Origin of the sequence: Rosenbergiella epipactidis (genome assembly GCF_018494055.1) — a bacterium.
GTDB lineage: Bacteria > Pseudomonadota > Gammaproteobacteria > Enterobacterales > Enterobacteriaceae > Rosenbergiella > Rosenbergiella epipactidis.
This window is the reverse complement of record NZ_JABBFQ010000001.1, coordinates 459,809-517,479: the sequence shown is the minus strand read 5'-3', so window position 1 is coordinate 517,479 and position 57,671 is coordinate 459,809. Positions and strand designations below refer to the sequence as shown.

Sequence of the window (57,671 nt, the reverse complement as noted above, 5' to 3'; positions counted from 1 at the left end):
ACCGTATTACTTAGGTAACTTTCTGATTCGCCGCGCAATCGTCGAGATTGAGTCTATACTTAGTAACATTACTGAATCACATAATATTCTTAATTATTACATTTCTATAACCGAGTGAGGGTAGCCATACGACGCACCGAGTGTGCTCCTCACCGCGATGCGCAACCAGAAAAAGCGAGTGTTTATGAATGAATCGCGGCAACCATGCCGACAAAACGACTACGCATTTTTTTTCGATATCGATGGAACGTTAGCCAGCCTTCAAGCAACGCCAGAAGCCGTCTCAATACCGGTTTCGGTCATTACTGATCTTAAGCAATTAACCCAACAATTAGGGGGCGCCGTCGCCTTTGTATCGGGGCGGCCGTTAAGTCAAATTGATGCGTTAACGCAACCGCTGCGCGGGGCGGCGGCCGGTATTCACGGCGCGGAAATCCGCACATTTAATGGTGAACTGACGACCACGCATACTGACGCACAGCAGCTTGGTGAGATCGAACAGCAACTGTCGCGTGAAATCGCCGCATTGCCTGGCGTGCGATTGGAAAAGAAAGGCATCGCATTTGCCTTACATTATCGACAAGCGCCTAGCGCCCAGCAGGCATTACAACACCTTGCGGATGACATAGTTAAGCGTTATCCCGATTTTAAAGTGCAAGCAGGAAAATGTGTGTGGGAAATTAAACCGCGGGCATGTGATAAAGGCAAGGCGATAGATTTCCTTATGCAAACCCCTCCTTTCAAGGGTCGTATTCCGGTTTTTTTGGGTGACGATGTCACGGACGAAGCCGGCTTCCAATCTGTCAATCGGCAACAGGGGATTTCCATCAAAATCGGTAGCGGCGAGAGCGAAGCGACCCAACGAATTAATGATGTAACAGCGCTGTATCAATGGCTAGGAAAGCTCGCAAACAATAACGTTAACTTAGATAAAATGAGGAGTGTATAGCATGGGTAGATTAGTTGTTGTCTCCAACCGTATCGCACTCCCTGACCATAGCAAAAATGGAGCCGGTGGGCTGGCCGTTGGGCTACTGGATGCTCTGCAAGAGCAGGGCGGGCTCTGGTTCGGATGGAATGGAGAGATCAGCAAGATCACGGGGGAGGAGGAGCCTCTACAGATCGAGCAAGATAAAAATATCACCTATGCGGCCTGCTCACTGACCCAAAACGATTACGACCTTTATTACAGTCAGTTCTCGAATACAGTGATTTGGCCCGCCTTCCATTATCGCCTTGATCTTGTTGAATATCAGCGTGAGGCTTGGGAAGGCTACTTACACGTCAACGAACTGTTAGCGACTAAACTTTTCCCACTGCTGCAAAAAGATGATGTGGTATGGGTACACGACTACCATTTGCTCCCTTTTGCTGCAGCAGTGCGTGAGCAGGGTAGCCAGCATCCGCTTGGATTTTTCCTGCATATTCCTTTTCCTGCCCCTGAAGTATTGATGGCGCTGCCTGACTACCAGGAAATATTACGCTTAATGACCGCCTATAATTTATTAGGCTTCCAAACCGAGCGTGATGCGAAAGCGTTCTTAGCCGCGATTGCCCATGAAACGGAATTAGTGACACAAGAAGAGGGGGTCTATCAGGCCTACGGTAATACCTTCCATGTCCACGATTACCCAATTGGTATTGATCCCGAGAGTATTCGTAAACTGGCAGAAGGACCCTTGCCACCGAAAATGCAGGCGATTCGACAAGAGTTGGGCGATGCCAAAAATATCATTGCGTGCGAGCGTTTGGACTATTCCAAAGGGATCCCAGAGCGCTTTCTTGCGTACGAAAGCTTTTTAGAAAAATACCCCGAGCACCGCGGGAATATCCGCTACACGCAGATCGCGCCGACCTCACGCGGCGAGGTGCAAGCCTATCAAGCGATACGCCATCAGCTTGAAACGGAAGCAGGAAGGATAAACGGGAAATACGGTACGATGAGCTGGACGCCTCTCTATTATCTCAACCAGTACTTTGACCGCCGTCTATTAATGAAGATTTTCCGCCTGACCGATATTGCGTTGATCACGCCGCTACGTGATGGGATGAACTTGGTGGCCAAAGAGTATTTGGCTGCGCAAGATCCGGCAAACCCCGGTGTACTCATTCTATCGAAATTCGCTGGCGCAGCGTGTGAGCTGACCGAGGCGTTATTAGTGAATCCTTATGATCGCGATGAAGTCGCGAAGGCTATTTTACATGCGACGACCATGAGCAAAGAAGAACGGGTTCGGCGGCACGCTATCATGATGGACACCCTCAGTCATCAAACGATTACCCGTTGGCGTGAGACATTTTTAGACGATCTATACAAAATATCGGAATAAAAAATTAGCTATTTTCCTTTTCCTCTCTCACGTAGGGAGGAGAGGAATCAGAAGTGGTAAGTTGAAAAAATCTTAATGATTTTGGTACAGAGAGATAATTAGTATAACTTTTACTTTATAGTTTTAAGCGTTATGGTCGCCCAGGCTATTTTTTCAAAAACCTAAGTCCGATAATTCGTCATGTTATAAATAAAATAGAAATATAAAAGTTATCCAGTTCGTATGATAGGTTGTTTAATATAAATTATTTCCAGCCATAAAATAACCCTACATAAATTGTGTGTTTTTACATATTAAAAATAATTTAATGTGAACCCACTATAAATGATCAGTTATTTTTTACTTATCATTTATTTTTAGACATTTTTTTAATGTTAGCAATTTTTCAAAACTTTAATACCACGCATTGCCTATATGATCTAAATCAATATGAAACTTAAATGTTTAATAATGTGTATTGTGAAATTATAAATAACAAGGTAACTTCTAATAATATTATGAAGGCTAATAGAAAATTCTTTATACTAAAAACCTTGCTCTATTTATAATCAATTGAGGTCGTCGTGGATAATTCAGATATTGTCAAACAAATCTATGGAATTAATTTATCATATCTCCTTCTGGCGCAAAGGATGCTAAAGGAAGATAAATATGCAGCATTTTATCGACTAGGGATGGAAGAGAGTTTAGCTGAAAAAATAATGGAATTAAGTCTGCATGAATTAGTGAAGCTCGCAGAAACGAATCAACTTATTTGTAAATTACGATTTGAAAAAACAGAGGTGATTGAGAAATTAACGCAAGATTCGCGCGTGGATGATTTGCAGCAAATTCATACGGGTATCATGTTAGCCAGTCATTTATTACAAGCGCGTACCGACAGTAAGCGACTCAGACAATAGTGGGGAAGTCATGAAAGAGAAAAGCGTGTTAAGAGAGGGGCACGATATTCGTGTTGCGATGGACCTGATCCGACTGGGGGCAAGATTACAGCTTTTAGAGAATGAGACCGTATTGAGTAGAGGGCGCTTAATTCGGCTCTATAAGGAGATTAAAGGCTCGCCCCCTCCTAAGGGAATGCTTCCTTTTTCAACAGATTGGTTTATGACCTGGGAGCATAATATTCACGCGACAGTCTTTTATCATGCTTGGCAATTTCTAAGAAAGACGACAGAGAAAACCGATGTTGATTGTCTTATCCTTGCCTACCGCTTGTACCTGGAGCAATGCCCTGCCGAGGAGGAGGGTAGTGAACCCCTATTAGGCCTAACACGTGCGTGGACGTTAATCCGTTTTGCCGAGAGTGGCATGATTGAGCTTTCGGCCTGTCGGCAGTGCCAAGGACAGTTTATTAATCATGCACACCAGCCGAAAGGAAGCTTTGTGTGCAGTCTATGCCAACCGCCTTCAAGGGCAATAAAAAAACGTAAACTTTATTATTCCGAAGCCGATAAAGGGTATGAAGAGAATAAGGGGTTACGTTATGGAATATTATGAATAACTAAATTCACGTTTCAACAATATATCTATCAGTAACTCCTTTATTTAAAAATATCAGGGATGTATCTTGTTAGGGAGTGACTGTGTTTATAATTATTGGCTATATTATAGTGACTGCATCGATTCTCGGTGGCTACGCAATGGTAGGTGGCCATATGGGAGCATTATACCAACCCTCAGAATTGGTAATAATTGGCGGCGCGGGAGTAGGGGCTTTATTTGTTGGTAACAATGGTAAAGCCTTAAAAAAGACACTTACCTCAATACCCATCTTATTTCGTGGTTCTAACTACACTAAGCAACATTATCTGTCATTGATGAGCCTGTTGTTCAATATTATGTCTAAATCGAGGCAACAGGGTTTGTTATCAATAGAAAAAGATATTGAAGATCCTAGTGTAAGCGAACTCTTTAACCAATATCCCAAACTCACGGCCGATCCCTTACTGATGCATTTTTTAACCGATTATTTGCGGCTGATGATTAGCGGCAATATGAGCGCCTTAGAAATTGAATCGCTGATGGATGAGGAAATTGAAACCTGTGAACATGAAAGCGATATCCCCGCACAGAGTATCGCGGCAGTGGGGGATGCCTTACCCGCTTTTGGTATTGTTGCCGCGGTCATGGGTGTCGTCCATGCACTTGCTTCTGCGGATAGACCTCCCGCCGAATTGGGTGAACTTATCGCGCATGCGATGGTGGGCACCTTTTTAGGGATATTACTTTCGTACGGTTTTGTCTCGCCACTGGCAACTGTGCTGCGGCAGAAATCGGCAGAAAAAATTAAGATGCTGCAGTGTATTAAAGTGACCTTATTGGCCAATCTGCATGGTTATGCACCACAGGTGGCGGTGGAGTTTGGTCGTAAAGTGCTTTATACCACCGAACGTCCGGCGTTTACTGAGCTCGAGGATTTTGTGCGTAACAATAAACCGGGCACCCGTAGTGCGGAGGCCAGCGAAGAATGAAAGACTCTAGGCCGCCGATTATCGTTATCAAGAAGAAAAAGAAACATGCTCGGCATGATAGCCATGGCGCGTGGAAGATTGCTTATGCTGACTTTATGACGGCGATGATGGCTTTCTTTATGGTCATGTGGTTGATCTCCATTGCCGACCCACAAAAATTAGAATCATTGGCCGACTATTTTCGTATGCCTTTGCGGGTCGCACTCTCACCTGGAAAACATCAAAGTGATGCGACCTCGATTATTCCTAGTGGTGAAGCGGGACAGAAAACAAACGCTATTGAAAGTTTACCTAACCCATCGCGGAGCGATAAGGATAAAGACCGCGACCGTAAAGCCTTGCAAGGGATTAAAAATAGAATAGAACAATTACTGATCACCGATCCGCGATTGAAATCCTTACGGCCGCATCTATTTATCACCATGATTAATCGGGGATTACGAATACAAATTATCGACAGTCAGCAACGCCCCATGTTTCTGAAAGGCAGTGCCAGTATCGAGCCTTATATGGCCGAAATTCTGCAGGCCTTGGCACCTATTCTCAATGATGTACCGAATAAAATCAGTATTGCAGGTCATACCGATAATTCACCCTATGCGACCGGCGATCACGGGTTTAGTAACTGGGAATTATCGACGCAGCGCGCTAATGCATCGCGGCGGGAGCTAGTGAAAGCCGGATTGGTTGAGGGGAAGGTACTGAGAATTATCGGCATGTCAGACACCATGAATATGAAGGGCGTTGAATCCGATGCACCGGAAAACCGCCGGATTAGTTTGTTGCTCTTAACCCATGATGCCGAAAAAGAAGTGGAAAAGGAGAACCATGAAGGCCAAGCGTTGGTCATCACTGCGGCAGGTGAATTGCAGCGTGCGGTGACACCACAGAGTACGGAACAGGATAAAAACGACCCACAGCCGACGGAGAGGAAAGAGTAAAGAATGGATATCTCTGATTTTTCTCAAACATTTTTTGATGAAGCAGATGAATTGTTGGCTGACATGGAACAGCACTTGCTGGCGCTGGAACCCTCCAATCCTGATTCAGAACAACTTAATGCAATATTTCGAGCCGCGCATTCCATTAAGGGCGGCGCGGGAACCTTTGGTTTTAGCATTCTGCAAGAAACCACACATATTTTAGAAAATATTCTAGACAATGCGCGACGCGGCGAATTGTCATTAACCAGTCAGCTTATTGATCTCTTTCTGGAAACCAAAGATATCATGCAAGACCAACTCAATGCCTATAAAAGCTCTGCACAACCGGATGAAGAGACCTTTCAGTATATTTGTGAAATGTTACGCAAAATTGCGCTGAACCCGCCGGCGACAGCCACGTCAACCTCCGTAGTCAGTGATGTTAAAGAGGCTGCCCCCCCACCACAGACGGAGCAGACAGTTAGGATAAAACTGTCGCGTCTAAAGCGTGCGGAAGTCGATCTACTGCTGCAAGAAATTAACCATCTTGGCTCGGTCACGTTGCTCGAACAGGACGCCGAGAGCTTGGATCTGCAGGTCAATGGCGTCAGTCGAGAGGCGTTGATTGCGGTACTCTGCTTTATCATTAATGAAGATCAAATTAGCTTTCCTGAAATAGAACCTTCGCCATCATTACCCGACGAGGAGGCTAGTGCTAAGGCGATCTCGCCACCACCGACTCCGCCAACAGCCAGTAAACCTGCGGCGGCGAAAGCACCCGATAGCGGCAGTATTCGGGTGGCGGTAGAGAAAGTGGATCAGCTTATTAACTTGGTCGGGGAGTTAGTCATCACCCAATCAATGCTTTTACAGCACGTTTCAGAATTAGAGCCGACCCTGCACGGGGCCTTGTTTAATACGGTGAATCAACTTGAGCGTAACGCTCGCGATTTACAAGAGTCGGTCATGTCGATACGTATGATGCCGATGGAGTATGTCTTTAGCCGTTTTCCTCGGCTCGTTCGGGACTTAGCGGCGAAGCTGGGTAAAAAAGTGGAGCTTACCCTGCAAGGCGGCTCGACGGAATTGGATAAGAGCCTGATTGAACGGATTATCGATCCATTAACCCATCTGGTGCGTAATAGCTTAGATCATGGCGTGGAATCGGCAGAAAAACGTCGCGCAGCGGGAAAATCGGCAGAAGGAAACCTCGTTCTGTCGGCAGAACATCGCGGCGGCAGCATCTGTATTGAGGTTACCGACGATGGTGCGGGATTAGATTTGGATCGGATCTATCAAAAAGCCCTCAGTTCAGGTATTGCGGTACATGAATCGATGAGCCCAGAGGAAATTGCACAACTTATTTTTGCCCCCGGTTTTTCGACCGCAGAACACGTTACCGATGTCTCAGGTCGTGGCGTCGGGATGGATGTGGTCAAACGTAATATCCAAGATATGGGCGGCCATGTTGAGATAGCGACCCAACCCGGCAAAGGGACGACCATCCGTATTTTATTACCCCTGACGTTGGCCATACTGGATGGGATGTCAGTCAAAAGTGGCAATGAAGTCTTTATTGTACCGGTCAACGCTGTGATGGAATCCTTACAGCCTCGTAAGAGCGAATTAAAATATTTGGCGGGTGGCGAACGTGTCTTGGAAGTCCGTGGCGAATATCTTCCGCTTATTTCGCTTGCGAATATCTTTGATATTGATAGCGCTCGTGAAGATCCGACCGAAGGTATTGTAATTATTTTACAAAATGCCGGTAAACGCTTTGCATTATTGGTCGATTATTTAATGGGACAGCATCAAGTTGTTGTGAAAAATTTAGAAAGTAATTATCGACGAGTTCAGGGGATCTCTGCGGCAACCATTATGGGGGATGGTAGTGTTGCGTTTATTGTCGACGTCCCCGTATTGCAAGCGGTTAATCGTGAAAAGATTTCATCACAAAGCGACAATTAATTCTCAGGGAAAGCTATGGAAAGTAAAAATGAAGAGAGCCAGAGCCAAGAGTATCTTATTTTTACCTTGGGTAAGGAAGAATATGGCATTGATATTTTAAAGGTGCAAGAAATTCGCGGTTATGATCAGGTAACGCGAATAGCCAACACGCCAAAATTCATTAAAGGGGTCACTAATTTACGGGGTGTAATCGTACCGATTATTGATCTAAGAATTAAGTTTGCCCAAGAAAATATCGCCTATAACGATAACACGGTGGTGATCGTGTTGAATTTAGCGGAACGTATTGTCGGCATTGTGGTGGATGGGGTATCCGATGTTCTCGCGTTGACAGCCGATGATATCCGGGCTGCACCGGAATTTAGCGTCACCCTGTCCACAGAGTATCTCACCGGGCTTGGCGCCCATGGCGAGAGGATGTTGATTCTGGTTGATATTCAGAAGTTACTCAATAGTGAAGAAATGGCGTTAGTCGATCGACTGCATGCCGGTTAACGCGCCGTCATCGGCATTATAAAGAAAAGGATGCGATTACCGATAAGGTAATTATAGAAAAGGACAATAGGGGACCCTATGTTACGCAAGCTTAAAGTTGTCACCAGTTTATTATTAATTCTTTGTATTATGGGCGTGCTACAGATTGTCAGTAGTGCACTTTTTTTAGAAATGTCGAAAGGTAACCAAACGATATTTTCGCAAAACCAAAAATTGAGAGTGCAACAGCAAAGTATTTCTGATGCGACCTCCTTTTTATTAGAAGCACGATCGAATATTAACTTTGGCATGATCTATTCGTTACAAAGTGCCAAGGAAGAGGGCTTTGATGAAAAGATTAAAAAGTTTTTAAGTAGCGCAGAAGAGAATATTCAGCAAGCAGACGATGAATATAAAATTTTTTGGAATACCTTCAGTGATAAAGAAAAAGAAGATTCTAAACTCGATGCCATGGGGCGAGCGTTTATTGATTATCGTAACGGACTGAATACATTATTAGCCTTACTGCGCGAAGGGAAAGTGAAAGAGTTTATGACTACCCCGGTTATGGATAAGCAAAAAAACTTCGATAGCAAAATGAATCAATGGTATACCAAAAATGAGAAAGAAGTAGAAATTGTTATCGACCACAGTCGCGAGCAATATGATCACGCATTAATTTTAACCGGTGTTTTTATCGCGATTACGCTATTTGTTATCTTTCTGGCTTGGGTGGGGATCCACCGCGTATTACTTAAACCGTTACATGCGTGTATCCATCATATTCAAAATGTGGCGCGCGGTGACCTGACGCAATCGATCGAAATCGTCAGTCAAAACGAGATGGGCGATTTGCTTGCAACGGTAAGGCATATGCAGGATGAGCTAAAACACACCGTCGGATTGGTGCGGGATAGCTCGGAGTCAATATTCAGTGGTGCCAGCGAAATAGCGAATGGCAGTAACGATTTATCGGCCCGTACCGAACAGCAAGCGGCTTCGCTTGAAGAGACGGCCTCCAGTATGGAGCAGCTGACCGCGACCGTAAAACAGAATGCCGAGAATGCTCGCCAAGCCTCGCAATTAGCCTTGAATGCGTCAGAGACGGCGCGCCATGGTGGCAATGTTGTCGATAACGTGGTGACTACCATGAAAGATATTGCCGACAGCTCTAAGAAAATTTCAGATATCACCAGCGTGATCGATGGGATTGCTTTCCAAACCAATATCCTGGCCCTCAATGCGGCGGTCGAAGCTGCCCGTGCCGGCGAGCAGGGGCGTGGATTCGCCGTGGTAGCAGGAGAAGTTCGTAACCTCGCCCAACGTAGTGCTCAAGCGGCAAAAGAGATCAAAATCCTCATTGAAGACTCTGTTAATCGTATCGATTCAGGCTCGCAGTTAGTCGAAAATGCTGGGGTGACGATGGGTGAAATCGTCAATGCCGTTACACGTGTCACCGATATTATGGGGGAGATTGCTTCAGCCTCTGAAGAGCAAAGTCGTGGTATCGATCTGGTGAGTACGGCGGTGACAGAGATGGACCAAGTCACTCAGCAAAATGCCACCCTAGTCGAAGAGTCTGCCACGGCAGCGGCAACCTTAGAAGAGCAAGCCGGACTCCTTAAACAAGCCGTCGCAGTGTTCCGTGTCGGGCAGGCTTCCTCCTCTCTGCCGGTCAGTCACGCGACACCGAAACACGCCTCAGCGACCGCGAACACTAGCAGTGCGGGACAAATATCAAATAACGATTGGGAAACATTTTAATTTATCCACTCACTCGGGAAGTCCGCCTTTGAGGAGGCTTCCCGCCTTGAGTCAATAAGCGAAGGGATCATGCATAAACAACCCCCCAATACTCCGTCCACTTCCGCTGCGACGCAAAGTGGGCGTTATGAATTATCAGCACAAGATTTTCAGAAAATATCGGCGTTAATTTATCAGCGGGCCGGTATTGTACTGGCCGCCCATAAGCAAGAAATGGTCTATAACCGACTGTTAAGGCGAGTGAGGGCGCTGAATCTGGCTAATTTTAGTCAATATATTCAATTTTTAGAGAAAAATCCGCAGAGCAGTGAGTGGCAAGAGTTTACCAATGCATTAACCACTAATCTCACGGCTTTTTTTCGCGAGGCGCACCATTTTTCCATTCTCGCTCAGCGCGCTCGGCAACATAAAGGCTGCTTTACATTATGGTGCTGCGCAGCCTCTACTGGCGAAGAACCTTGGTCACTGGCGATCACCTTAGCGGAATCATTGGGGCTGGGACCTGGGCGTTTTCAGATCTATGCCAGCGATATCGATACGCATGTCCTAGAGAAGGGTAAGCAGGGGATCTATCGTCAAGAGAACTTGTCGATGCTTACTCCTGAGCAGTTACAACGCTACTTCTTTAAAGGGACGGGTGAACACAGTGGCTTGGTTAGGGTAAGGCCTGAACTGGCCGCCACCGTCACTTTTTATCCGCTCAATTTATTGTCTCCCGAGTGGAAACTGAAAGAGAAGGTCGATGCAATTTTCTGCCGTAACGTAATGATATATTTCGATAAAAAAACACAACAGACCATTCTAGGCCGGATGGCCAACGTCCTTCAACCTGATGGGTTACTGTTTGCTGGCCATTCAGAAAATTTAAGTCAGCTCAGTACTGACTTTTTACTGCAGGGGCAAACCGTTTACCGACTTGCGGAGAAGAAGAAATGAGCAAGATAAGCGTATTGTGTGTTGATGATTCTGCGTTAATACGCCAGCTAATGACCGAGATTGTTAACAGTCAGAAAGATATGGTTATGGTCGCCACGGCACCTGACCCCTTAGTGGCCCGTGAGCTTATCAAGCAACATAACCCGATGGTCCTGACGTTAGATGTGGAAATGCCTAAGATGGATGGTCTCGATTTCTTGGAGAAGTTGATGCGCTTGAGACCTATGCCAGTGGTGATGATCTCTTCGCTAACCGATCGGGGATCTGAGGTCACGTTGCGTGCACTTGAGCTGGGGGCCGTCGATTTTGTGACGAAACCGCAAATCGGGATTCGCGATGGCATTATGCAATATGGTGAAAAAATCTGTGAAAAAATCAGATCCGCCGCGCAGGCACGTCTGCCAAATCCTACGCAGCGTGCCGCGGTAAAACCCGTATCGCTGAAAACGCTGATCGGCAGTGAGAAAGTCATTGCCATTGGTGCGTCAACCGGTGGGACCGAAGCGATTCGACAAGTGCTTGAGCCGCTCCCACCCGCCTGTCCAGCCGTGCTGATCACACAACATATGCCCGCAGGTTTTACCCATTCTTTCGCTGAGCGGCTAAACCGAATCTGCCAGATTACGGTGAAAGAGGCTGAGCAGGGTGAACGTGTCCTTCCCGGCCATGCCTATATCGCACCCGGTGATAAACATATGGAGCTTGCACGTTCTGGAGCCAATTACCAAATTCGCTTACTTGATACGCCCCCGGTGAATCGTCACCGACCCGCGGTCGATGTGCTGTTCAACTCCGTTGCACAGTGTGCTGGACGTAATGCCGTGGGCGTCTTACTGACGGGGATGGGAAACGATGGCGCGGCCGGGTTGTTAGAGATGAAAAAGGCCGGCAGTTGGACAATTGCCCAGAATGAAGCCAGCTGTGTGGTATACGGCATGCCGCGTGAGGCGGTATTGCTTAATGCGGCCTCTGAAGTCACCCACCTTGATGAGATCAGCCAGCATATGGTGAGCCGCCTCGCCTCGGGACAAGCTATACGTATTTAATAACAGTCGAATTATCGAGACACATTAACGGAAATAAGGAAAGGATCATGGCAGATAAGTCTCTAAATTTTTTAGTCGTAGACGACTTCACGACAATGCGTCGTATCGTTAGAAATCTATTAAAAGAACTGGGTTTTACCAATGTCGACGAAGCGGAAGATGGACAAGATGCCTTAAATAAGCTGCAAGCGGGTAACTTTGATTTTGTTATTTCTGACTGGAATATGCCAAATATGGATGGCTTAGCTCTGTTAAAAACCCTCCGTGCAGAGGAACGTTTTGCCAACTTACCGGTATTGATGGTAACGGCAGAGGCAAAAAAAGAGAATATTATTGCGGCGGCACAAGCGGGAGCGAGCGGTTATGTCGTCAAGCCTTTTACTGCGGCAATCTTAGAAGAAAAACTGAATAAAATCTTCGAAAAATACGGAATGTAAGGAGTTCCTATGAGCCATCCCTTACCGCCTAACGATAACGATCCTATGTCAGATATCATCGTTCGTTTAGGATCTTTGACACGGATGTTGCGGGACAGTTTGCAGGAGTTAGGCCTAGAGCAGGCGATTGCGGATGCCGCCGATGCGATCCCCGATGCACGTGGCCGATTGACCTATGTGGTCGAGATGACGACGCAGGCAGCGAATTGCGTACTCACCTGCGTGGAGCAAGCACAACCTGAGCAAGATCAGCTAAAACAACAAGCAGAGGTGTTACAAACGCGTTGGGACCAGTGGTTTGAAGCACCGAAAAGCTTTGACGAAGCCAAGGCGCTGGTTACCGCAACACGGGAACACCTCGCCAGTATTCCTGCCATTACCGGGAGAACCAATCAACTATTGTTGGAGATCATGATGGCGCAGGATTTCCAAGACCTCACCGGCCAAGTCATTAAAAAAATGATGCACGTTGTGGAACAAATTGAAACTCAGCTATTGATGGTATTGCTCGATAATATCCCAGACAACGCACGCGTCAGTCCAACCCAGAAAAATAGTCTATTGAATGGCCCGCAGATCGATACCACCGCCAGTGGCGTGATTGCCGACCAGTCACAAGTGGACGATTTATTAGATAGCCTCGGATTTTAGGCCTAAGCGCCGGCTGCTTTACTCGTCGTGGTAAGGGGGGCTTATTATTAGCGTAATAAGCACCTCTTCTCACCTCTACTTCTTCAATAGCCTGGTGTGGGCTCTGGCACTCTACGCAGAGTGATCCAATGAGGAAGCCGCGGTGTCTGAAGAAAATAAAGACGATAAAACCGAAGAACCCAGTAGTCGTCGTATCGAGAAGGCGCGGGAAGAGGGTGATATCCCCCGTTCGCGGGAATTAACCTCGATGCTGTTATTACTGAGCGGCCTGCTCGCGCTCACCCTCTGCTTACCGATGAGCTGGCAGGGGATGGTGCATATCGTTCGCTACAGTTGGCAATTCGATCTGAGTCATCTTAATGCCCACGACTGGGGCCCCTTTAGCCTCGATATTCTTCCCTTGAGTCTGCGGCTATTTCTGCCCTTTGGCCTAAGCCTATGGCTGGTCGCGATTGTCGCAAACCTGATTATTGGTGGCATTAACCTCAGCCCTAAAGCCTTACAGGTCAAATTCTCTCGGCTTAACCCTGTGTCGGGAATGAAAAAATTTTACAGCGCGCAGACAGGCGCTGAATTACTGAAATCCTTTCTGAAAGCCTGCATCGTTATCGCAATCCTCCTCGCAATATTATGGGCGAAGCAGCGCGAAATCCTCGGTCTTATCCATCAACCGCTAAGGCCAGCCTTGACCGAAGGAACGTATGGCCTGGTCAAACTTTGGCTATGGGTAGTGATGGGAATGATCCCGATGGTGGCCTTCGACGTGTTTTGGCAGATCTACAGCTACCACAAAAAATTACGGATGACGCGGCAAGAAATTCGAGACGAGCATAAACAGCAGGAGGGTGACCCACACCTCAAGGGGCGTATTCGTCAACAAATGCGCGCCGCGGCACGTCAACGCATGATGGCCAATGTGCCGCATGCCGATGTGATCTTAACCAACCCCACTCACTTTGCCATCGCGCTGCGCTATCAGGAAGGCAAGATGCACGCGCCACAAGTGGTCGCAAAAGGGCGAGGGCAGGTGGCAGCTAAGATACGCGCGCTGGCGAGCGAACACCGTATTCCCTCTTTGGAAGCTCCGCCGCTGGCCCGGGCATTATGGCGACATACCGAGGTAGGTGAACCTATTCCAGGTGCACTGTATACCGCCGTGGCGGAGGTGCTGGCATGGGTATGGCAGGTCCGACGTTGGCGAAAGATGGGGGGCCAAAAACCTGAGAGACCCCAGCAACTGGTGGTGCCCGCAGAGATGATTTTTGACTTAGAGAATGATGATGATGAATAAGTTGTATGCGCGATTACGTTTACCGACCCGTTGGAACGAGGTGGATTGGCAGATCTTAGCGGGGCCGATCTTAATTTTACTGATTTTGGCGATGATGGTCCTACCGCTGCCCGCCATCCTGTTGGATCTCTTTTTCACCTTTAATATTGCTTTATCGATAATGGTGTTACTGGTCGCGATGTTCACGCGTAGGACATTAGAGTTTGCTGCCTTTCCCACCATCTTACTGTTTGCCACGCTGTTACGGTTAGCCCTGAATATCGCCTCAACGCGGATTATTCTAATGGAGGGTCACACTGGTGGCGCGGCGGCGGGTCAGGTTATTGAGGCCTTTGGCCACTTCTTGGTCGGCGGTAATTTTGCCATCGGTATCGTGGTGTTTATCATCCTGATTGTGATCAACTTTATGGTGATTACCAAGGGGGCCGGGCGAATAGCTGAAGTCGGCGCCCGTTTCGTCTTAGATGGTATGCCGGGTAAACAAATGGCTATCGACGCAGACCTGAACGCCGGCGTGATTGGCGAAGAACAGGCCAAACAACGACGCCAAGAGGTGACACAAGAGGCGGATTTTTATGGTTCGATGGATGGTGCCAGTAAATTTGTGCGCGGCGATGCCATCGCAGGCATTATTATCATGGTAATCAATGTCGTCGGTGGCCTACTGGTGGGCGTGGTACAGCATGGTCTGTCCGTCAGCCAAGCCGCCGAAACCTATACCTTGTTGACCATCGGTGACGGGCTGGTGGCCCAAATTCCTGCCTTGGTAATCTCCACTGCCGCAGGGGTGATTGTGACCCGTGTCAGTAATGACAGCAACGTCAGTGAACAGATGGTCAGTCAATTATTCAGTCGGCCGCAAGTGATGATACTGAGTGCGGCGGTGATCGGTTTATTGGGACTGGTCCCTGGAATGCCTAATGGGATTTTCTTGGTCTTCGCGGCGTTGTTATTGGGGCTGGCATGGTGGTTAAAAGGGAATGAAACCAGCGTAGACACGGCGACGCTATCGCCAAGCGACCCGCAGCAAGCCCAACCGATCGAGGCAAGCTGGCAGGATGTGGTGATCGAGGACGCACTAGCAATGGAAGTGGGCTACCGACTGATCCCCTTAGTGGATGAGGCTCAGCAAGGGGAGCTACCAGGCAGGATACGGGGGATTCGCAAAAAATTTGCCACCAGTATGGGGTTTCTGCCACCGGGTATTTTTATCTCAGACAATCTATCGTTAGCCCCTGCCCATTATCGTATTTTGCTCAAGGGCGTCACGATTGGAATGGGGGATGTCTGGCCAGGGCGTTGGCTAGCCATTAACCCGGGCAGTGCACGTGCTGATTTACCGGGTGAATCCACCCGAGATCCCGCTTTCGGTTTGCCGGCCGTTTGGATTGATGGGGCGCTAAAAGAACAAGCGCAAACACTTGGATTCACCGTGGTTGAGGCGAGTACGGTAATTGCCACGCATCTTAACCATCTACTGAGTCAGCATGCGAGCGAGTTATTTGGACGCCTTGAGGCGCAACAACTGATCGATCATGTGGCGAAGAGCTTACCCGCGCTGACCGAAGGGATTATTCCCGACCTTTTATCGTTAACGACAGTGCACAAGGTGCTACAGAATTTATTGCGAGAACAGGTCTCGATTCGCGATATGCGTACGATCTTAGAGACCCTAACTGAACATGCTAGCACGACGCAAAATAGCTTGGAATTAACCAATGTGGTACGGGTTGCTCTAGGCCGAGCGATCACTCAGCAATGGTTCCAAGACGATGAGATTATTCAAGTAATCGGCCTTTCCCCCGCACTGGAGGGATTATTGCAGCAAGTGATGCGTAATGGTGGTGGGTTAGAACCGGGTTTGGCAGAGCAATTAGTGAGCCAAGCGGGCGAAGCGATTGCTTATCAAGAATCACTCGGGGTGACACCTGTATTGTTGGTCGATAGTGCGTTAAGACTGTTATTAGCGCGCTATCTTCGTCGTCACTACCGTCAATTGGTGGTGATGTCGACGGTAGAATTGGTTAGCGAAAGACCGATACGCCAAACCGCAACTTTAGGCGATTAAGATGTGGCGTCGTGTGGTTGTAGGCCTCTTATTAGCCGTTACGAGTCAGGTGGTACAGGCAATGATTGTCAGTGCCACGCTTAACCACCCCGGGCAATCGATACAGCGTAAAGGCCATTGGTATCGTTTTACGCTCGGGCAATTGCCGTCAGACAATCCGGGGAAGGTCACGACGCTAGCTTGGCAGATCCGAAGTCTAGCGGCTTGGCCGCAGCCCCCTTCGGTTTTCGTCTGCCGTGATCGCGACTGCCAAGGTGTCGATTCCATCGCTGGGGTGAGCCGCTGCTTTGCGGGTCAGGGGAGTCAAGGGGAGTGGTCGATTGTATTCGCCTTGCCGGGTTCAGGGGCACTGCAACCGCCTATTTTGATCACTGGGGTGTCGCTAACCCTCAATAGGCTGCTCCCTTAGGATACGGGCCCCCTGTACGGATTCAGAATATTAGGTTGAAACGACAGAGAGAAACTCCCTCTTTTGTGAATCACGACTTATTGACTCTTTAGCGAAAGGAGGATGTTATGTCACTTTTTACGACGAGTTCATCGATCAATGCCGATTTGGCGCGAAAACTTATCGCGGCTGGAGAAGCGAAACTCCACGAGATGGGGATTGCCTCAAATATTGCGATTGTTGATGCACAAGGTTTTTTGATCGCTTACTTACGGATGGATGGCGCACCGTTACCCAGTATTGAGCACGCAATCAACAAAGGTTACACCAGTGCATTATTTAGCGTGTCATCGGCCTCACTCGGTAAAGATGCCCAACCTGGCGGCTCGTTATACGGACTCAATATCACTTTGCATCAGCGTGTAATTGTCTTTGCTGGGGGAGAGCCGCTAACCCACGATGAACAGGTTGTTGGGGCAGTGGGGATTTCGGGAGGAACGGCGGAACAAGATCAGCAGGTTGCCGACCATGTGGTGAAGGCATTTAAATCACTCTGTGCGGCATAGCGTAAAAAGCATGTCGGCAGGGAAATAAAAACGCCCGCATGGCGGGCGTCTTATCAGCAAGGGCTCACGCTAGGGTTACATCCGCTCGACGGTATCAATACCGAGAAGATCTAAGCCACTTTTCAGCGTTCTTGCGGTCAGAGCGGAAAGCTTGAGACGGGATTGACGGCTGTTTTCATCTTCTGCCGTTAACACCGGGCAGTGCTCATAGAAACCGGAGAAGAGTACGGCAACGTCATAGAGGTAGGCGCAGAGTACATGCGGTGTTCCTTCACGAGCAACTTGCTGTAAGGTCTCTTCGAACTGCAGTAAACGTGCTGCTAAAGCGGCTTCACGGGATTCTGTCAGAGCAAGTGGCCCTTGAAGCGATTGTTCATCAATACCGGCCTTACGGAAGATAGAGAGGACACGCGTGTAAGCATATTGCAGGTAAGGGGCGGTGTTACCTTCAAAAGAGAGCATATTGTCCCAATCGAAGACATAATCCGTGGTCCGATTTTTAGACAGATCAGCATATTTCACTGCGCCGATACCAATAACCTCTGCCAGATGATTCAAGGTCTGGGCGTCCATCTCCGGATTTTTCTCTTTCACTAAGGCTAACGCACGCTCGTGCGCTTCATCCAATAGGTCGGCGAGACGAATTGTTCCGCCTGCGCGCGTTTTGAATGGACGCCCGTCTTTGCCTAACATCATGCCGAACATATGGTGTTCTAAGGGTACAGATTCCGGTACATACCCGGCTTTACGCACAATGGTCCAAGCTTGCATAAGATGCTGATGCTGGCGTGAGTCAATGTAATAAATGACCCGCTCTGCTTTTAACGTTTCGTAGCGGTATTTCGCGCAAGCAATATCGGTGGTGGTGTAGAGGTAACCGCCATCTTTCTTCTGGATAATCACGCCCATGGGTTCACCTTCTTTGTTGGTGAACTCATCCAAGAACACGACGGTGGCGCCTTCACTTTCAACCGCTAACCCTTTCTGTTTAAGGTCGGCGACAATACCAGGCAACATGCTGTTATACAGGCTCTCTCCCATTACGTTATTGGCAGATAAGCTTACGTTTAAACGGTCGTAGTTACGTTGGTTCTGTTCCATGGTGATATCCACCAACTTACGCCACATTTTTAAGCAGTACTCGTCACCACCTTGCAGTTTAACCACATAGCTGCGCGCGCGGACGGCAAAATCTTCATCTTCATCGTAGGCGATTTTCGCTGCGCGGTAGAAGGCTTCAAAATCTTGGAGCGCAATCTCGCCAGCGTGATCTGCCTGCTGCTGTTCAAGATAAGCAATCAACATCCCAAATTGAGTGCCCCAGTCACCGAGGTGGTTGGCACGGATAACATTATGGCCAAGTTTTTCGAGCGTCCGTACGGTCGCATCGCCGATAATCGTCGAGCGTAAGTGACCGACATGCATCTCTTTAGCAACATTCGGTGCAGAGTAGTCGACGACAATGGTTTGTGGGGTCACCGGGGAGAGGTTAAGGTGCGCAGAACGGAGTGCGTGTTCAACTTCTGTTGCCAGCCACTGCGGGTCGAGGAAGATATTGATAAATCCTGGGCCGGCGATTTCAACTTTGTTCGCAATACCGGTCAGCGAAAGCTGTTCAACGACCTTTTCGGCGAGCTGTCGGGGAGGCATACCCAGTCGTTTCGCTGCACCCATAATACCATTGGCTTGGTAATCACCAAATTGTGGCTTCGCGGATTGACGGATGAGGGGTTCGCTATCGGCGGGAGCGCCGGCAGCCACCATAGCCTGACTAACTTTATCGCAGAGAAGAGCCTGAATATTCACCGGTATACCTTTATCAATTGAGTGTATGGCATGCCATACAGCACGGGATGTCGAAACATCGAAACGTAATAAGTTTAATGGTCGAGCAGTATACGTAAAAAAGCCTAAGGCGTCAGCCACCATCTGCATTTGTCATGCAGAGTGATTGAAATTAATCGGGTTTCGCCTTTACAGCGAGTGAACAGGGGGCGAAAATAACCCAACCGTTATCGATGACAGCAGGGTATTATGCATCCACTCTTTATCACTCTTCCCGAATTAGCCGACGATCTCTCGCAGTTCGAGCAGAAATTATCCTCGTTTGCGCAGCAGCTAGGGCTAACCTTGAGTGAGTTAACCCTTGACCATATTTCGTTACGTTGTCACCAAGATCGGACGGCAGAACGCTGGGCGATGGCGCTATCACAAGTAGGCCATTGTTTCTCCGAGGCAATGATTGGCGGCCGACCTATCCATCTTTATCGACTCGAACAACCCTTGGCGCTGTTAAATCATCGTATCGACATCGTCGAGCTGCCTTGGCCGGGTGAGAAACGTTATCGCCATGAGGGCTGGGAACATATTGAAGCGGTATTGCCGGGCGCGCCGGAACAGATCGGCCAACGGGCGATGGCCTTAATCGATGACCACGGCTTAGTCACGCCGGGTATTAGTGTTAAGACCCGCCGACCAGAGGCTAAAGCCGGGGCGTTGGATAATACGACCTTAGCGATCACTAATGGCGAAATCACACTGAAGTTTCATACTTATGCCATCGACGAAGTGGTTGCCAGCGAACAATAAAAAGCGGGCTTAAGCCTGTGCAACCGCGTTGTGCAGGCGAGTTAAGGCTTCATCAAGTCGCGACCGACAACAGCCAAAATTAAGCCGCACGGCTTGCGGATCGCCGAATGGCGCACCCGCTGTCAGCCCTAACCCATGCTGCTCCAACCAGCGGTGAGGGTTGGCCTGTTGTAGGCCTGACGCATCGATCCAGGCCAAGAACCCGGCATCGGGGACGACGAGGCGTAAGGCAGGTAGTGCCTGCAAAGATTTCACCAAAAGGTCCCGATTTCCCCGTAAATAGTGACGTTGGGCGATTAACCACTCTTCACTCCGCTGCCAGGCGGCAAGGGTAGCGACGATCCCTAAACTATTCGGCACCGGCATGCGCTGCGCGACGGCACGACGAATCTGCTCCCGCAGCCGGTTATTGGGGACAATGGCGATGGCACAGCCCAATCCCGCAAGATTAAATGCCTTGGCGGCAGAGAGTAAGGTGATCGAACGTTGTGCACTGTCCACCGAGAGCGAGGCGAAGGGAGTGTGTCGCCGTCCTGGCTCAAGCAGTAAATCCGCATGAATCTCATCGCTACAGACGAGGAGATCATAATGTTCGGCATACTCGGCAAGCTGCTGGAGGGCTTCACGGGAATAGCTTTTGCCACCGGGATTATGTGGATGGCAAATAAAGAGTAAGCGCTCTTGCGCCGTTAGCGCTGGCAGTGGAGTACCGAGAAAATCAGGCTGCTCGAAGAGTGGATAAGGGATTAACCGTTGCGCTCTCTGGGCATTGCGAGCACTTTGCGTGAAAGGCGGGTAGATGGGGGTATGGCAAACGGAGCTTTGCTCGGCCGAGAGAAGACACTCCTGTAATAAACTAAATAGGGGCTTTATGCCGGAGAGAGGGACGACCCAATCGGGGTCTATTGTCCAATGGTACTGCTTTTCAACCCACTGGGTCGCAGCTTTTGCCAGTTCACCTTGGTCATCGGCATAGCCAAACACTCCCTGAGCGACCCGCTCGGATAAGGCGAGCTGAATAGCGGGTGCGACGCGAAAGTCAGTATCTGCTATCCATAGCGGAATGATATCTTGATCTCGATATTTGAGCCATTTCTCACTATCAGTGTGATTTCGCTCGACTCTTTCATCAAAATTAAATGACATCCGTACTCCAGGCAGGTATGTAGGGAGAGACGCTATGCACAGTAGCATATCCAGTAGGTCTGACAAAGGAATCGACTATGCCGACTTTAGAAATATGCTGTTATGGCTTAGATTGCGCACTTGCCGCTACGCAGGCAGGCGCTGATCGCATTGAACTCTGTGCGGCGCCACAAGAAGGTGGGTTAACGACGTCGCTGGGTGTACTGCGTGAAGCGCGCTCCCAAATTTCGATTCCGGTACACCCGATAGTGAGGCCACGCAGTGGAGACTTTTGCTACAGCGAGCAGGAGTTCAAAATTATGCTGTCGGATATTGCACAGATCCGCGATATGGGATTCCCGGGGGTCGTGACCGGAATTCTTTGCCCTGAAGGGTTACTCGATAAACCGAGAATGCAAAAGCTGATGACGGTAGCAAAAGGGATGGCAGTGACCTTCCATCGAGCTTTTGATCTGTGCAGTAATCCTTATCGAACCTATCACGAATTGGCTGAGTTAGGGGTAGCACGTATCTTAACTTCTGGGCAGCAGCAATCTGCCGAGGCCGGAATTAGTCTATTACAAGAACTGACGGCGATGGCCGCAGGGCCGATTATCATGGCCGGTGCAGGTGTTCGTTTGTCGAATCTTCCGAAGTTTCTCGATGCCGGGATCAAAGAGGTGCATAGTTCCGCTAGCCGACAAGTGCCTTCGGCAATGCGCTATTGTAAGGCGGGTGTTTCGATGTGTTCAGATAAAGTGGCGGATGAATATTTGCGCACGGAGGTCGATCCCAGCGTGGTGGAAGCCATGCAAACCCTCATCCGCTTGCAGGGTGATGTGCCGCCCCCGACGACGGCAGACCCTCACTCTCACCGCTTAGACTACCTCTCCGGGCTTACGGGCAATTAATACTGCGCGTAACGGCGCATGATAGCCTTCAACCGTTTTATGCGGATCGTTGGGGTCTAAAAATTCGGCCAACGATTCACTGGTCATCCACGACGTACGGCGCTGTTCGGTGATCGGTGTGACGGCTTGGTCAACAATCCGCACATCGACAAAGCCGGTTTTCTCTAACCAGCTTTTCAGGGCGAGGGCGGAAGGGAGGAAGTAAACATTACGCATTTGTGCATAGCGCTCACCGGGGACCAACACTTGGTGTTCATCCCCTTCAGTGACCAGCGTTTCTAAGACGAGCTCGCCACCATCGACCAACTGATTTTTTAACTGCAGTAAATGGTCCAAAGGGGAACGACGGTGATAGAGCACACCCATTGAAAAGACAGTATCAAAAGCTTCGCTTGTCGGAAGCTGCTCAATGCCAAGTGGCAAGAGATGAGCCTGTTGTGAATTACCCAGCAACTTACGTACCGCTTCGAACTGGCACAAGAACAGTTGCATGGGGTCGATGCCGACGACCATCTTGGCGCCTTGGCCAATCATTCGCCACATATGATAACCGCTGCCGCAACCGACATCGAGAACCAAACGATCTTGCAGAGGGCTAATATGCGGTAAAACCCGGTCCCATTTCCAATCAGACCGCCATTCGGTATCGATATGCGTGCCATAAAGATGATAAGGCCCCTTGCGCCACGGCATCAGTTGACGCAGTAGCGATTCGATTCCCTGACGTTGACGCGGCGTCAGGTCGGGGGATTCGGCATAAACTTGCTCAGTCAGGTCAAGTGAGGGAGGCGTAATAGCCGGTAGGTATTGGATCGCTTTGTGCCACTGACGAAAGTGACCATGTAAGTTCTCGCGCTGCCACTGGGCAAGTTGGGCAGGGATGACCTCTAACCATGAGGCGAGCGGACCGGTTGCGATCTGCTGGTAAAAATTTCCAAAATCTATCATTTGATGGCCACTAACGATCCAAAATTAAAACATTGAAACCACAGTTCAGCATGTTGAAAGCCGACAGCCTGTAATCGTTGTTGATGGGTACTTACGCTATCGGTGAGCATAACGTTTTCGAGCATACTGCGCTTTTGACTGATTTCAAGCTCGCTGTAACCATTAGCGCGTTTAAAATCCAGATGCATATCGAACAGTAATTCACCCATTGCTTGGTCGGCAAAACTGAACTTTTCAGAAAGCACTAATGCGCCACCAGGACGAAGACCTTGCCAGATTTTTGCCAGTAAAGCTTCACGGTCTTGCGGCGGAATAAATTGCAGGGTGAAATTCAATACCACCAGTGAAGCGTTATCGATCTCGATATTTTGGATATCCGCTTCGATAACCTGTACTGGCGTTTGCGCACGAAAGGCGTCAATATGACGGCGACAGCGCTCGACCATCGCAGGGGAGTTGTCCACCGCAATAATTTCACACCCCGTCGCCGTGATGTTACGGCGCACGGATAAAGTGGCCGCCCCAAGTGAACACCCGAGGTCGTAGACGCGGCTATTTTCCGTGACATAACGCCCCGCCAACATCCCAATCATAGAGATGATATTCGAGTAACCTGGCACTGAGCGCTGGATCATATCGGGGAAGACTTCAGCTACTCGTTCATCAAAAGTCCAATCGCCTAATTTATCAATTGGCGCGGAAAATAAACTATCGCGGTGGGACATAACGGCGTTCGCTAACCTTGCAAAAAAAAAGTATTGTCGCAGAAACCACTCATCAGCGCATCTATAAGACAAATTTTTAGCGATTTTCGACAAGCAAAAGCGCTAATTGCACAGATATCGAGCGCTATTACACTCATAGACTTATCCTTGACATTATTTTTCAGTATAATGCGAGCCATTTTGCAGCAATATCGCCAGATGGCAGCAGCTTACGTTAAACGCCTTCCGGGCCCAAAAGGATAATCAATGCGTACACTATATTGCGGACAACTTAATGTGTCCCACATCGGTCAACAAGTGACTCTCAGCGGTTGGGTGAATCGTCGTCGCGACCTCGGGAGCTTAATTTTCATCGATATGCGTGATCGCGAAGGGATTGTACAAGTCTTTTTTGATCCGGATGAGCAGCAGGCTTTTGAACTTGCCTCAGAATTACGTAATGAATTCTGTATCCAAGTGACAGGAAAAGTGCGCGCGCGTGATGAGCGTAATAAAAACGCAGAGATGGCCACCGGTGAAGTTGAAGTGTTTGCCACTGAACTGACGATTATTAACCGTTCTGAGCCACTCCCGCTGGACAGCAATCATGTCAACAGTGAAGAAGCACGCCTGAAATATCGCTATTTAGACCTGCGTCGCCCTGAAGTGGCCTCTCGGTTTAAAACCCGAGCCAAGATCACCGCCTTCGTCCGTCGCTTTATGGAAGAAAATGAGTTTCTGGATATTGAAACCCCGATGCTTACTAAAGCGACACCAGAAGGTGCGCGCGACTACTTAGTCCCTAGCCGTGTTCATAAAGGTGAGTTTTACGCTTTACCGCAATCTCCCCAGCTTTTCAAACAGCTGCTGATGGTGTCTGGCTTTGACCGCTATTATCAGATCGTAAAATGCTTCCGCGACGAAGATTTACGCGCAGACCGCCAGCCAGAATTCACCCAAATCGATGTTGAAACCTCTTTTATGACGGCACCGCAAGTGCGTGAAGTCATGGAGCGTCTTATTCGTCAGCTGTGGATCGCCATCAAAGGGGTGGATCTGGGCGAGTTCCCACAAATGACTTGGGCGGAAGCGATGCGTCGTTTCGGTTCGGATAAACCGGATCTACGTAACCCAATGGAACTGGTGGACGTTGCTGATTTACTGGCGCAGGTTGAGTTCCAAGTCTTCTCTGGTCCTGCGAACGATGCCAAAGGACGGGTCGCAGTATTACGTGTACCGGGTGGTGCGCAGTTAACGCGTAAACAGATCGATGATTACACCAAATTCGTTGGGCTATACGGCGCCAAGGGTATGGCATGGATGAAAGTCAACCAACGTGATGCGGGCCTTGAAGGCATTCAAAGCCCAGTAGCCAAATTCTTAACGGCTGACATTATCGAGCAATTGCTCGAGCGTACCGCGGCAGAGTCCGGGGACATCCTATTGTTTGGGGCTGACCAAGCGTCTGTCGTCGCGGATGCAATGGGGGCACTACGCCTGAAAATCGGTCGCGATTTAGCACTGACCGACGAAAGCCGTTGGGCACCGCTTTGGGTCGTTGATTTCCCAATGTTTGAACAAGACGATGAAGGGCGTTTAGCCGCTATGCATCACCCGTTCACCGCGCCACGCGATTTAACGCCGGAAGAGCTGAGCCAAGCACCAAGCGATGCGATTGCCAATGCCTACGATATGGTCATTAACGGTTATGAAGTCGGTGGCGGATCTGTGCGTATCCACACTGGCGCAATGCAACAAGCGGTGTTCAGCATTCTTGGAATCAGTGCTGATGAGCAACAAGAGAAGTTCGGATTCTTACTGGATGCGTTGAAATACGGTGCGCCACCGCACGCGGGATTAGCCTTTGGCTTAGATCGTTTGACCATGCTATTAACGGGTACGGACAATATTCGTGATGTGATTGCCTTCCCGAAAACGACCGCGGCCGCCTGTTTGATGACGGATGCACCGAGCGAGGCCAACCCGAGCGCGTTACAAGAGTTGGCGCTACAGGTAGTGAAAAAAGCTAAAACTGAGTCGGCGTAATGGCCTATAAGCATCCCGTTTCGGTGTTGGTGGTCATTTACGCACGAAACACGAATCGGGTGCTGATGTTACAGCGTCAAGACGATGCACAGTTTTGGCAATCCGTGACAGGCAGTCTGGAAAGCGGCGAACAGCCAGAACAGGCGGCCTTGCGCGAGGTGCAGGAAGAGACCGGATTTGTCTATACTCCTCCGCAAGACGTGCTGATTGACTGTTGTACACAGATTAGTTTTGAAATTTTTGAACAATATCGCCATCGTTATGCGCCAGGGGTGACCCATAACCAAGAACACTGGTTTACATTGGGCGTTGAGTCCGAGAAGGACCCTGACTTAACTGAGCATACGGCGGCGCAGTGGCTTCCTTGGCAGCAGGCCGCGGCGTTAACCAAATCCTGGAGTAATCGCCAAGCGATTGAACGCCTTTTTGCCGAGGAATAATTCGATAGGAATACGTCTTACAACGTGTTCCGTTTACCGTTATTTGTTTGAGAGAATAAGATTATGGCTGGACATAGTAAATGGGCGAATACCAAACACCGTAAAGCGGCACAAGATGCGAAACGCGGTAAAATTTTTACCAAAATCATTCGTGAGTTGGTTACCGCGGCAAAACTTGGCGGTGGCGATCCAAGCTCGAACCCTCGCTTACGTGCGGCAATGGATAAAGCGTTATCCAACAATATGACGCGTGATACGATGGATCGTGCGATCGCACGCGGTGTTGGCGGTGATGATAACTCCAATATGGAAACTATCATCTATGAGGGCTATGGCCCAGGTGGTAGCGCCATCATGATCGAGTGTCTGAGTGACAACCGTAACCGTACCGTTTCAGAAGTCCGCCATGCCTTCACTAAGACCGGCGGTAATCTCGGCACTGACGGTTCCGTTGCGTACCTCTTTAGCCGTAAAGGGGTCATCGCTTATGCACCGGGTCAAGACGAAGATGCGTTGATGGAAGCTGCGTTGGAAGCGGGTGCTGAAGATGTGGTGAGCTATGATGATGGTGCTATCGATGTCTTTACCGCGTGGGAAGAGTTAGGAGCGGTGAAAGATGCGTTAATCGCGGCAGGCTTAACGCCAGATGAAGCAGAAGTGACGATGATCCCTTCCACCAAAGCGGAAATGGATGGCGAGACGGCACCAAAATTACTACGCCTGATCGATATGCTTGAAGATTGTGATGACGTTCAGGAAGTTTACCATAACGGCGAAATTTCTGACGAAGTGGCTGAGAGCCTGTAGGTGTCAATCACACGATTCTTGGGTCAATTATGGCCATAATCCTGGGTATTGACCCCGGGTCGCGGGTAACCGGATACGGGGTTATACGACAAGTAGGTCGTCAATTGACTTACTTGGGAAGCGGCTGTATCCGAACCAATACCCCTGCGTTACCCGAGCGTTTACGGCTTATTTACGCTGGTGTCAGTGAGATTATCACGCAATTTTCGCCGGACTACTTTGCCATTGAGCAAGTGTTTATGGCGAAAAATGCCGATTCGGCGCTGAAGCTCGGTCAAGCGCGGGGGGCGGCGATTGTGGCTGCGGTGAATCAAACCTTACCGGTTTTCGAGTATGCTGCCCGGCAAGTCAAGCAAACGGTCACCGGAACCGGCGCGGCAGATAAAGCGCAAGTACAACATATGGTGCGAACCTTGTTGAAGTTACCTGCTAATCCGCAAGCCGATGCCGCCGATGCCTTAGCGATTGCGATCACCCATTGCCATATCAGCCAAAACGCGCTGAGTATTTCTGATAAAGCGCTGGTCCTGACCCGAGGACGATTACGTTAGCATTCTCATCGTAGGCTGGATATTCATCCAGCCTTTTTTATGGTATAAACGCAGCATTAATCCTCGCCAACATATTGATAAAGGTAATTGTATGATCGGACGTCTGAATGGAGTCATCATAGAGAAGCAACCGCCGCTAGTCTTACTTGAGGTCGGTGGCGTAGGCTACGAAGTCCATATGCCGATGACCTGTTTCTACGAACTGCCTGAAAAAGATCACACCGCCATTATTTTTACCCATTTTGTGGTTAGGGAAGATGCACAACTGTTGTTCGGCTTTAATCATAAACAAGAACGCACACTGTTTCGTGAATTAATCAAGGTCAATGGTGTGGGGCCAAAACTCGCTCTCGCTATCCTTTCCGGTATGTCAGCGCAGCAATTTGTGAACGCGGTGGAGCATCAAGAAATTGCGGCATTGGTGAAACTGCCAGGGGTTGGCAAGAAAACCGCTGAACGTCTGGTGGTGGAAATGAAGGATCGATTTAAAGGGATGCACGGTGACTTATTCAATACAGAAAGTGAATTTACCCTAACGGCACCGGCGACCGACCCGTCCTCGACCAATGATGCGGAAGCCGAAGCGGTGGCAGCGTTAGTGGCGCTGGGTTATAAACCGCAAGAAGCCTCGAAAATGGTGAGTAAAATTGCTAAGACTGGGGCGGACAGTGAAACCTTGATCAGAGACGCCTTGCGTGCGTCGCTCTAAGGAAAAGTATGATTGATGCGGATCGCCTAGTCTCTGCGGAAGTGACTATAGATGAAGAACGCTTTGACCGAGCCTTACGTCCCCGTTTGCTGGATGAATATGTCGGTCAACCGCATGTGCGCGAGCAGATGGAAATCTTTATTCGTGCGGCGAAAATGCGGGGCGATGCACTGGATCACTTGCTGATCTTTGGTCCTCCCGGATTAGGCAAGACGACGTTGGCCAATATCGTGGCAAATGAAATGGGCGTCAATTTACGTACCACCTCCGGCCCGGTGCTGGAGAAAGCGGGCGACCTTGCGGCCATGCTGACCAACCTCGAGCCGCACGATGTTTTATTTATCGATGAGATCCACCGTCTCTCTCCTGTCGTGGAAGAAGTGCTGTATCCGGCGATGGAGGACTACCAGTTGGATATCATGATTGGTGAAGGCCCGGCGGCGCGTTCGATTAAAATCGATTTACCGCCTTTCACCTTGATCGGCGCGACGACTCGCGCAGGCTCGTTAACCTCGCCATTGCGTGACCGTTTCGGTATCGTCCAACGCTTAGAGTTTTATCAAGTGGCTGATCTGCAATCTATCGTTAAACGCGCGGCAGACTGCTTGGGGCTATCGCTTAGCCAAGAAGGTGCGCTGGAGATTGCGCGTCGTTCCCGCGGGACACCGAGGATTGCCAATCGGCTCCTACGTCGAGTGCGTGACTTTGCCGAGGTGAAAGCCGCGGGGGATATGAACGGAGAAGTGACCGCGAGTGCGCTCGATCTGCTTAATGTCGACAGTGAAGGCTTCGATTATATGGATCGTAAATTATTGCTAGCGATTATCGATAAGTTCAGTGGTGGGCCAGTAGGCTTAGATAATCTTGCGGCCGCGATTGGCGAAGAACGCGAAACCATCGAAGACGTTATCGAACCTTACTTGATTCAGCAGGGATTTATCCAGCGGACACCACGTGGACGATTAGCGACCCAGCACGCTTATCAGCATTTCGATCTGCTCGACCAGTATAAACACGTCTAAAAATTCCACGCTTAACCTCTAATAGTCCGAGGAGTGTCATATTTTGGCATTTCTCTACTTATTCTACTTTCTACCTATCGTTTATACTTGCGAGTCACCATCAGGAATAGGTATAACGATAGGGATATTATGAACAATTTCAATGTATTAAGCTGCCTGGCTGCCGTAGTGCTGCTCTCAGGTTGTGCATCCGTAAAACCGTCAGTGATTGAGGCAACGAATAAGAGTTCGGTGGGGGTTTTGTACCAAGCCGCGCCAGCAGAGTTTAATGACGGGAATGTGTATTCTGATCCTGTTTTACGAGAAGTCACGCCAGTCCATAGTGCGACAGGAATGGGGTTGGCAGTACTCTCTGCCGCAATGGGTAACCTAACGACGGCAAGCTTCGATAAGGACACCTACAAAGGAAACCTGATTAAGACCTTGAAAAATCCAACACTGGATTATTTTGCGCCGAGGGCGAATCAGGCACTTAGGGTGTGGTTAGATAGCCAAGGTGCAGGCTATGCCTACCAACAGCCGCTGAACGTAGGCTATTCGACATGGTCATTGATTTACAAAAATCTTAATAGCAGTGATTCCCTTTACCAGTTGAAATACAAAGTGTTCTTTTATAAAAAACCAGAGAAGGGATCGATCTTTAGCGGTTTTATTAAGCAAGCTTGTTCACCCGCCCCAGTGGAGGCTAATTTAGCCGATTGGCGAAATGATCACTATGCAAAAGTGAAAGTGGAAACCCAGCGCCTAATGGACCAGTGTCTGCAACAATTTGAGCAACAACTGCCAATACTCTTAAAGAAATAGCGGTATCGGCTAGCCCACGATCAGAAAGATGAGGCCTCGGTCATCCCGAGGCCTCATACCTAATGAGACATCTTCTTTAAGCCACTGAGCATAAAGAGGGCGCTGGCGCAAAGGACGACCGACGGGCCGGCGGGAGTGTCGTAATAAGCGGAAAAGGTCAGTCCGCCGGTGACGGCAACCATCCCGATTAAGGTAGCAAAAATCGCCATCTGCTCGGGGGAGCGCGCAAAGCGACGTGCGGTGGCTGCAGGAATGATCAGTAACGAGGTAATGATCAGCGCTCCGACAAATTTCATGGAGACACCAATGGTCAGGGCCGTCACTAACATCAGTAACATTCGGGTACGGGCTAAATTGACGCCATCTACTTGAGCCAGCTCGGGACTGACGGTCATCGATAACAGTGCGCGCCATTGCGAGATGATAACCGCCAGTACGATGACTACGCCACCTGCCATTAATGCTAAGTCTGAGGGCATCACTGAAAGCAGGTCGCCGAACAGATAGGCCATTAAATCCACCCGAACGTTATGCATTAAACTCACTACCACTAATCCGAGGGAGAGGGCGCTGTGCGCCATAATCCCCAATAAGGTGTCGATCGCTAAGTGTGGGCGATGCTCTAGCACGACTAACAGAATCGCGAGGATAAGCGTTACGGCAATGACGGCATACCATGGATTAACGTTTAACAATAATCCGATGGCAACGCCCAGTAAGGACGCATGGGCGAGGGTATCGCCGAAATAAGACATTTTACGCCAGACGACAAACGAGCCCAGTGGGCCAGCGGTGAGGGTGAGTAATATTCCCCCTAGCCAACCAGGCAGTAACAGTTCAATCATGAGATCTCATTCTCCCTACGTAACACTATCCGTCCCTTGAGATCATGACGGTGATTATGATGATGCCGATAAATAGCCAATTGTTGAGAAGCGCGAGGGCCAAACATTGCGGTGAATTCAGGATGTTGTGAGACGACTTCCGGTGGCCCCGAACAGCAAACATGATGATTGAGGCAAAGCACATCATCGGTTTTGGCCATCACTAAATGTAAGTCGTGCGACACCATCAGGACGGCGCAATGCAATTCATGGCGGAGCTGGTTAATGAGATCGTATAAAGCCACCTGTCCATTAACGTCGACACCCTGTGTCGGTTCGTCGAGCACTAATAATTCGGGCTTACCCAGTAAGGCTCGAGCCAATAGCACACGTTGCATCTCACCACCGGAGAGTTTTTGCATGGTTGAAAAACGAAGATGCCCAGCATTGACACGTTGTAATGCTGCCTGAATATCCGCTTTTCTAGCTTGGTGAGCTAACCGCAAAAAACGATCGACCGTTAAGGGGAGGGTGATATCTAAGTGTAATTTTTGTGGGACGTAGCCAATACGTAACCCCGCTTTTTTAGATACAGTGCCGCGAGACGGTGCAATAAGCCCCAGAATCAGTCGTACTAAGGTCGATTTTCCTGCACCGTTAGGGCCAAGCAAGGTGAGTATCCTGCCCGGTTGTAAACTCAAGGAGATATTGTGCAAGACCTGCTTTTGACCGAACGAAACATCGATATTTTCTAAAGTAACTAAGTTCGATGACATGGTTAATCAGTTTTCATTTCAAAAAGAGATGTTATATTATCACAACTCCATTTGAGGTTAATAGCTGAGACGCCAGTAATCATGAAAAGAAAACATCATTTGCCGAAACTCGCCTTGGGTCTGTCCATCATTTTAGGAATGAATGGTTTAGCCCACGCCGACGTGGTGACATCCATTAAACCGCTTGGCTTTATTGCTTCCGCTATTGCCGAAGGTGTCACACCGGTTACGGTAGTGCTGCCGGATGGTGCATCTGAGCATGATTATGCGTTACGGCCCTCTGATGTTCGTCGGATAAAAAATGCTGACCTGTTGGTATGGGTAGGTCCTGAAATGGAATCCTTCATTACTCGCAGTGCTTCACAGCTCCCAGCAAATAAAAACCTTGAACTCTCGGCTTTACCCGTGATTCAATCGCACTTGGTTGGCGAAGTTGAAAATGATCACGATCATGCTTCGTCGCCCGCGAATACGCTAAACTCTGCAAATTCTTCTGATAGGGAACTGTCTGATAGTCATTCTCATCAAGGAACGTATAATTTGCACATCTGGCTATCGCCAGACATTGCGTTGATGAGTGCTACGGCTATCCATGATCGATTGGTCCAATCGATGCCCGCACAAAAAACAAAATTAGACAGTAATTTGTCGAAATTTAAAGCCAGCTTAAAAGATGCCGATGAACATATACGCCAGCAGCTTAGCTCAGTAAAGGATAAACGGTATTATGTCTTTCATGATGCCTACACTTATTTTGAGCAGCACTATGGCCTGTCACCGCTTGGGTATTTCACGGTAAATCCCGAAATCCAGCCGGGCGCACAGAAATTAAACGAAATAAGAACACAGCTGACTCAGCACAAAGCGCAATGCGTTTTTGCTGAGCCACAATTCAGACCAGCCGTCATCGACGCTGTTTCACGAGGGACAACAGTACAAAAAGGTACTTTAGATCCTTTGGGAAGCAACATCAGCTTATCGCAGGACAGTTATGTGAAATTCCTCTCACAATTGTCGAGCCAGTATGTGAGCTGTCTGAAACCAATGAACTAATGAGGAAATTTTACAGTGCAACAGATTGCTCGTTCTGTCGCTCTCGCGCTTAACACCTTACCGAAACCCCATCGTTTTATGTTGGGGTCATTGACCGCCATGACACTCGCGGTTGCCATTTGGCAGCCGCTTATCAATCATCACGATGAGAGTAAAGAGACGCTAGTTCGTAAGATTGAACTCGAAGCGAGCCAACACCTCAGCGGTACAGACGCTTCCGAACCGGATGACCAAACGACCCCTTTACCTGATGAAGATCTGCCCGCCGATCAGAAAGAGGCGGAAGGGACTCAAGATGCAAAAGAATATACCGTCGCATCGGGTGATACACTCAGTAGCGTATTAAATCAGTACGGTATCGACCTTTCTAATATCAATGCGCTGGTGGGCAGTGATGGCGCATTACGTAACCTCAATGTTGGACAAAGTCTTAACTGGCAAGTCAATGCTGAGGGCGAGTTAGAAACGCTAGATTGGGAAATTTCCCGCCGTGAAACTCGTCACTATATCCGTAGGCCGAACGGTACCTACAGTATGGAGCGTCAATTACAGCAAGGCGAGTGGCAAGACCATGCGTTGGCCGGCACCGTGAAAGGCAGCTTTGCGAGCAGTGCGCAGCAGGCAGGACTGTCGGCGGGAGAAATCGCCTCAGTCATCAAGGCGTTACAATGGCAAATGGATTTCCGTAAACTGCGTAGTGGCGATCAGTTTAGTACTATCTTTTCTCGGGAAGTGTTAGCGGGCAAGCGTATGCAAAGCCAACTTCAGGCTGTGCGTGTGCGTTCTGGTGGTAAGGATTACTATGCGTTTCGCGCGGAAGACGGCAAGTTTTATGATCAGAACGCTTCTGGCCTAGCAAAAGGCTTTTTACGTTACCCAACCGCTAAAACGTATCGTGTCTCATCAAACTTTAACCCTCGGCGGTTAAACCCAGTGACCGGACGTATTACTCCGCATCGCGGGGTTGATTTTGCGGTACCTATTGGTACTCCCGTACTCGCGACAGGCGACGGTGAAGTGGTTGTGGCGAATGCAAAAGGTGGGGCGGCAGGGAAATATGTTGCCATTCGCCATGGTCGACAATATATGACCCGCTATATGCACCTGAGCCGCGTAATGGTTAAACCTGGTCAAAAGGTAAAAAGAGGGGACCGTATCGCGTTATCGGGTAACACAGGACGCTCAACCGGCCCACATTTGCATTTCGAAATCTGGATTAACAATCAAGCCGTCAATCCGCTCACGGCGAAACTGCCGCGGATGGAAGGCCTGACAGGTAAAGATCGCAAAACTTATCTTGCACAGGTTAAAGCTTGGCAGAGCCAACTGACTTTCTAAAGCATAACGAGGGCCATGCAGTCTGCATGGCCTTTTTTTTGGGGAGGATGATAGGCCTTATCTCCTCGATCACCAGTAAAAGCCTATTGCAAAACTCTTCGCCATCACTATCATTAGCCACTTCTTCTAAGAGGCGAGTGCATGACTAACGAGAAACGTAACCAGTCTGAGTTTATCCCTGTCTTTAAACCTTCCTTCCTTAAACCGCAATTTTGGGGGAAATGGTTAGCCATTGGCGTGGCCGGAGCATTGGCGTATGTGCCTGCCACCCTCCGTGATCCGTTGTTAGGTAAACTTGGTAAATGGGTGGGTAAGCGAGCGAAGGGTGCTCGTCGTCGTGCGCAAATTAATCTTCACTACTGTTTTCCTGATCTTTCCGTGGCGGAACGTGAAAACATTATTGATGAAATGTTTGCCACCGCACCGCAATCAATGGTGTTGATGGCCGAGTTGGCGTTACGTGACCCGCAACGCGTCCGACAAAAGATTGTGTGGCATGGGAAAGATATTATCGAGCGCTATCAACAAGAAGGGCAGAATGTCATTTTTCTGGTTCCCCATGGTTGGGCCGTCGATATTCCGGCGATGCTGCTTGCATCGGAAGGCCAAAAAATGGCGGCAATGTTTCATAACCAAAAAGATCCGCTAATGGATTATATTTGGAACCGTCTACGTCGGCGTTTTGGCGGTCGCATGCATGCTCGCAACGATGGGATCAAACCTTTTATTGCTTCAGTCAGACAAGGTTATTGGGGCTATTATTTACCTGACCAAGATCACGGACCTGAACACAGCGAATTCGTCGATTTCTTCGCCACTTACAAGGCGACGTTACCGGCTATTGGTCGGCTGATGAAAGTGTGTCGAGCTAAGGTCGTGCCGCTATTTCCGGTCTATGACAGCCGTCGTCATCAACTTGAAATCTTTGTCCGCCCAGCCATGGATGACCTTGAAGATGCTGACGATAAAACCTTGGCGCGGCGGATGAATGAAGAGGTTGAGTTTTTCGTTGGCCCGAATCCCGAACAATATACGTGGATCCTAGAGCTATTGAAAACGCGTCAAGCTGGTGAGGAAAAGCCTTACCGTCGTAAAGATCTCTTCCCCTACAAATAATAAAATAGCCGCCTGCGCGGCTGTATCAATTATTCGACAGTGATGACGCGCTGCGTATTGGTGGTGCCAGTCGCACCCATCACATCCCCTTGGGTGACAATGACTAAATCACCGGCCTGCAGATAGCCTTTAGATTTAAGCAGTTTCACTGCATCGTGCACCGCCAGTAAGCCATCGGTATAACCAGAAATCGCAACGGGGGTCACCCCACGATAGAGCGCTGTGCTGTTAAGTGTGGCCTCATGGCGCGAGAGGGCGAAGATAGGGAGCCCTGACGTGATACGTGAGGTCATTAACGCAGTACGGCCAGACTCGGTCATAGTAATGATCGCCGTGACACCTTTTAGGTGGTTGGCTGCATACATGGCAGACATCGCGATCGCTTCTTCGATATTATCAAATTGAATATCTAATCGGTGGCGAGAGACATTCACTTTCGGGATTTTTTCGGCCCCGACACAGACATTCGCCATCGCCTGTACGGTCTCTGCAGGGTATTGGCCGGCAGCCGTTTCGGCAGAAAGCATGACGGCATCCGTACCATCCAATACTGCATTGGCAACGTCCATCACCTCTGCACGCGTAGGCATCGGGTTGGTGATCATTGACTCCATCATCTGGGTTGCCGTGATACTGGCCCGATTTAATTGGCGCGCGCGGCTAATAAGATTCTTTTGAATACCCACTAATTCAGGGTCGCCAATCTCAACACCGAGATCGCCTCGTGCGACCATAACAACATCACTGGCTAGGATGATATCGTCCATAGCCGCTTGTGTCGCTACGGCCTCTGCGCGTTCGACTTTCGCGACTATCTTTGCTTGGCAACCCGCTTCTTCCGCTAGACGGCGAGCATAGCGTAAGTCATCGCCACAGCGCGGGAAAGAGACGGCGAGGTAATCCACGCCAATTTTGGCCGCCGTGATGATATCGGCTTTGTCTTTTTCGGTCAGGGCTTGAGCAGAGAGACCGCCTCCCTGTTTATTAATCCCTTTATTATTCGATAGGGGACCGCCGACTGTGACCTCAGTTAGGATATTATCCCCTTCAACTGCAGTGACGCGTAATTGTACGCGGCCATCGTCGAGTAACAGAATATCGCCAGCTTTAACATCCTGAGGCAGTGCCTTATAATCGATTCCGACTTGCTGGTGGGTTCCTTCCCCTTTGGGTAACGACGCGTTTAAGGTGAAGGGGTCCCCGATATTTAGGAAGATCTTACCTTCGCGGAAGGTGGAGATACGAATTTTAGGTCCTTGTAAATCACCGAGAATTGCCACATGACGGCCCAATTTTTTTGCAATCGCTCTGACATTATTCGCGCGTGTAAGGTGGTCGTCAGCAGAACCGTGGGAGAAGTTCAGTCGCACAACGTTCGCCCCCGCTGCAATCACTTTTTCTAGGTTATTATCGCGGTCAGTGGCAGGGCCTAATGTGGTAACAATTTTCGTTCGTCTAAGGCGTGGTGACATGGACAACTCCAGTAAGATCATCAGTGAAGAGAAAACCCAGTTGTTGAGAATGGGTAGTAGACTCAATATCGCAGAAAACGATAAATGCTCGCAATGATTTTAGGGTACAACTTTAGGCACCAGTTTAACAACCGATTAACGTGTCAACGGTAGTCGACATTGATTTCACACAGCAAACTGTTTACCTCACTACTGTAAACGCAGTAAAGTGGGTAATAATATGAATCTAATGAACTCCTTAGCGGGTTTTCGCTACTTTACGTTAGAACGAGGAGAATAAAATGGCGTCAACGCAAACAGTCCAGGCTTGCGATCTGGTAATTTTTGGAGCCAAGGGTGATCTGGCACGCCGTAAGCTATTACCTTCGTTATACCAACTGGAAAAAGCCGGCCAAATCAATGATGAAACGAAAATCATTGGCGTGGGTCGTGCAGAGTGGGATAAAGCGACCTACACCCAAGAAGTTGATAAAGCGCTTAAAACCTTTATGAAAGAGGAGATCGATCAAGCGATCTGGGAAAAACTAAGCGCACGCTTAGATTTTTGTAACCTAGACGTCAATGAATCGGCGCATTTCACAAAGTTAGGTAAGCTGCTTGACCAAAAAAATCGCGTAACGGTGAACTATTTCGCGATGCCACCAAGCACCTTCGGCGCGATTTGTAAGGGATTGGGCCAAGCGAAATTGAATGCTAAGCCTGCGCGAGTGGTGATGGAAAAACCATTAGGCACATCGTTAGAGACCTCTCAAGAGATTAACGACAGTGTGGGCGAGTACTTCGACGAAAGCCAAGTTTTCCGTATCGACCACTATCTGGGTAAAGAGACGGTTCTAAACCTTCTGGCATTGCGTTTCGCCAACTCTATCTTTGTGAACAACTGGGATAATAAAACCATTGATCACGTACAGATTACAGTTGCGGAAGAAGTGGGAATCGAAGGACGTTGGGGTTACTTTGATCAAGCGGGTCAAATGCGCGATATGGTGCAAAACCACTTGCTGCAGGTGTTGACAATGATCGCAATGTCACCGCCATCCGACCTCACCGCCGCAAGCATTCGCGACGAAAAAATCAAAGTATTACGTTCATTACGTAAAATTGACCACACCAATGTGCGTGAGAAAACCGTGCGGGGTCAATACACTGCCGGCTTTGTGCAAGGTAAAAAAGTCCCAGGTTATCTGGATGAAGAAGGGGCTAACAAAACCAGCTCGACCGAAACCTTCGTTGCTATTCGCGTAGATATCGATAACTGGCGCTGGGCGGGAGTTCCATTCTATTTGCGTACCGGTAAACGCTTACCTGCGAAATGTTCTGAAGTTGTCGTCTACTTTAAAAACCCAGAAATGAATCTGTTTAAAGAGTCTTACACGCAACTTCCGCAGAACAAGCTGACGATTCGTTTACAGCCGGATGAAGGGGTCGATATCGAGATCCTGAACAAGGTGCCAGGTTTAGACCACAAACATAAGTTGCAAACGACTAAACTAGACTTAAGTTTCTCCGAAACCTTTAACGAAAGTCATTTAGCCGATGCCTATGAACGTTTGTTATTGGAATCTATGCGTGGGATCCAAGCCCTGTTTGTTCACCGTGACGAAGTTGAAGCCGCATGGACATGGGTTGATTCAATTATTGAGGCATGGGAGAAGGACGGCGAGTCGGCCAAACCTTACCAAGCGGGTACTTGGGGGCCTGTTGCCTCGGTTGCCATGATCACCCGTGATGGGCGTTCTTGGAACGAGTCTGAAACCCCGTTAGAATAATCGATGACCGCCAGCTAGACTGGCGGTTTTTTTTAGCTAGCGTCAGAGACCTCAATCGAAGCAGCGCTGGCTAAAGCGACAGAGACGGCCTTCTCGACGGTCTCCTCTATCGCCAAGGCGACACCTAACCGTCTGCGTCCCGCAATACTCGGTTTGGCAAAAAGTCTGATTTGTTGCCCCGCCGCCATCGCCTTCTCAAGTCCAGTAAAACTCACCGCTTCGCTATGGAGTGTCGGTAAAATCACTGCGGAAGCAGAAGGTCCATATTGACGAATATGACCGATGGGTAATCCCAAGAAAGCACGGACATGCAGAGCAAACTCAGAGAGATCTTGGGAGATCAGTGTGACTAGACCGGTATCATGCGGACGAGGAGAAACTTCACTGAAGATGACGTCATCACCTCGCACGAATAGCTCGACACCAAATAGGCCAAAACCTGAGAGGGCGGTAACGACTTTCCGAGCGATCTCTTGCGCACGGGCCAAGGCAATGTCGCTCATTTGTTGCGGCTGCCATGATTCACGGTAATCTCCTTCTTCCTGCCGATGCCCGATAGGCGCGCAGAAATGAATGCCATCGACGGCACTGACAGTGAGGAGGGTAATTTCGAAATCGAATTCCACTAAGCCTTCAACGATAACTCGGCCCGCACCCGCACGACCACCTTGTTGAGCATACTCCCAAGCGGCATCGCACTGATCGCGGTGACGAAGTAGGCTTTGGCCTTTACCTGAAGAGCTCATGATGGGTTTGACGAAGCAGGGGAATCCTATGGCGTCGACCGCCTGCAGGAATTCGTGTTGCTGGCTAGCAAAACAGTAGCGAGAGGTCGGCAACGCCAACTGTTCTGCCGCTAACTGCCGAATACCTTCACGGTTCATGGTAAGTTGAGTGGCTCGTGCGCAAGGCACCACGGTCAAGCCTGTGGCTTCCAACTCTACCAGAGTCTCAGTCGCAATAGCCTCGATTTCCGGTACGATAAAATCAGGCTGTTCCAGAGCGATCACCGACTTTAAGGCTTCGCCATTCAACATATCGATGACATAGGCGCGGTGGGCGACGTGCATCGCAGGGGCGTTTTCATAGCGATCTACGCCAATGACTTCAATGCCTAACCGCTGACATTCGATAGCGACTTCTTTTCCCAACTCCCCACAACCCAATAACATCACTTTGGTTGCATTTTCACGTAACGCGGTACCGAACTTTCGCATAACACTTTCCCAAGCTAAAAATAATCGCCAATAAGTGTAAATGAAAACGTTTGCGCTGGCACGCTCAGCGATAAACACCGTAAAACAGGTAAGGCCTAAAGAAACATGCGATAATAAGGGTATCACTCTCTCAAACGGTAGCTAACACCATGATGACTCCTCCTCAAGCCCGTCGAATCCCATTCTTTCACTCAATACACGGTGAAAAACGCGAAGATAACTTTGCCTGGCTGCGCGATGATGAGCGTGCGGATCCCGACGTGATTGACTATCTGGTGGCCGAAAATCAGTGGTGCGAGCAACAACTGGCTCCGCTCGCCGATCTTGAAGCGACGCTCTATGAGGAGATGACCGCGAGAATTCCCGGCAATGATCACTCGGTTCCATTTTTGAAATCGGGGCATTGGTATCAACAGCGTTACCAGCAGGGGGATGACTATCCTCATTGGGTATGGCGCAACGACAGCGAAAGCGCATCCTGGCAAACCTTATTGGATTGTAATGAACGCGCTCGTCACGCTGAGTATTACGAGCTGGGTGCATTGGAAATCACGGCCGATCATCAGTATATGGCGGTGACGGAAGATTATTTGTCACGACGGGAATATGTGTTACGTATTCAACGATTGACCGACCAAACCTGGCTAGACACAGTGATCGAAGGGATTTCCCCCTCGATTGTTTGGGCCAACGATGGCCAGACCCTATTTTATATCAAGCAGGACCCCCAGACCTTGTTACCTTGGCAGGTATGGCGTCATAGATTAGGCACTGATCCGGCAGAAGATTGTTTAGTTTATGAAGAACACGATGATAGCTATTACGTTAGCTTAACCGGAAGCAGTTCTGAACAACGACTTTTCATTGTGTTGGAGAGTTCGACGACGAGCGAGGCATGGGCTATTGACGCGGACAAGCCACACTTACCCCCGCGCTGCATTATCCCTCGACGTGAAAATCATGAATACAGTATCGATCACTTTCAAGGGCATTATTATCTTCGCTCAAATCGAGAAGGGCTTAACTTTGGGCTCTATCGTTGTGTTGACACAGAAACGACCGAGGATTGCTGGCAGCAAGTTATCGCTGTATCTGAAGAGCGTATTATTGAAGATTTCCAACTCTTTAACGACTGGCTCGTTACCGAAGAACGTCTGCAGGGCAAAATGGTTCTCTGCCAGTATACGCTTACGGGAGGGCAGCGAGTGCTATTACCGAAGCAGGCCGAAAATGGCGTGGTATGGATTGGGCATAACCCTGATGCCAACAGTACAGGCTTACGGTTTGGTTATAGCAGCCTGACCACGCCAGCGACAACCTATGAATGGGATCTTAATACTCATCGCTTAACACTGTTAAAGCAAGTCCATATTCCACTTTATGAGGAGAGCGATTACCAAAGCGATTGGCGGTGGTTAACCATGCGCGATGGCGTTCAGGTACCGGTATCCCTCGTTTGGCGTAAGGACAGTCTGCAACCCGGTAAAAATCCACTGCTGGTCTATGGCTATGGCGCATACGGGGCGGCGCTAGAGGCTGACTTTAGCTTCACGCGTCAAAGCTTACTCGACCGAGGATTTATTTATGCCATGGTGCATGTGCGTGGCGGAGGGGAACTTGGCCGCGCATGGTACGACGCCGGACGGCTTGGCAACAAAATGAATAGTTTTTACGATTTTATCGACGCGACACAACTACTCTTGGCACAAGGCGTTGGCGATCCGCAACGCTGTTATGCCATGGGGGGAAGTGCGGGGGGACTCCTGGTGGCGGCGGTAAGCAATATCGCGCCGACCTTGTTCCACGGTATTCTTGCGCAGGTTCCCTTTGTCGACGTGGTCAGCACTATGTTAGACGAAAGCATCCCGCTGACTACCGGTGAGTACGAAGAATGGGGCAATCCTAATAGCGAGGCAGATTACATGACCATTAAAGCCTACAGCCCGTACGATAATGTCCGTAGACAAGATTATCCTCACCTTTTCGTGACGACAGGCTTACATGATTCACAAGTCCAGTATTGGGAGCCTGCGAAGTGGGTAGCTAAGCTTAGAGAACTGAAAACCGATGATCATCAACTGCTACTGTACACCGATCTTGATGCAGGACATGGTGGAAAATCCGGGCGCTATCAAGCCTATGTTGATATCGCTCGGGAGTGCAGTTTCTTAGTCGGCTTATCCAGCGGGATTTGGCCTAACTCTTCAATTTAGGTTCATAGGGTAATCGTGACAACGTCACAGAAAGCTGGCGATAGGTCGTCAGTTTTTCTTGAAAGTGCGCACGTAAGGACTCGGGTTGCTCGTTTTCGATATGAATTGGAATCACTGGCATATTGTAACGCTCTTTAAAGGCGACCCCAGCGGCGGCTAACTCGGTATTAAGTTGATCTTTCGCTTCTGCACTCAGTACAGCGAGATTGTATGTCATGGTGAAGTGCTCCTTCTAGGCAGGTAAGCGTTTAAAACTGATGCTTTCTTCTGCCACTTGAATGCGTCATTTGCTACACTGTGCGTTAAGTCACATGGCGGTTTTATTATTACGAATTTAAGGCACTATTCCAATGAAAAAACTCTTATCTGTACTTTTACTTACTCTGATTAGCAGCCAATCCTTTGCTTCTGAAGTGATTACGGTGAGTCGACGCGAAATCGGTAAGCAACAGTGGCCGCTTACCCGAGAAGAGATTATGTTACGTTGCGATAAGGATGGTGGCCTCTTTGCTATTAATGACAGTACACTTATGCAATACCCGTTAAATGCCATTGCACAACAGAATGTTGATCAGAGAAAAAGCCAAGGTCAGCCGATTACCTTAATTCAGGCCGATGATCCCCAACAACCGGGTAAAAAAATGGATCTTTCACCGTTAACGTCTCGCGCTCAAGCGTTGTGTGGGCAGTAATTATTTAACGACTTAACCGTTAAGCGTAGTAACACTGATTAAATTGAATGGGGGCCAATTAAGGCCCTCTTTTCTTTCCTATAACGTTGATCTTGCGCAATATATTGTAAGTTACTCCTCTCGTCTTAACGCCCAACCCCGTAGAATTAGCAGCCAGCAAGCACACTTTTCTTATGCTCGCTCTATACAAGGGGATCGGTATGCATTCTAAAATTAATTGTAAGGTAATTATTTGGGCGACTCTGTTAGCAGGATTTATGAGTTCGTTGGTCAAATGGGGATCGGAGGTCAATATGCCTCCGCGCGTTGCAGTTGAAATATCCCCTCCGGGTGCCCATATTGATGCCTGGCTAGGTTGGGCAGGAATCAATCAGCATTCGCTTGACTACCTTTATCAGGGAAATTCAGTTTTGGGAGCGGTAACGCTCTACCATTGGTTATTTAGCTTTGCCTTTGCCTTTGTCTATGTTGCGGGTGCCTATTACTGGCCGAAGATCCGTATGGGCTATGGCGTAGCCTATGGTGTGGTGATCACGGTGGTGATGCATGGCTTTCTTATCCCAGCGTTGGGGTTTCGTCAGCCAATTTATGACGAGGGCAAAACGGGGTGGTTATGGAACCTTAATGGTTATGAGCTGTGGAGTGAAATTATTGGGCATATCTGTTGGTCAGTAAGCATTGAGTTTAGCCTGATTGCCGTATTAGCGCTCTGCGCACAGCCCATCAAAGGGACGTGGCGTCGATGAGATAACTCGACACCGAATCGTTATAGGGTTCGGTGTCGAAGGCAGCTTTAGGGCTTAACCGGTGTGGTCGCCGCTGGCGGCGCACTCTCTTCGAGTTTTTCACCGTTCTTCTCTTTTTCTTTAATCTCTTTTTTCACCCACGCACGGTCTTCTTCTGTCAGCTCCGAGGCATGTGTATTACTGCTGCTTAATAACCAATAGAGCATCGCCAGTTGTGTCAGTCTTACACCACTGTTGCCCCGAGTGTTAATCGCATTTTTAAGCCGTTGCGATGGGGCCTGTTGGCTAAGGGAACGGTACTGTTCTGCTCCAGGTATTCCTTTTTTACCTGAGGCGGCAGCATTCTGTTGCGCCGTCGGCGCGGGCGTAGCGGCAGGAGCAGTCTTTTGCTGCACTGGGCGTTTAAACATCTTCGACGACCCAAAGCCCCTTGACGAGAACGAACGCGCGTCGCTAAAGGTGGAGACGGTCATTAATAGAGCAGGCAATAAGATGAGTAGGGGGCGGGCAATTTTTTTCATTATAGTTCCCAGAAGATAAAAAGAGTCAATAAGGTCAGTAATGGACCCTGCAAGGTGAGGGCTGGAAGATTATACCAAGATAGTGCTGAAGGGTTGCGGGTACCAATGTAAAGATTCACAATTATCCTCAAGGCTTAGTGGGTAAGTTGACGTAACTTTGAGTATATTGACATTATCCACCATCCCATAAACGAGCTATGGTAAGTCTTAGGTTTAGCTATACATGTAGATGATATGAGCGGGCTTGATAGAGAGGGTGTTAAGTGAGTCTACGATAGAAGCAAGTTAGAGACATTTTGTAGGTAGATGAAATATTGATAATGAGTAAAAATGTAATTACGATCCTATTGTTAGCCATTGAATTTTCACTATTAAGCTTTTGATCGTTCGGGGAGGTGGGTTTGATCTCAGTAATATACAAAAAACATCTATCCCATCAAAATATTTTAATGGAGTTAATCAAACTCCCTACAATAATAAAATTAGATAGCCTAGTATGATGAAAAAGAGGGTAAAAGGAAATTAGGCTAAACATGAAAATTCATGCACTAAATGCTCAAGGAAAATTAACTCCCTATATCAACTTTATTGAATGCATATTAAGAGATACTCATCGACAGGTATCAGAAAAACTGGTATTACCCTCAATCGACGTTATTGTTAAAACTGGCAATTATGTTATTCCTGAAAAAGGGATAGTGGGATATTGTCCTGAAGCGCATTTAATTTACTTAACTATTGATACGGATAGCCCTAAATTTATCAAAGATGGTAAAGAATCGCTCAAAAGAATGTTTACACATGAGCTTCACCATGCAGTTCGGTGGGGGATGACCGGCTATGGAGACACTCTGGGTGGCGCTATTTTATCGGAGGGACTCGCTGGACATTTTGTGTTAGAAATTTTCAACGGAGATCCTGAACCATGGGAAATGGTTGATTTGCAACTATTACATACTCACTTAAATCATATGCTCGCAAACTGGAACGTAAAAAATTATAACCACAATGATTGGTTTTATGGGACGGGTCAACTTCCTAAATGGTTGGGGTATTCCCTAGGTTTCAGATTGGTTTCTTTGTATCTACGCTCAGAAACATCATCAAAGCCGTCCTCGCTTGTAGCGATGCATCCCGATGCGTTTATTACTTATTTGAAAGATGGAGGATGGTTGAATTGTATATGATCCTTGATTACAAACGTCTTATATACGTGCTATAAACGTATATAGTTGAATTCAACAGTATGGAAAAGATAAGCAATATGAAAGAAGTGTACTGGAATAAAATGGTTCCTGAGTTAACAGTCAAAGATTTTATGACCTCGCTAAATTTCTATACTGGCGTGCTAGGGTTTAGTATTAGGATTCAGCGTACAGAACCAAATTTTGCATATATTTGCCTCGGAGAGGCACAATTAATGCTTGAAGAATACCATTCAAGCGGATGGAATATAGCCAATTTGGTAAGGCCACTCGGCTGTGGCGTTAACTTTCAAATCGAAGTGGATAACGTAGAGAAAATATTTAACCGCGTGGTTGAGAACGACATCACATTATACAGAGCGCTTACCGATAATTTTTATAGTATAGGACAAGAAAAGGCCTGCCAGCGCGAGTTTCTTATACAAGACCCAGACGGATACCTTTTACGTTTTAGCCAGTACATTGAATAGTATAAATATTACTTATATAGTGTTTTTAGCCAAGAAATTAAATCAAGATCGCCAATCTAAGTTACCCTGACATGGTTTATAAATTGAGTAAACCCCTTACTGAGTTATCATCGCTGTTTCTATTCTATTCCATAATTCACGGATTCTGTGATTTATTTCAGCTATATCACATAAATTTTTAGCAGTGTCACAGGGTATAACATAAGGAGTAATTAATGAGGCGTTAGGACTACAAGATTCCAATATATCTCCTCCCATAATACTCAGTATTTCAGAGAGTTGAGCATGAGCAATACTGGCACGGGGAGATAAGTTGGGTAACGATATTGGCTTACCTAATAATTCGCCACTTGATACTATCCAGTCCAATGCATTTTTTATAACACCAGTAATACCGTGGGCATATTCTGGGCTAGCAAATATAACTAAATTTGCTTGATCTAAGCTTTTACGCCAATTTAATACTTCGACAGTTGGATCGTTTTAAAGATCAGGATTGAAAAATGGAAGTTGATCCAGCTTACCGTATATTAGGAACTCAATACCAGTCGGCGTAAGTAGTTTCATAGACTCTAGAAAAAGGCGGTTTAAGGAGGATTTTCTTAAACTGCCTGAAACTGCGAGTACTTTCAATTGGGTATATTGCATAGCTCGTTATCCGCGTCATACAGTTACTTCAGTTTAACTTTTTTATGAGCAAATGAAAAATAATCAAAATATTAGTAATCTCCATATACGCGCACCACCTCAATGCGGTCAAGGCGGTATTTAGGAGCTTGCGATCAAAGTACTTTGGGGGGCCCTGATATCAACGCTGACCCTATAACTGATTAGCGTTTGATTTCATAAGATCGAGAACAAACGCTAGTGGCGTAATCAGAGTTGACTATTTTTTATTAATACATGCGTAACCGACATCTCCCAGCTATTGGCCACACTTACTTAAATAATGGTCCGTTACGAACCAGCTCCCTTGGCAAGCTATTTTTAATTCGCTGATTAATTATTTTTGCCAGTCCTAACACCTGTTGCTGATAACTGATTAAACATTCCCCTTTAGGCAAGGGTGTGTCCGGATAAATATCTCGACCTCGATACCATTCAGCGGCTTGCTCGGCTGTCAGTTCGACCGTGGTGGTGGTGGAGTTAGCGAGGGCGGTTATCGCCTCATGATGCCAGCGATACCCCTTGTTATGTACCTCTGCTAATCGGAAACCGAGGCGTGAAAATTTAACCTTACCCATTAGCGGTTCGACCGTTTTAGGGAATAGCCAGAGTTCTTTATCCCGTTGCCAGAGACTGAGCGAACTCTCCCATTTGATACCGATAGAGGCAGCTTGCTCAATAATAAGGTGTTGCGTTTTAGTTGGCAGCGGTTGGAAGGGAAGCTTACCCACCTTAAAACCTGGATGAGGAAGGGGATCTAAGCTACGCGTTTTACGCAGGCTTGCCACGAAAAATCCTTCACTGTCAAAACGTTGCGGGAAAACATGAAGATAGCCTTCTGGCGTCGCCACGCGTTCTGCGCCTGGGAAAAGTGAGGCTAAAGATTCGATCTCAACCGCATCTGGAAAAGTAGAGGAAAGTGACGCAATGACTTGCTGATTTTCAATGGTGTTAAGCGTGCAGGTGGAGTAAATCAATCGACCACCGGGTTTCAGCGCATGAAAAGCGCTCACTAACAGTTCACGCTGAGTTTGCGCAATCTCTTCTGTGCTGTCGAGGCTCCAATGAGTGAAAGCGTGAGGATCTTTACGGATCACACCTTCTCCTGAGCAAGGGGCATCTAACAATATTGCATCAAACTGCTCCGGTAAGGAGGCACCAAACACACGCGCATCAAAATGGGTCAGCGCGGTATTGACCACACCACAACGGCTGATATTGGCGTGTAAGACTTTGACCCGACTTGCCGCATACTCATTAGCCACAATCAGACCCTGATTCGCCATTTTTGCAGCGATTTGCGTCGTTTTAGAGCCCGGTGCTGAGGCCATATCCATCACACTACGCGGCATCTCTTGCGCAGCAAATAGGGCTTGCACGGGCAACATCGAACTGGGTTCTTGAATGTAGAATAGACCGCTTAGATGTTCTGCATAGCTTCCTAAGGGGATTTGCTCATCGTTAACCTGAACCCAAAAACCTTCCTCGCACCAAGGCACCGGAGTGAGTTGCCAAGGATAGTCGGCAGTTAATGCTAGGAATTCTGCGACACTGATCTTTAAAGTATTGACCCGAATAGCGCGTCGAAGAGGGCGTTGACTGATCGCGATAAAATCTGCGAAATCATCTTCGTTGGGTAGCGCCTGACGCATGAGTTCGAGAAATTGGGCGGGAAAATCGATAGCTTCAGTACTCACAATGGGTTCCATGGCGGCAAAAGCTTAGTTTAGCATGAACACGGGCAGGAATTCTGCCCGTGTAGTAGCGATTATTCTTGGCGAGGAATAGCCGTTCCCCACTTTTGCCAACCATCTGGCGCTTCATCGCGTAATAGGAAGTGTTTATTCGATTCCGCTTCAGGGGCTAGCGGGACAGTCGGTGGTGTCGCAAATTGAATACCTCCACGAATAAATTGTTGGAAGGTTCCTGTTTTGACCACACCACCGGTCAGACCAAAATCGAGCGAGTAGCCAGAGGCCAGCCAAAATACGGAGTTATTACGTACCAGGTGCTGATAACGTGTACTGATACGCATCGCTATCTGTACCCGATCGGCTAAGTTCCCCAGAGAGGTGCCAGTGACGGTACCGACCTCAACACCGCGATAGAGTACTGGTGTACCGACGGTAAGGGTTCCCGCATCTGGCGCATCGACATAGACGTTCAAACCATCTAAGTAGCGTGAATCGGTAATGGTATCTTCTTGCAGCTCGAAACTGCGCCGTATGCTGCCTGTACCTGGGTCGACGTTAACATAAGGCTGCAACAGTGATTCTAAGTGGTTGACACCATTTGACGATATTTCCGGTGAGACCACAGAAAATTGACTACCGCTGCGGGCGAAATGTTGATCATACTCAGGGTAGAGCACTGCTTTCGCCTCGACTTGGTGTAAGTTCTGGCTGAGTGACAGGCTCTCAACTTGGCCAACATTAATGCCTAGATATTTGATCGGCATCCCTGCAGCCAATTTACTGCCATCGAAAGTATGGAAAGTAATTTGACTGCCGACCGCGTTCGCCGCATTACGGCTGGCAAAAAGCTCTCGATATTTACCTTTCTGCTTAGTGACTCCTGACAGGCTATCGAAGCTGATCGCACCTTTTAAAGCACGATTCAATGGGGTGGCCTGTACGGTGATACCATTAGAATTAAACTGAACTCGCGCACCCCCTTCGGCCCAGAAGACACTCGAATTGGTGATCAGTTTCCGGTATTCCGGTGCGATATGCACAGACACAATAAAATTGTCTGCATTCGGGGTGATATCAACAATTTCACCGACTTGGTAACGGCGATAAAGTACCACGCTGCCCGCTTGAATATCCGGTAAACTTGTGGCGATAAGTTTCAACGTCACCGAGGGCTTATCTCCCTGAGTGTTGTCTTTTGCCGCATCGTCGTCAGCATAGAGAGGATACCGTGCGCTCGGTTGACCTTTCTCTCCGGTATTTACTCGAATACCGCCTTGAATCCATTGTTGTGGCGGTGCACCCACCATCTTCAAGCCATCGAGGCCCATGCGAATTCGTATCTGACTGTCGGCAATAAACTGGCTGTCGGCATGAATAAAATGACGATATTGCGGTTCAACCGAGACTTGGAACACCACGCCGTGGTCCGTAAGAGTGCGTTGTGCAATTTTACCGATCGGCACACCATTAAGAATAAGAGGTTGCCCTGCATCGATACCGTAGCTCTCCGGTGCGGTCAGTTGAAGCGTTAGGCTATTGGGAACTTGTAAGAGTGATTGGCTGGCAGGTAATACGGTAAACTCGGTTGCCGCTTCGCCTTCACCTGGAATTAATTGCAACACAGTCCCTGCCAGCAATGAACCGACGGAGAGGTTTCCGCCTTGTAAACTAGGCTGGCGCATCTCGATACGTGTTCCGGTCCGCATCAGCCCGACTACGCTCGGATCGACCGTCAGTTCGCCGGTGACATGTTGATGGTCGGTAAGATTGAGGTGAGTGAGCGTACCGACTTGCAAGCCTTGATACATTAACGCCGTTGAACCTGCGGTGAGGTTGTCAGCACTGGGTAACTTTAAGGTAAAATTAACCCCACGCTGACTTTCGGCAAGATTAGGATAGAGTTCATAACGCTGTTGATTACGTGCTGTCTCTGAGTCTTGAGGCGAGTCAAAGGCAATGGCGCCATTGATCAACGCTGGAACACTGGTGAGATTAACATTTACACCTGATGCCCCCAATTTGGCCTGAAGTCCTGAAACGTTCCAAAACCGGCTATTTTTCTTTACCAGTTGCGTGTAGCGTCTTTCAATCAGTACGTCTATAAGAACGCCTTTGCCTTGTGGGGAAAAACTGTAATCATAAACACGGCCTACAGGGACTTTTTGATAATAGACTTGAGAACCGGTGTTAAGTGAACCTAAATCATTGGCGTGGAGCTGGATGATCAGACCACCGTTATTAACGATATTTTTCGGCTGGCTATCAGACGCAGTGAAATTATCAGTTGAGGCGCCATCTCCGGGCATCATACCGATATAGTTACCGCCGACCAAAGCATCTAACCCTGAAACCCCGGCCAACGATGCCTGAGGGGTGACTAGCCAAAATTTCGTGTTCGCGCGCAGTGCATCTTTCATACTGCTTTTGATACTGGCTTTAATTTTTATGACGCGATAGTTATTGGTCAGAACGATATCCTGCACAGTACCAATTTCAACGCCTTGATAGCGGATAGGCGTGCGGCCAGGAACAATACCGTCTGCCGTATGGAAGTTAATGGTGATTGTCGTTCCACTTTCTTGATAATTCTTCCAAAGAAGCCACCCAGTGATCAGGATAGCCACGATGGGGAGAAACCAAAAAGGAGAAAGACGGCGCTTTTTCTTAACCGTGGCGCTAATCGGTGTATTCGGCGTTTCCTGTTGCATGGGCATCCCAGAGTAAGCGGCTATCGAGCCATTCTACGGATAGAATGGTAAGAAAAACAGCGGAACCAAAATAAAGCGCGGCAGGTCCCATAGTGAAAGCAAGCAGTTGATCACGATCCACCAGTGACATCATCAACGAAATAACAAACAGATCGAGCATCGACCATCTTCCAATCCATCTTACCGCCCTCAGCAATCGCACTCGAGTTTTCAGGCCTTGCTCACAGCGCATAGCAATGCTGATTAACAGTGCGAGCAAAATAATCACTTTACTGATCGGCACCAAGATACTTGCCGTAAAGACCACCATCGCCACCGGGATATTCCCACTGGCGAGTGAGACAATTCCGGAGAAAATCGTGTCGTCTTGACGGGCACCGTTTAGATAGATGATTGAAATAGGTAAGAGATTGGCTGGGAAAAGAAAAATAATCGAACTGATTAACGCTGCCCAAGCTTTCTGTAAGCTATAAGGGATGCGCGGTGCCCATTTGACATGGCAGCGCGGACAGCGCCCGCGATCATCATTTTGACCACTATAGTGACAATAGATACAGCATTTTACGTCTTCAGGCCGTAAGGCTTGGCGTGGCTGCGGATAAAATTTATGCCACAGACTTTCGACATCAAGATGGATAATCAACAAAAGGTAGAACAGGGTAAGGCTGATAAAAGCGACTAAGCCATAGCCAGCAAACAGATCTGCGTAATCCTTAACCTTGATCGCGGCAACGATAACCCCAATCAAGTAGATATCGAACATAATCCACTCCTTGAGCTTATCTAACACCAACAGAACTGGACGTAGGTTCATCCCCAAATGTTTACCTACCGTCAAGTAGACAAAACTGAGCGCCAGCGCCAGCGGGGTACCAATGATACAAAAACAGACCATTGCCGCAGTGAGAATGTCACCCTGATCGACCATCTGCATGACCCCTGCCAGCATACTGGCACTGATCGTCATGCCGAGTAGGCGAATTTCAATAAGGGGGAGGGTCCAAGCAAGAGGCATTAGACAGAGCATTAAACAGGCCAGGCAACATAGTCGGGAAAAAGACCAGTCTTTGCCCGTCGCCACTTTTACTCGGCATCGTGGGCAGTAGGCAACTTCATCCCCCTTTAAAATGGGGCGATGATATACATGGTCACACTCCACACAACGTTTGAGATCAGTGAAGGTTTCAGGGGAACTGATAGCGGTAATTTTCATCGCGCGTTATCGGTAATTATCGTTACAAAGCATAAAATTTTCATTGTTAGGTAATTAGGTCTGCTATAGTCGTTGAAAGCGTAATGTATCAGAAGTTCCCTGAATAAGAATATAAGCATAGTTGAGCGCCATGCGATGTCTATTTCTTTTACTTGTTCAAGGTTCCTTCGCGATTCATCAATGTCACTGTATGGTTGGAAAATGAGTAAGTCAGAATTTTATCAAGATTTGTCCCGAGATCTCGGCGCCCTTAACAGCGGTGAGCGAGCCTTTTTACCTATTCTTGCGAATTGCAGTGCATTAATGTTCGAAAGAATGGCAGGGTTAAATTGGCTGGGTTTTTACCTGCTCAGTGAGCGAGACACCTTAGTGCTTGGCCCGTTTCAAGGTAAGTTAGCTTGCGTTCGTATCCCAGTAGGGAAAGGCGTTTGTGGCACAGCTGTGGCGACCGGTGACGTGCAACGAGTCGCTGATGTTCATCAATTTACTGGCCATATCGCTTGCGATTCTGCCAGTAATAGTGAAATTGTTTTGCCGCTGCGTTGTCATGGGGAAATTATCGGTGTGTTAGATATCGATAGTCCGCATTTTTCGCATTTTGATCATGAAGATGAAGCGGGTCTTCAATCTGTAGTGAATACGCTTGAGACCTTACTCTCAGCCACTGAAATTTCTCTTTTTTTACAACAATTAAAAGGTAATTTCGCTGAGGCATAGCAATTAGCGCTGTAGTCATTATAATGACGCTTGTTCATGCCTGCGTTGGTCGGCAAAACCGTTGTAATCAGGAAATTTCATGGAAAATCAACCTAAGTTGAGTAGTAGTAAAGAAGTCATTGCATACCTTTCACAGCAATTTCCAAGCTGTTTTATTGCAGAAGGTGAAGCAAAACCGTTAAAAATCGGTATTTTTCAGGATTTAGTCGAACGTATTCCGGCTGAAATGAATTTGAGTAAAACTCAGCTTCGCTCAGCGTTGCGTGTTTATACTTCGAGCTGGCGTTACCTTTACGGGATCAAAGCCGGTGCGACCCGCGTTGATCTTGACGGTAATGCATGTGGAACGCTAGAAGAGCAACACGTCGAGCATGCCCGTCAGCAACTGGAAGAAGCGAAAGCGCGCGTTGCGGCACACCGTGCAAAACAACGCAGTGAAGCCAAAGCTGATGACGCAGGTAAAGCCGAGCGCCGCCCACGCAAACCTACAGCTCGTAAACCTGCTGCACAGAATGCGTCCGCAACGGAAAATAAACCTCGCAAGCCTAAGAGCGACTCACGCCAATCATCCCCTGCTGAGGGTAAACCGGTGACTGATATTTCAGTGCTGAAAGTGGGGCAACCGATTCGCGTTAAAGCAGGTCTGAGTGCCGTCGATGCTACTGTTCTTGAAATCTCCAAAGAGGGAGTTCGGGTTCAATTAGCGTCAGGACTGGCAATGATTGTACGCCCAGAACATTTGCAGTTCTGAAACGGAGAGTGACCCAGGCATGAACACCAGTTTTAAAGTAAGTTTACTTGTCGCCGCTCTGTTTATGGGGAAGGCGTTTGCTGCTGATCCAATCACTCGTGAAGATCAGATCCCACAATTACAAGAGCAACCGCAACAAGCTACGGTAAGTCAGCGTGTTACGGCACGCTTTACTCAGTCGCATTATCGGCAAATTACGTTAGATACCGCGTTTTCGAATAAAATATTTGACCGTTATCTGAATATGATTGATTACAGCCATAATATTCTGCTGAGTAGCGATATCGCGCAATTTGCTGACAAAAAGTCGCAAGTTGGCCAAGAACTGGAGTCTGGGAATCTCGATACGTTTTATCAGCTATTTAACTTGTCCCAGCGTCGTCGCTTCGAACGTTTACAATATGCGCTGAGCGCATTAGCTAAACCGATGAATTTTACCTCCCATGATTCGATTGATTTGGACCGGAGCAAAGCGCCGTGGCCCACCTCGACCGATGAGCTGAATAAATTGTGGGATGCGAAAGTTACCTACGACGAGCTCACCTTAAAGCTCGCAGGGAAAAACGAACAAGAGATCCGCGATACGTTAACACGACGCTATAATGCCGCGTTACGTCGCGTATCACAGACGACTAGCGAAGATGTTTTCCAAACGGCTATGAATGCGTTTGCGCATGAGATCGATCCCCATACCAATTACCTTTCACCGCGTAATACTGAACAGTTTAATACCGAAATGAGCCTATCCTTAGAAGGGATTGGGGCGGTATTACAGATGGATGATGATTACGCGATGATTAACTCGATGGTTGCAGGCGGCCCAGCAGCACGGAGCAAGGCATTGAGCATCGGTGATAAAATTATCGGTGTCGGCCAAGTCGGGCAACCGATTGAAGATGTCGTGGGTTGGCGTCTTGACGATATCGTCGAAAAAATCAAAGGGCCTAAAGGAAGTAAAGTTCGTTTAGAGATCCAGCCTGCAACGAAAGGCAGCAAAACGCGTATTATCACACTGACGCGTGCACGCATTCGTTTAGAGGACCGTGCCGTACAGGGTTCTGTTCATCAAGTCGGTAAGAACAAAGTTGGCGTACTGGACATTCCCGGTTTCTACGTCGGCCTAACTGATGATGTTAAAGTACAGTTGCAAAAACTGCAGAAACAACATGTCGATAGCATCGTCATTGACTTACGGACTAACGGTGGTGGTGCATTGACTGAAGCGGTATCGCTTTCAGGCCTCTTTATCCCGTCAGGTCCAGTTGTTCAAGTTCGCGATAATACCGGTAATATTCATCAAGACAGTGACGATGATGGGGTGGTTTATTACAATGGCCCATTAGTGGTGCTGGTGGACAGATTCAGTGCCTCGGCCTCTGAAATATTCTCTGCTGCGATGCAAGATTACGGTAGAGCCTTGATTGTCGGCGAGCCGACGTTCGGTAAAGGAACGGTTCAACAATATCGTTCATTGAATCGTATTTATGACCAAATGCTGCGTCCAGACTGGCCTGCATTAGGATCGGTTCAATACACCATCCAGAAATTCTACCGCATCAATGGCGGCAGTACACAGCGTAAAGGTGTCACGCCGGATATTCTGATGCCGACGGGAGTTGAGGCGATTAAAACCGGTGAGAAATATGAGGATAACGCTCTGCCTTGGGATAGCATCAAAGCAGCGAGTTACTCGCCTATCGCCGACTTACAGCCTTACGTCGCCCAGTTACGTCAAGAGCACGATGCGCGTATTGCCAAAGATCGTGAGTTCCAATATATCATTAAAGATATTCAACGTTTCGATGCGATGAAAGACAAGATGGATATTGTGTCGCTGAACTTGGCGGAACGTCAAAAAGAGAATAAAGAAGAGGATACGCTGCGTTTAGAACGTATCAATGCGCGTTTCCAAGCAGAAGGGAAAAAACCGCTTACTTCATTAGATGCACTGCCGAAAGACTATAAAGAGCCTGACCCTTATCTCGATGAGAGTGTCGCGATTGCTAATGATCTTGCCAGCGCGGAGAGTAAAAACCCGCCTGCTTCAACGGCGACTAAGAAGTAATTTTTAGGCCTACGATAAACCCGCTTCGGCGGGTTTTTTTATAATGATCGTTCAGCATGTCAGTTAAATCAGACAAACTGCGAGAAGTGTATGACAAAATGTAAAGTTATGTCTTTTCAGTAGGATATACTGGCTCGCCTCTTGAAAACTCTCGGTAACAGCCTAGGATAGAGCCCAATAAGTTCAGGTTCTGTCTTCAAGGAAATATAAACGTCTATGATGCGTATCGTGTTGTTCCTCTGTACTAACCTCGCTGTTATGGCGGTGTTCGGTATCATTCTCAGTTTAACCGGCATTCGTTCGGCCAGTATTCCCGGCCTTCTGATTATGGCGGGCTTATTTGGCTTTGGCGGGTCGTTTATCTCACTGCTAATGTCTAAATGGATGGCGTTGCGCTCAGTAGGCGGTGAAGTCATCGAGCAACCGCGTAATGAAACCGAAAGATGGTTAATGCAGGTGGTGACTCAGCAATCTCAACAAGTCGGAATTACCACGCCTCAGGTTGCCATTTATCACGCACCCGATATTAATGCCTTTGCTACGGGGGCGAGAAAAAATGCGTCCTTAGTTGCCGTATCAACCGGCTTGTTGCAAAACATGAATCGTGATGAAGCAGAAGCCGTTATTGCTCACGAAATTAGTCACGTCGCTAACGGTGACATGGTCACCATGACACTGATTCAAGGGGTAGTGAATACCTTTGTTATTTTCATCTCACGGATTATTGCGCAGGTAGCATCGGGCTTCTTAAGCTCAGATCGTGAAGAGGAGGGTAGCAACGGTAACCCTCTAGTCTATTTTGCAGTCGCCACCGTATTAGAACTCGTGTTTGGTATCCTCGCTAGCATCATTACCATGTGGTTTTCGCGTCATCGTGAGTTTCATGCCGATGCGGGATCTGCAAAGTTAGTGGGGCGTGAAAAAATGATTGCGGCATTGGAGCGTTTGAAAACCAGTTACGAGCCACAAGAGCCAGGCACAATGGCTGCGTTTTGTATTAACGGTAAGCAGAAAAGCTTGAGCGATCTTTTTATGTCGCACCCACCGCTCGATAAACGTATCGAGGCGCTGCGCCAAGGTCAATATATCAAGTAATTAGGTTTCACATTTCCATATTGTCATTGGTTTTTCGTAACAAGGGGCAGCGCTCTGGCGCTGTCTCTGAAGCGTAAAGATAATCGGCGTTAATCAAACCTTTACCCGTGAGATATTCACAGCGCAGATTAAACCCCGTATTGTCCGCTTCGCGGTAGGTCAAAATCCCATAATCCGACACCATCATTATCGCCCAACCCCCGATAACTACGATTAACAGTCGCGTTAGCATGCTTGTCGATTTCCTGTCAGTAATTTGAGCTAGGGAAGTAGCATGCCTTTGCCTGCTACAATAATCGATAAGAGATAACTGAAAGAATCCCCTACAATAATCCTGATGATTAAGTAGAGTAGAGCGAGTAGAATGAACGCAATTTTAATAAAGATGGGTAGCAGGTTGAAAAATGAATGAATTGGTCGCTGGCGGTGGGAGCTATATGTTACCTGCGCTATTCGGTATTGCAGTGGTCTTTTTCTGTGTCGTGGTTTTTATTTCAATGCGCAGAGCAGTAAGAGCTAATGATCAGATTTTATTATTGGAAGCTTTACTGCGCGAACAGCGTAAACAAACGAAAGTGTTACAGCAGTTGGTTGAATTAAGCTGCGAACCCGAGGTGACTGAAACTGACGTCGAAAACACGCCTGAGCTTGCGGTAGAGGAGCCTTCACATCTCACTTTTAGAGCAGAACGCTAAGCATTTAGCAAGCGTTTGCTTAGTTGACAGTAGCAATGGGCGGAATATTTTTAATCGTCTTAAAGAGTCGTAAAATTAACGATAAATATTTAAAATGCTTATCAATAACTTTTCGGAAAAAAGCCCTTGCCATTAATAAAGTTATATGTGATAACAATTATTAGGATAAACGAGAACAGCCCGTTGTTGTAAAGTTTTTTGGTAAACCAGTTACGAGTCAGTAAGGTCACTTAGTCTTGTCTGTTGCCATTTAAGAAAACCACTTCACACACTATTTCTCGATTTTCTGTGTTAACTGCCTCTGGGCAACTATTATTTTAAAGGAATTGGTAAAATGGCAAAGATTAAAGGTCAGGTTAAGTGGTTTAACGAATCTAAAGGTTTTGGTTTCATCACTCCTGCAGACGGTAGCAAAGATGTATTCGTACACTTCTCTGCAATCCAAGGTAATGGTTTCAAAACTCTGGCTGAAGGCCAAAACGTTGAGTTTGAAATTCAAGATGGACAAAAAGGTCCAGCAGCAGTAAACGTTACTGCTATCTAATTCTCGGTTTACCGAAGCAATTATAAATCCCCGCTCATGCGGGGATTTTTCTTTGGTTTATCCTTTGAAAACGGTAAACTGCGCGGCTCAGATTATGCCTGGAGCCAATTTTGTATATTTGTCCATTATGTCACTCCCCCTT

General features: G+C 48.0%; 56 protein-coding genes and 1 pseudogene (1 of these 57 cut by a window edge). 42 read left to right on the top strand and 15 right to left on the bottom strand.

Annotated elements, in window-relative coordinates; genetic code table 11:
• Nucleotides 1-184: 184 nt before the first annotated feature.
• From otsB to HGT71_RS02490, 17 genes are all read left to right on the top strand, one after another.
• Nucleotides 185-949 (top strand): trehalose-phosphatase, encoded by a 765-nt coding sequence (otsB, locus tag HGT71_RS02570; protein WP_214216396.1) that lies wholly within the window; start codon nucleotides 185-187, stop codon nucleotides 947-949.
• A gap of 1 nt (nucleotide 950) precedes the next feature.
• Nucleotides 951-2,330 (top strand): alpha,alpha-trehalose-phosphate synthase, encoded by a 1,380-nt coding sequence (otsA, locus tag HGT71_RS02565; RefSeq protein WP_214216394.1) that lies wholly within the window; start codon nucleotides 951-953, stop codon nucleotides 2,328-2,330.
• A 563-nt stretch (nucleotides 2,331-2,893) separates the two neighbouring features.
• A complete protein-coding gene (gene flhD, locus HGT71_RS02560; protein ID WP_062812065.1) occupies nucleotides 2,894-3,232 on the top strand; it encodes a flagellar transcriptional regulator FlhD in 339 nt (112 codons plus the stop codon).
• A gap of 10 nt (nucleotides 3,233-3,242) precedes the next feature.
• Complete coding sequence (flhC, locus tag HGT71_RS02555; protein WP_048914019.1) at nucleotides 3,243-3,827, top strand: flagellar transcriptional regulator FlhC; 585 nt, start codon at nucleotides 3,243-3,245, stop codon at nucleotides 3,825-3,827.
• A gap of 86 nt (nucleotides 3,828-3,913) precedes the next feature.
• A complete protein-coding gene (gene motA / locus HGT71_RS02550; protein WP_062812066.1) occupies nucleotides 3,914-4,801 on the top strand; it encodes a flagellar motor stator protein MotA in 888 nt (295 codons plus the stop codon).
• Nucleotides 4,798-5,742, top strand: coding sequence for a flagellar motor protein MotB (gene motB / locus HGT71_RS02545; protein ID WP_214216393.1), 945 nt, complete (start codon nucleotides 4,798-4,800; stop codon nucleotides 5,740-5,742). The genes motA and motB overlap by 4 nt, the downstream gene beginning before the upstream one ends.
• A gap of 3 nt (nucleotides 5,743-5,745) precedes the next feature.
• Nucleotides 5,746-7,692: a chemotaxis protein CheA gene (gene cheA, locus HGT71_RS02540; RefSeq protein WP_214216391.1), complete on the top strand. Its 1,947-nt coding sequence runs from the start codon at nucleotides 5,746-5,748 to the stop codon at nucleotides 7,690-7,692.
• Nucleotides 7,693-7,707: 15 nt separating this feature from the next.
• Complete coding sequence (gene cheW, locus HGT71_RS02535; RefSeq protein WP_048912050.1) at nucleotides 7,708-8,187, top strand: chemotaxis protein CheW; 480 nt, start codon at nucleotides 7,708-7,710, stop codon at nucleotides 8,185-8,187.
• Nucleotides 8,188-8,265: 78 nt separating this feature from the next.
• Nucleotides 8,266-9,930: a methyl-accepting chemotaxis protein gene (locus tag HGT71_RS02530; RefSeq protein WP_214216389.1), complete on the top strand. Its 1,665-nt coding sequence runs from the start codon at nucleotides 8,266-8,268 to the stop codon at nucleotides 9,928-9,930.
• A 69-nt stretch (nucleotides 9,931-9,999) separates the two neighbouring features.
• Entirely contained in the window at nucleotides 10,000-10,866 is an 867-nt protein-coding gene (cheR, locus tag HGT71_RS02525) for a protein-glutamate O-methyltransferase CheR (protein ID WP_214216387.1), read from the top strand.
• Nucleotides 10,863-11,912, top strand: coding sequence for a protein-glutamate methylesterase/protein-glutamine glutaminase (locus tag HGT71_RS02520; RefSeq protein ID WP_214216386.1), 1,050 nt, complete (start codon nucleotides 10,863-10,865; stop codon nucleotides 11,910-11,912). The genes cheR and HGT71_RS02520 overlap by 4 nt, the downstream gene beginning before the upstream one ends.
• Before the next feature lie 47 nt (nucleotides 11,913-11,959).
• Nucleotides 11,960-12,349, top strand: coding sequence for a chemotaxis response regulator CheY (cheY, locus tag HGT71_RS02515; RefSeq protein WP_214216385.1), 390 nt, complete (start codon nucleotides 11,960-11,962; stop codon nucleotides 12,347-12,349).
• A 9-nt stretch (nucleotides 12,350-12,358) separates the two neighbouring features.
• A complete protein-coding gene (gene cheZ, locus HGT71_RS02510) occupies nucleotides 12,359-13,000 on the top strand; it encodes a protein phosphatase CheZ (protein ID WP_214216383.1) in 642 nt (213 codons plus the stop codon).
• Nucleotides 13,001-13,142: 142 nt separating this feature from the next.
• A complete protein-coding gene (gene flhB / locus HGT71_RS02505) occupies nucleotides 13,143-14,291 on the top strand; it encodes a flagellar biosynthesis protein FlhB (RefSeq protein WP_214216381.1) in 1,149 nt (382 codons plus the stop codon).
• The gene (gene flhA, locus HGT71_RS02500; protein ID WP_241583498.1) at nucleotides 14,284-16,359 is read left to right on the top strand and encodes a flagellar biosynthesis protein FlhA; all 2,076 of its coding nucleotides are present in this window, start codon (nucleotides 14,284-14,286) and stop codon (nucleotides 16,357-16,359) included. Before flhB ends, flhA begins: the two co-directional genes overlap by 8 nt.
• Before the next feature lies 1 nt (nucleotide 16,360).
• Complete coding sequence (locus HGT71_RS02495) at nucleotides 16,361-16,768, top strand: flagellar protein FlhE (RefSeq protein ID WP_214216378.1); 408 nt, start codon at nucleotides 16,361-16,363, stop codon at nucleotides 16,766-16,768.
• 107 nt (nucleotides 16,769-16,875) lie between these two features.
• A complete protein-coding gene (locus HGT71_RS02490) occupies nucleotides 16,876-17,313 on the top strand; it encodes a GlcG/HbpS family heme-binding protein (RefSeq protein ID WP_214216377.1) in 438 nt (145 codons plus the stop codon).
• Nucleotides 17,314-17,388: 75 nt separating this feature from the next.
• Here the strand turns inward: HGT71_RS02490 and argS are convergent, their stop codons facing one another.
• Nucleotides 17,389-19,119, bottom strand: coding sequence for an arginine--tRNA ligase (gene argS, locus HGT71_RS02485; RefSeq protein ID WP_214216376.1), 1,731 nt, complete (start codon nucleotides 19,117-19,119; stop codon nucleotides 17,389-17,391).
• A 228-nt stretch (nucleotides 19,120-19,347) separates the two neighbouring features.
• Between argS and HGT71_RS02480 the strand changes: the two genes are divergently transcribed.
• On the top strand, nucleotides 19,348-19,902 hold the full coding sequence (locus tag HGT71_RS02480; protein WP_214216374.1) for a VOC family protein: 555 nt from the start codon (nucleotides 19,348-19,350) through the stop codon (nucleotides 19,900-19,902).
• Between the two features lie 9 nt (nucleotides 19,903-19,911).
• Here HGT71_RS02480 and HGT71_RS02475 read toward each other — a convergent pair whose 3' ends face one another.
• The gene (locus tag HGT71_RS02475; RefSeq protein WP_214216373.1) at nucleotides 19,912-21,048 is read right to left on the bottom strand and encodes a MalY/PatB family protein; all 1,137 of its coding nucleotides are present in this window, start codon (nucleotides 21,046-21,048) and stop codon (nucleotides 19,912-19,914) included.
• Nucleotides 21,049-21,125: 77 nt separating this feature from the next.
• Here HGT71_RS02475 and cutC point away from each other — a divergent pair, with 77 nt between their 5' ends.
• The gene (gene cutC, locus HGT71_RS02470; protein WP_214216371.1) at nucleotides 21,126-21,938 is read left to right on the top strand and encodes a copper homeostasis protein CutC; all 813 of its coding nucleotides are present in this window, start codon (nucleotides 21,126-21,128) and stop codon (nucleotides 21,936-21,938) included.
• Here cutC and cmoB read toward each other — a convergent pair.
• Both cmoB and cmoA read right to left on the bottom strand, forming a co-directional pair.
• Nucleotides 21,906-22,886, bottom strand: a complete 981-nt coding sequence (gene cmoB, locus HGT71_RS02465) for a tRNA 5-methoxyuridine(34)/uridine 5-oxyacetic acid(34) synthase CmoB (RefSeq protein WP_214216369.1) — start codon at nucleotides 22,884-22,886, stop codon at nucleotides 21,906-21,908. The genes cutC and cmoB overlap by 33 nt on opposite strands.
• Nucleotides 22,883-23,611, bottom strand: a complete 729-nt coding sequence (cmoA, locus tag HGT71_RS02460) for a carboxy-S-adenosyl-L-methionine synthase CmoA (RefSeq protein WP_048913168.1) — start codon at nucleotides 23,609-23,611, stop codon at nucleotides 22,883-22,885. Before cmoA ends, cmoB begins: the two co-directional genes overlap by 4 nt.
• Before the next feature lie 246 nt (nucleotides 23,612-23,857).
• Here cmoA and aspS point away from each other — a divergent pair, with 246 nt between their 5' ends.
• The 7 genes from aspS to HGT71_RS02425 all read left to right on the top strand — a co-directional run bounded on the left by aspS (nucleotide 23,858) and on the right by HGT71_RS02425 (nucleotide 29,969).
• Complete coding sequence (aspS, locus tag HGT71_RS02455) at nucleotides 23,858-25,636, top strand: aspartate--tRNA ligase (protein WP_214216367.1); 1,779 nt, start codon at nucleotides 23,858-23,860, stop codon at nucleotides 25,634-25,636.
• A complete protein-coding gene (nudB, locus tag HGT71_RS02450; RefSeq protein ID WP_214216366.1) occupies nucleotides 25,636-26,076 on the top strand; it encodes a dihydroneopterin triphosphate diphosphatase in 441 nt (146 codons plus the stop codon). The genes aspS and nudB overlap by 1 nt, the downstream gene beginning before the upstream one ends.
• 63 nt (nucleotides 26,077-26,139) lie before the next feature.
• A complete protein-coding gene (locus HGT71_RS02445; protein WP_214216365.1) occupies nucleotides 26,140-26,883 on the top strand; it encodes a YebC/PmpR family DNA-binding transcriptional regulator in 744 nt (247 codons plus the stop codon).
• A gap of 29 nt (nucleotides 26,884-26,912) precedes the next feature.
• Complete coding sequence (gene ruvC, locus HGT71_RS02440; RefSeq protein ID WP_048913164.1) at nucleotides 26,913-27,434, top strand: crossover junction endodeoxyribonuclease RuvC; 522 nt, start codon at nucleotides 26,913-26,915, stop codon at nucleotides 27,432-27,434.
• Nucleotides 27,435-27,525: 91 nt separating this feature from the next.
• The gene (gene ruvA, locus HGT71_RS02435) at nucleotides 27,526-28,143 is read left to right on the top strand and encodes a Holliday junction branch migration protein RuvA (protein ID WP_099822738.1); all 618 of its coding nucleotides are present in this window, start codon (nucleotides 27,526-27,528) and stop codon (nucleotides 28,141-28,143) included.
• Nucleotides 28,144-28,151: 8 nt separating this feature from the next.
• A complete protein-coding gene (gene ruvB, locus HGT71_RS02430) occupies nucleotides 28,152-29,165 on the top strand; it encodes a Holliday junction branch migration DNA helicase RuvB (protein ID WP_099822739.1) in 1,014 nt (337 codons plus the stop codon).
• A 129-nt stretch (nucleotides 29,166-29,294) separates the two neighbouring features.
• Complete coding sequence (locus HGT71_RS02425) at nucleotides 29,295-29,969, top strand: hypothetical protein (RefSeq protein WP_214216363.1); 675 nt, start codon at nucleotides 29,295-29,297, stop codon at nucleotides 29,967-29,969.
• A 59-nt stretch (nucleotides 29,970-30,028) separates the two neighbouring features.
• Here HGT71_RS02425 and znuB read toward each other — a convergent pair whose 3' ends face one another.
• Together znuB and znuC are read right to left on the bottom strand one after the other, a co-directional pair.
• Nucleotides 30,029-30,814 (bottom strand): zinc ABC transporter permease subunit ZnuB, encoded by a 786-nt coding sequence (znuB, locus tag HGT71_RS02420; RefSeq protein WP_099822741.1) that lies wholly within the window; start codon nucleotides 30,812-30,814, stop codon nucleotides 30,029-30,031.
• Entirely contained in the window at nucleotides 30,811-31,569 is a 759-nt protein-coding gene (gene znuC / locus HGT71_RS02415; RefSeq protein WP_214216362.1) for a zinc ABC transporter ATP-binding protein ZnuC, read from the bottom strand. The genes znuB and znuC overlap by 4 nt, the downstream gene beginning before the upstream one ends.
• A 138-nt stretch (nucleotides 31,570-31,707) precedes the next feature.
• Here znuC and znuA point away from each other — a divergent pair, with 138 nt between their 5' ends.
• From znuA to lpxM, 3 genes are all read left to right on the top strand, one after another.
• Nucleotides 31,708-32,622 (top strand): zinc ABC transporter substrate-binding protein ZnuA, encoded by a 915-nt coding sequence (gene znuA / locus HGT71_RS02410; RefSeq protein ID WP_244986381.1) that lies wholly within the window; start codon nucleotides 31,708-31,710, stop codon nucleotides 32,620-32,622.
• 15 nt (nucleotides 32,623-32,637) lie between these two features.
• Nucleotides 32,638-33,960, top strand: a complete 1,323-nt coding sequence (gene mepM / locus HGT71_RS02405) for a murein DD-endopeptidase MepM (protein WP_214216359.1) — start codon at nucleotides 32,638-32,640, stop codon at nucleotides 33,958-33,960.
• A 141-nt stretch (nucleotides 33,961-34,101) separates the two neighbouring features.
• Nucleotides 34,102-35,076: a lauroyl-Kdo(2)-lipid IV(A) myristoyltransferase gene (lpxM, locus tag HGT71_RS02400; protein ID WP_214216358.1), complete on the top strand. Its 975-nt coding sequence runs from the start codon at nucleotides 34,102-34,104 to the stop codon at nucleotides 35,074-35,076.
• Nucleotides 35,077-35,105: 29 nt separating this feature from the next.
• Here lpxM and pyk read toward each other — a convergent pair whose 3' ends face one another.
• Nucleotides 35,106-36,548: a pyruvate kinase gene (pyk, locus tag HGT71_RS02395; protein WP_214216357.1), complete on the bottom strand. Its 1,443-nt coding sequence runs from the start codon at nucleotides 36,546-36,548 to the stop codon at nucleotides 35,106-35,108.
• Nucleotides 36,549-36,829: 281 nt separating this feature from the next.
• Between pyk and zwf the strand changes: the two genes are divergently transcribed.
• Complete coding sequence (zwf, locus tag HGT71_RS02390) at nucleotides 36,830-38,317, top strand: glucose-6-phosphate dehydrogenase (RefSeq protein WP_048913152.1); 1,488 nt, start codon at nucleotides 36,830-36,832, stop codon at nucleotides 38,315-38,317.
• Nucleotides 38,318-38,349: 32 nt separating this feature from the next.
• Here zwf and purT read toward each other — a convergent pair whose 3' ends face one another.
• Entirely contained in the window at nucleotides 38,350-39,534 is a 1,185-nt protein-coding gene (purT, locus tag HGT71_RS02385; RefSeq protein ID WP_214216356.1) for a formate-dependent phosphoribosylglycinamide formyltransferase, read from the bottom strand.
• Between the two features lie 152 nt (nucleotides 39,535-39,686).
• On the opposite strand from purT, the gene HGT71_RS02380 reads away from it, so the two are divergent.
• Nucleotides 39,687-41,747, top strand: coding sequence for a S9 family peptidase (locus tag HGT71_RS02380; protein WP_214216523.1), 2,061 nt, complete (start codon nucleotides 39,687-39,689; stop codon nucleotides 41,745-41,747).
• Here HGT71_RS02380 and HGT71_RS02375 read toward each other — a convergent pair.
• On the bottom strand, nucleotides 41,731-41,964 hold the full coding sequence (locus tag HGT71_RS02375) for a DNA polymerase III subunit theta (RefSeq protein WP_048913150.1): 234 nt from the start codon (nucleotides 41,962-41,964) through the stop codon (nucleotides 41,731-41,733). The genes HGT71_RS02380 and HGT71_RS02375 overlap by 17 nt on opposite strands.
• 133 nt (nucleotides 41,965-42,097) lie before the next feature.
• Between HGT71_RS02375 and HGT71_RS02370 the strand changes: the two genes are divergently transcribed.
• A complete protein-coding gene (locus HGT71_RS02370; protein ID WP_214216355.1) occupies nucleotides 42,098-42,439 on the top strand; it encodes a DUF2511 domain-containing protein in 342 nt (113 codons plus the stop codon).
• Between the two features lie 200 nt (nucleotides 42,440-42,639).
• Nucleotides 42,640-43,185 carry a YagU family protein gene (locus HGT71_RS02365; protein ID WP_244986357.1) on the top strand — a complete coding sequence of 182 codons (546 nt, stop codon included), beginning with the start codon at nucleotides 42,640-42,642 and terminating at the stop codon, nucleotides 43,183-43,185.
• Between the two features lie 47 nt (nucleotides 43,186-43,232).
• Here HGT71_RS02365 and HGT71_RS02360 read toward each other — a convergent pair whose 3' ends face one another.
• The gene (locus HGT71_RS02360; RefSeq protein WP_214216353.1) at nucleotides 43,233-43,706 is read right to left on the bottom strand and encodes a hypothetical protein; all 474 of its coding nucleotides are present in this window, start codon (nucleotides 43,704-43,706) and stop codon (nucleotides 43,233-43,235) included.
• A 533-nt stretch (nucleotides 43,707-44,239) separates the two neighbouring features.
• Between HGT71_RS02360 and HGT71_RS02355 the strand changes: the two genes are divergently transcribed.
• A complete protein-coding gene (locus HGT71_RS02355) occupies nucleotides 44,240-44,893 on the top strand; it encodes a DUF2268 domain-containing putative Zn-dependent protease (protein ID WP_214216352.1) in 654 nt (217 codons plus the stop codon).
• A 68-nt stretch (nucleotides 44,894-44,961) separates the two neighbouring features.
• Nucleotides 44,962-45,381, top strand: a complete 420-nt coding sequence (locus tag HGT71_RS02350; RefSeq protein ID WP_214216522.1) for a bleomycin resistance protein — start codon at nucleotides 44,962-44,964, stop codon at nucleotides 45,379-45,381.
• A gap of 96 nt (nucleotides 45,382-45,477) precedes the next feature.
• On the opposite strand, the pseudogene HGT71_RS15740 reads toward HGT71_RS02350, so the two are convergent.
• From HGT71_RS15740 to yebS, 4 genes and pseudogenes are all read right to left on the bottom strand, one after another.
• Nucleotides 45,478-45,837, bottom strand: a pseudogene (locus tag HGT71_RS15740) (NADPH-dependent FMN reductase); the annotation flags it as partial.
• Nucleotides 45,838-46,319: 482 nt separating this feature from the next.
• Nucleotides 46,320-47,744, bottom strand: a complete 1,425-nt coding sequence (rsmF, locus tag HGT71_RS02340; RefSeq protein WP_425328660.1) for a 16S rRNA (cytosine(1407)-C(5))-methyltransferase RsmF — start codon at nucleotides 47,742-47,744, stop codon at nucleotides 46,320-46,322.
• A 71-nt stretch (nucleotides 47,745-47,815) separates the two neighbouring features.
• Nucleotides 47,816-50,449 (bottom strand): PqiB family protein, encoded by a 2,634-nt coding sequence (locus HGT71_RS02335; RefSeq protein WP_214216350.1) that lies wholly within the window; start codon nucleotides 50,447-50,449, stop codon nucleotides 47,816-47,818.
• A complete protein-coding gene (yebS, locus tag HGT71_RS02330) occupies nucleotides 50,418-51,662 on the bottom strand; it encodes a membrane integrity lipid transport subunit YebS (protein ID WP_214216348.1) in 1,245 nt (414 codons plus the stop codon). The genes HGT71_RS02335 and yebS overlap by 32 nt, the downstream gene beginning before the upstream one ends.
• 201 nt (nucleotides 51,663-51,863) lie before the next feature.
• On the opposite strand from yebS, the gene HGT71_RS02325 reads away from it, so the two are divergent.
• The 4 genes from HGT71_RS02325 (at nucleotide 51,864) to htpX (ending at nucleotide 56,290) form a co-directional block, all read left to right on the top strand.
• Nucleotides 51,864-52,379, top strand: a complete 516-nt coding sequence (locus HGT71_RS02325; protein ID WP_214216347.1) for a GAF domain-containing protein — start codon at nucleotides 51,864-51,866, stop codon at nucleotides 52,377-52,379.
• A gap of 79 nt (nucleotides 52,380-52,458) precedes the next feature.
• Nucleotides 52,459-53,130 carry an RNA chaperone ProQ gene (proQ, locus tag HGT71_RS02320; RefSeq protein WP_048913142.1) on the top strand — a complete coding sequence of 224 codons (672 nt, stop codon included), beginning with the start codon at nucleotides 52,459-52,461 and terminating at the stop codon, nucleotides 53,128-53,130.
• 19 nt (nucleotides 53,131-53,149) lie between these two features.
• On the top strand, nucleotides 53,150-55,195 hold the full coding sequence (prc, locus tag HGT71_RS02315) for a carboxy terminal-processing peptidase (RefSeq protein ID WP_214216346.1): 2,046 nt from the start codon (nucleotides 53,150-53,152) through the stop codon (nucleotides 55,193-55,195).
• A 216-nt stretch (nucleotides 55,196-55,411) separates the two neighbouring features.
• On the top strand, nucleotides 55,412-56,290 hold the full coding sequence (gene htpX / locus HGT71_RS02310) for a protease HtpX (RefSeq protein WP_048913140.1): 879 nt from the start codon (nucleotides 55,412-55,414) through the stop codon (nucleotides 56,288-56,290).
• A 7-nt stretch (nucleotides 56,291-56,297) separates the two neighbouring features.
• On the opposite strand, the gene HGT71_RS02305 is transcribed toward htpX, so the two are convergent.
• Complete coding sequence (locus tag HGT71_RS02305) at nucleotides 56,298-56,522, bottom strand: YobH family protein (RefSeq protein WP_214216345.1); 225 nt, start codon at nucleotides 56,520-56,522, stop codon at nucleotides 56,298-56,300.
• Between the two features lie 172 nt (nucleotides 56,523-56,694).
• On the opposite strand from HGT71_RS02305, the gene HGT71_RS02300 reads away from it, so the two are divergent.
• The 3 genes from HGT71_RS02300 to rlmA all read left to right on the top strand — a co-directional run.
• Complete coding sequence (locus HGT71_RS02300) at nucleotides 56,695-56,985, top strand: YebO family protein (protein ID WP_214216344.1); 291 nt, start codon at nucleotides 56,695-56,697, stop codon at nucleotides 56,983-56,985.
• A 334-nt stretch (nucleotides 56,986-57,319) separates the two neighbouring features.
• Nucleotides 57,320-57,529, top strand: a complete 210-nt coding sequence (gene cspE, locus HGT71_RS02295) for a transcription antiterminator/RNA stability regulator CspE (RefSeq protein WP_001062678.1) — start codon at nucleotides 57,320-57,322, stop codon at nucleotides 57,527-57,529.
• 107 nt (nucleotides 57,530-57,636) lie between these two features.
• A protein-coding gene (gene rlmA / locus HGT71_RS02290) for a 23S rRNA (guanine(745)-N(1))-methyltransferase (RefSeq protein ID WP_214216520.1) crosses the window boundary here: on the top strand, nucleotides 57,637-57,671 show its start. Its footprint extends 775 nt past the window's final position; the window shows 35 of its 810 coding nt (coding positions 1-35); it begins with the start codon at nucleotides 57,637-57,639; its stop codon lies beyond the right edge, outside the window.

Bases quoted from the DNA above. Each gene is read 5' to 3' on its own strand.
- otsB (WP_214216396.1), top strand. From the start codon at position 185: ATGAATGAATCGCGGCAACCATGCCGACAAAACGACTACGCATTTTTT.
- otsA (WP_214216394.1), top strand. From the start codon at position 951: ATGGGTAGATTAGTTGTTGTCTCCAACCGTATCGCACTCCCTGACCAT.
- flhC (WP_048914019.1), top strand. From the start codon at position 3,243: ATGAAAGAGAAAAGCGTGTTAAGAGAGGGGCACGATATTCGTGTTGCG.
- motB (WP_214216393.1), top strand. From the start codon at position 4,798: ATGAAAGACTCTAGGCCGCCGATTATCGTTATCAAGAAGAAAAAGAAA.
- cheA (WP_214216391.1), top strand. From the start codon at position 5,746: ATGGATATCTCTGATTTTTCTCAAACATTTTTTGATGAAGCAGATGAA.
- cheW (WP_048912050.1), top strand. From the start codon at position 7,708: ATGGAAAGTAAAAATGAAGAGAGCCAGAGCCAAGAGTATCTTATTTTT.
- HGT71_RS02530 (WP_214216389.1), top strand. From the start codon at position 8,266: ATGTTACGCAAGCTTAAAGTTGTCACCAGTTTATTATTAATTCTTTGT.
- cheR (WP_214216387.1), top strand. From the start codon at position 10,000: ATGCATAAACAACCCCCCAATACTCCGTCCACTTCCGCTGCGACGCAA.
- HGT71_RS02520 (WP_214216386.1), top strand. From the start codon at position 10,863: ATGAGCAAGATAAGCGTATTGTGTGTTGATGATTCTGCGTTAATACGC.
- cheY (WP_214216385.1), top strand. From the start codon at position 11,960: ATGGCAGATAAGTCTCTAAATTTTTTAGTCGTAGACGACTTCACGACA.
- cheZ (WP_214216383.1), top strand. From the start codon at position 12,359: ATGAGCCATCCCTTACCGCCTAACGATAACGATCCTATGTCAGATATC.
- flhA (WP_241583498.1), top strand. From the start codon at position 14,284: ATGAATAAGTTGTATGCGCGATTACGTTTACCGACCCGTTGGAACGAG.
- HGT71_RS02495 (WP_214216378.1), top strand. From the start codon at position 16,361: ATGTGGCGTCGTGTGGTTGTAGGCCTCTTATTAGCCGTTACGAGTCAG.
- HGT71_RS02490 (WP_214216377.1), top strand. From the start codon at position 16,876: ATGTCACTTTTTACGACGAGTTCATCGATCAATGCCGATTTGGCGCGA.
- HGT71_RS02480 (WP_214216374.1), top strand. From the start codon at position 19,348: ATGCATCCACTCTTTATCACTCTTCCCGAATTAGCCGACGATCTCTCG.
- HGT71_RS02475 (WP_214216373.1), bottom strand. From the start codon at position 21,048: ATGTCATTTAATTTTGATGAAAGAGTCGAGCGAAATCACACTGATAGT.
- cutC (WP_214216371.1), top strand. From the start codon at position 21,126: ATGCCGACTTTAGAAATATGCTGTTATGGCTTAGATTGCGCACTTGCC.
- cmoB (WP_214216369.1), bottom strand. From the start codon at position 22,886: ATGATAGATTTTGGAAATTTTTACCAGCAGATCGCAACCGGTCCGCTC.
- cmoA (WP_048913168.1), bottom strand. From the start codon at position 23,611: ATGTCCCACCGCGATAGTTTATTTTCCGCGCCAATTGATAAATTAGGC.
- aspS (WP_214216367.1), top strand. From the start codon at position 23,858: ATGCGTACACTATATTGCGGACAACTTAATGTGTCCCACATCGGTCAA.
- nudB (WP_214216366.1), top strand. From the start codon at position 25,636: ATGGCCTATAAGCATCCCGTTTCGGTGTTGGTGGTCATTTACGCACGA.
- HGT71_RS02445 (WP_214216365.1), top strand. From the start codon at position 26,140: ATGGCTGGACATAGTAAATGGGCGAATACCAAACACCGTAAAGCGGCA.
- ruvC (WP_048913164.1), top strand. From the start codon at position 26,913: ATGGCCATAATCCTGGGTATTGACCCCGGGTCGCGGGTAACCGGATAC.
- ruvA (WP_099822738.1), top strand. From the start codon at position 27,526: ATGATCGGACGTCTGAATGGAGTCATCATAGAGAAGCAACCGCCGCTA.
- ruvB (WP_099822739.1), top strand. From the start codon at position 28,152: ATGATTGATGCGGATCGCCTAGTCTCTGCGGAAGTGACTATAGATGAA.
- HGT71_RS02425 (WP_214216363.1), top strand. From the start codon at position 29,295: ATGAACAATTTCAATGTATTAAGCTGCCTGGCTGCCGTAGTGCTGCTC.
- znuB (WP_099822741.1), bottom strand. From the start codon at position 30,814: ATGATTGAACTGTTACTGCCTGGTTGGCTAGGGGGAATATTACTCACC.
- znuC (WP_214216362.1), bottom strand. From the start codon at position 31,569: ATGTCATCGAACTTAGTTACTTTAGAAAATATCGATGTTTCGTTCGGT.
- znuA (WP_244986381.1), top strand. From the start codon at position 31,708: ATGAATGGTTTAGCCCACGCCGACGTGGTGACATCCATTAAACCGCTT.
- lpxM (WP_214216358.1), top strand. From the start codon at position 34,102: ATGACTAACGAGAAACGTAACCAGTCTGAGTTTATCCCTGTCTTTAAA.
- pyk (WP_214216357.1), bottom strand. From the start codon at position 36,548: ATGTCACCACGCCTTAGACGAACGAAAATTGTTACCACATTAGGCCCT.
- zwf (WP_048913152.1), top strand. From the start codon at position 36,830: ATGGCGTCAACGCAAACAGTCCAGGCTTGCGATCTGGTAATTTTTGGA.
- purT (WP_214216356.1), bottom strand. From the start codon at position 39,534: ATGCGAAAGTTCGGTACCGCGTTACGTGAAAATGCAACCAAAGTGATG.
- HGT71_RS02380 (WP_214216523.1), top strand. From the start codon at position 39,687: ATGACTCCTCCTCAAGCCCGTCGAATCCCATTCTTTCACTCAATACAC.
- HGT71_RS02375 (WP_048913150.1), bottom strand. From the start codon at position 41,964: ATGACATACAATCTCGCTGTACTGAGTGCAGAAGCGAAAGATCAACTT.
- HGT71_RS02370 (WP_214216355.1), top strand. From the start codon at position 42,098: ATGAAAAAACTCTTATCTGTACTTTTACTTACTCTGATTAGCAGCCAA.
- HGT71_RS02365 (WP_244986357.1), top strand. From the start codon at position 42,640: ATGCATTCTAAAATTAATTGTAAGGTAATTATTTGGGCGACTCTGTTA.
- HGT71_RS02360 (WP_214216353.1), bottom strand. From the start codon at position 43,706: ATGAAAAAAATTGCCCGCCCCCTACTCATCTTATTGCCTGCTCTATTA.
- HGT71_RS02355 (WP_214216352.1), top strand. From the start codon at position 44,240: ATGAAAATTCATGCACTAAATGCTCAAGGAAAATTAACTCCCTATATC.
- HGT71_RS02335 (WP_214216350.1), bottom strand. From the start codon at position 50,449: ATGCAACAGGAAACGCCGAATACACCGATTAGCGCCACGGTTAAGAAA.
- yebS (WP_214216348.1), bottom strand. From the start codon at position 51,662: ATGAAAATTACCGCTATCAGTTCCCCTGAAACCTTCACTGATCTCAAA.
- HGT71_RS02325 (WP_214216347.1), top strand. From the start codon at position 51,864: ATGAGTAAGTCAGAATTTTATCAAGATTTGTCCCGAGATCTCGGCGCC.
- proQ (WP_048913142.1), top strand. From the start codon at position 52,459: ATGGAAAATCAACCTAAGTTGAGTAGTAGTAAAGAAGTCATTGCATAC.
- prc (WP_214216346.1), top strand. From the start codon at position 53,150: ATGAACACCAGTTTTAAAGTAAGTTTACTTGTCGCCGCTCTGTTTATG.
- htpX (WP_048913140.1), top strand. From the start codon at position 55,412: ATGATGCGTATCGTGTTGTTCCTCTGTACTAACCTCGCTGTTATGGCG.
- HGT71_RS02305 (WP_214216345.1), bottom strand. From the start codon at position 56,522: ATGCTAACGCGACTGTTAATCGTAGTTATCGGGGGTTGGGCGATAATG.
- HGT71_RS02300 (WP_214216344.1), top strand. From the start codon at position 56,695: ATGAATGAATTGGTCGCTGGCGGTGGGAGCTATATGTTACCTGCGCTA.
- cspE (WP_001062678.1), top strand. From the start codon at position 57,320: ATGGCAAAGATTAAAGGTCAGGTTAAGTGGTTTAACGAATCTAAAGGT.